General features: G+C 43.3%; 39 protein-coding genes, 3 rRNA genes and 1 other RNA gene (2 of these 43 only partly in view). 8 read left to right on the forward strand and 35 right to left on the reverse strand.

The window, feature by feature from the left end; all coding sequences use genetic code 11:
- From HXT47_RS05945 to HXT47_RS05960, 4 genes are all read right to left on the reverse strand, one after another.
- On the reverse strand, positions 1–115 hold the 5' portion of the coding sequence (locus HXT47_RS05945) for a choice-of-anchor M domain-containing protein (RefSeq protein WP_112928816.1). The gene continues 2,081 nt to the left of window position 1, outside the view; the window shows 115 of its 2,196 coding nt (coding positions 1–115); it begins with the start codon at positions 113–115; its stop codon lies beyond the left edge, outside the window.
- A 13-nt stretch (positions 116–128) separates the two neighbouring features.
- Positions 129–1,331 carry a choice-of-anchor M domain-containing protein gene (locus HXT47_RS05950; RefSeq protein ID WP_112928886.1) on the reverse strand — a complete coding sequence of 401 codons (1,203 nt, stop codon included), beginning with the start codon at positions 1,329–1,331 and terminating at the stop codon, positions 129–131.
- A 34-nt stretch (positions 1,332–1,365) separates the two neighbouring features.
- Positions 1,366–3,684, reverse strand: a complete 2,319-nt coding sequence (locus tag HXT47_RS05955) for a choice-of-anchor M domain-containing protein (protein ID WP_112928817.1) — start codon at positions 3,682–3,684, stop codon at positions 1,366–1,368.
- A 228-nt stretch (positions 3,685–3,912) separates the two neighbouring features.
- Entirely contained in the window at positions 3,913–4,467 is a 555-nt protein-coding gene (locus HXT47_RS05960) for a cysteine hydrolase family protein (RefSeq protein WP_004106205.1), read from the reverse strand.
- 347 nt (positions 4,468–4,814) lie between these two features.
- On the opposite strand from HXT47_RS05960, the gene HXT47_RS05965 reads away from it, so the two are divergent.
- Positions 4,815–5,354 (forward strand): hypothetical protein, encoded by a 540-nt coding sequence (locus HXT47_RS05965; RefSeq protein WP_162861592.1) that lies wholly within the window; start codon positions 4,815–4,817, stop codon positions 5,352–5,354.
- Between the two features lie 133 nt (positions 5,355–5,487).
- Here HXT47_RS05965 and HXT47_RS05970 read toward each other — a convergent pair whose 3' ends face one another.
- The 13 genes from HXT47_RS05970 to HXT47_RS06030 all read right to left on the reverse strand — a co-directional run bounded on the left by HXT47_RS05970 (position 5,488) and on the right by HXT47_RS06030 (position 27,310).
- Entirely contained in the window at positions 5,488–6,738 is a 1,251-nt protein-coding gene (locus HXT47_RS05970; protein ID WP_116442851.1) for a DUF6591 domain-containing protein, read from the reverse strand.
- Between the two features lie 435 nt (positions 6,739–7,173).
- Positions 7,174–7,290, reverse strand: a 5S ribosomal RNA gene (rrf, locus tag HXT47_RS05975).
- A gap of 179 nt (positions 7,291–7,469) precedes the next feature.
- Positions 7,470–10,526 (reverse strand): 23S ribosomal RNA (locus HXT47_RS05980).
- Between the two features lie 375 nt (positions 10,527–10,901).
- Positions 10,902–12,429: ribosomal RNA gene (locus HXT47_RS05985) — 16S ribosomal RNA — on the reverse strand.
- The 16S, 23S and 5S rRNA genes sit together here, the layout of an rRNA operon.
- A 483-nt stretch (positions 12,430–12,912) precedes the next feature.
- The gene (locus tag HXT47_RS05990) at positions 12,913–13,728 is read right to left on the reverse strand and encodes an HD domain-containing protein (protein ID WP_076003085.1); all 816 of its coding nucleotides are present in this window, start codon (positions 13,726–13,728) and stop codon (positions 12,913–12,915) included.
- A 23-nt stretch (positions 13,729–13,751) separates the two neighbouring features.
- Positions 13,752–16,385: a KUP/HAK/KT family potassium transporter gene (locus HXT47_RS05995; RefSeq protein WP_116442894.1), complete on the reverse strand. Its 2,634-nt coding sequence runs from the start codon at positions 16,383–16,385 to the stop codon at positions 13,752–13,754.
- 164 nt (positions 16,386–16,549) lie between these two features.
- On the reverse strand, positions 16,550–17,530 hold the full coding sequence (locus HXT47_RS06000; protein WP_116442891.1) for a TatD family hydrolase: 981 nt from the start codon (positions 17,528–17,530) through the stop codon (positions 16,550–16,552).
- A gap of 54 nt (positions 17,531–17,584) precedes the next feature.
- The gene (locus tag HXT47_RS06005; RefSeq protein ID WP_116442890.1) at positions 17,585–19,381 is read right to left on the reverse strand and encodes an ABC transporter ATP-binding protein; all 1,797 of its coding nucleotides are present in this window, start codon (positions 19,379–19,381) and stop codon (positions 17,585–17,587) included.
- Positions 19,382–19,383: 2 nt separating this feature from the next.
- Positions 19,384–21,198 carry an ABC transporter transmembrane domain-containing protein gene (locus tag HXT47_RS06010; protein ID WP_116442889.1) on the reverse strand — a complete coding sequence of 605 codons (1,815 nt, stop codon included), beginning with the start codon at positions 21,196–21,198 and terminating at the stop codon, positions 19,384–19,386.
- A gap of 179 nt (positions 21,199–21,377) precedes the next feature.
- Positions 21,378–23,120 carry an ABC transporter family substrate-binding protein gene (locus HXT47_RS06015; RefSeq protein WP_421789035.1) on the reverse strand — a complete coding sequence of 581 codons (1,743 nt, stop codon included), beginning with the start codon at positions 23,118–23,120 and terminating at the stop codon, positions 21,378–21,380.
- A 323-nt stretch (positions 23,121–23,443) separates the two neighbouring features.
- Positions 23,444–25,333 (reverse strand): ABC transporter ATP-binding protein, encoded by a 1,890-nt coding sequence (locus HXT47_RS06020; RefSeq protein ID WP_004104711.1) that lies wholly within the window; start codon positions 25,331–25,333, stop codon positions 23,444–23,446.
- A gap of 21 nt (positions 25,334–25,354) precedes the next feature.
- Positions 25,355–26,302 (reverse strand): ABC transporter permease, encoded by a 948-nt coding sequence (locus tag HXT47_RS06025; RefSeq protein ID WP_004104713.1) that lies wholly within the window; start codon positions 26,300–26,302, stop codon positions 25,355–25,357.
- Positions 26,303–26,326: 24 nt separating this feature from the next.
- Positions 26,327–27,310 carry an ABC transporter permease gene (locus HXT47_RS06030; RefSeq protein ID WP_012914500.1) on the reverse strand — a complete coding sequence of 328 codons (984 nt, stop codon included), beginning with the start codon at positions 27,308–27,310 and terminating at the stop codon, positions 26,327–26,329.
- Between the two features lie 562 nt (positions 27,311–27,872).
- Between HXT47_RS06030 and HXT47_RS06035 the strand changes: the two genes are divergently transcribed.
- Positions 27,873–29,312 carry an aminopeptidase C gene (locus HXT47_RS06035; RefSeq protein WP_064340619.1) on the forward strand — a complete coding sequence of 480 codons (1,440 nt, stop codon included), beginning with the start codon at positions 27,873–27,875 and terminating at the stop codon, positions 29,310–29,312.
- Positions 29,313–29,653: 341 nt separating this feature from the next.
- On the opposite strand, the gene metG is transcribed toward HXT47_RS06035, so the two are convergent.
- Entirely contained in the window at positions 29,654–31,525 is a 1,872-nt protein-coding gene (metG, locus tag HXT47_RS06040; protein ID WP_004118486.1) for a methionine--tRNA ligase, read from the reverse strand.
- Between the two features lie 304 nt (positions 31,526–31,829).
- Between metG and HXT47_RS06045 the strand changes: the two genes are divergently transcribed.
- A complete protein-coding gene (locus tag HXT47_RS06045) occupies positions 31,830–32,456 on the forward strand; it encodes a hypothetical protein (RefSeq protein ID WP_050397209.1) in 627 nt (208 codons plus the stop codon).
- Entirely contained in the window at positions 32,447–32,710 is a 264-nt protein-coding gene (locus HXT47_RS06050) for a hypothetical protein (RefSeq protein ID WP_004118480.1), read from the forward strand. The genes HXT47_RS06045 and HXT47_RS06050 overlap by 10 nt, the downstream gene beginning before the upstream one ends.
- A gap of 31 nt (positions 32,711–32,741) precedes the next feature.
- Here the strand turns inward: HXT47_RS06050 and rsmI are convergent, their stop codons facing one another.
- Positions 32,742–33,644 (reverse strand): 16S rRNA (cytidine(1402)-2'-O)-methyltransferase, encoded by a 903-nt coding sequence (rsmI, locus tag HXT47_RS06055; protein ID WP_004104736.1) that lies wholly within the window; start codon positions 33,642–33,644, stop codon positions 32,742–32,744.
- 129 nt (positions 33,645–33,773) lie between these two features.
- On the opposite strand from rsmI, the gene HXT47_RS06060 reads away from it, so the two are divergent.
- Positions 33,774–34,616, forward strand: a complete 843-nt coding sequence (locus tag HXT47_RS06060) for an alpha/beta hydrolase (protein ID WP_116442888.1) — start codon at positions 33,774–33,776, stop codon at positions 34,614–34,616.
- Between the two features lie 215 nt (positions 34,617–34,831).
- On the opposite strand, the gene HXT47_RS06065 is transcribed toward HXT47_RS06060, so the two are convergent.
- The 7 genes from HXT47_RS06065 to ptsP form a co-directional block, all read right to left on the reverse strand.
- Positions 34,832–36,349: a formate--tetrahydrofolate ligase gene (locus HXT47_RS06065; protein ID WP_162861609.1), complete on the reverse strand. Its 1,518-nt coding sequence runs from the start codon at positions 36,347–36,349 to the stop codon at positions 34,832–34,834.
- A gap of 228 nt (positions 36,350–36,577) precedes the next feature.
- Complete coding sequence (locus tag HXT47_RS06070; RefSeq protein ID WP_116442887.1) at positions 36,578–38,185, reverse strand: C69 family dipeptidase; 1,608 nt, start codon at positions 38,183–38,185, stop codon at positions 36,578–36,580.
- 111 nt (positions 38,186–38,296) lie between these two features.
- The gene (locus tag HXT47_RS06075) at positions 38,297–38,848 is read right to left on the reverse strand and encodes a YbhB/YbcL family Raf kinase inhibitor-like protein (protein ID WP_004104740.1); all 552 of its coding nucleotides are present in this window, start codon (positions 38,846–38,848) and stop codon (positions 38,297–38,299) included.
- A 223-nt stretch (positions 38,849–39,071) separates the two neighbouring features.
- Positions 39,072–40,604 carry a PTS ascorbate transporter subunit IIC gene (locus HXT47_RS06080; RefSeq protein WP_421780992.1) on the reverse strand — a complete coding sequence of 511 codons (1,533 nt, stop codon included), beginning with the start codon at positions 40,602–40,604 and terminating at the stop codon, positions 39,072–39,074.
- A 116-nt stretch (positions 40,605–40,720) separates the two neighbouring features.
- Entirely contained in the window at positions 40,721–40,990 is a 270-nt protein-coding gene (locus tag HXT47_RS06085) for a PTS sugar transporter subunit IIB (RefSeq protein ID WP_004104746.1), read from the reverse strand.
- A 63-nt stretch (positions 40,991–41,053) separates the two neighbouring features.
- Positions 41,054–41,503 carry a PTS sugar transporter subunit IIA gene (locus HXT47_RS06090; protein WP_004104748.1) on the reverse strand — a complete coding sequence of 150 codons (450 nt, stop codon included), beginning with the start codon at positions 41,501–41,503 and terminating at the stop codon, positions 41,054–41,056.
- Positions 41,504–41,607: 104 nt separating this feature from the next.
- Positions 41,608–43,266 carry a phosphoenolpyruvate--protein phosphotransferase gene (gene ptsP / locus HXT47_RS06095; protein WP_004104749.1) on the reverse strand — a complete coding sequence of 553 codons (1,659 nt, stop codon included), beginning with the start codon at positions 43,264–43,266 and terminating at the stop codon, positions 41,608–41,610.
- A gap of 276 nt (positions 43,267–43,542) precedes the next feature.
- Between ptsP and HXT47_RS06100 the strand changes: the two genes are divergently transcribed.
- Both HXT47_RS06100 and HXT47_RS06105 read left to right on the forward strand, forming a co-directional pair.
- Positions 43,543–43,809 (forward strand): HPr family phosphocarrier protein, encoded by a 267-nt coding sequence (locus tag HXT47_RS06100; RefSeq protein WP_004104751.1) that lies wholly within the window; start codon positions 43,543–43,545, stop codon positions 43,807–43,809.
- A gap of 99 nt (positions 43,810–43,908) precedes the next feature.
- A complete protein-coding gene (locus HXT47_RS06105) occupies positions 43,909–44,988 on the forward strand; it encodes a LacI family DNA-binding transcriptional regulator (RefSeq protein ID WP_004104752.1) in 1,080 nt (359 codons plus the stop codon).
- Positions 44,989–45,000: 12 nt separating this feature from the next.
- Here HXT47_RS06105 and HXT47_RS06110 read toward each other — a convergent pair whose 3' ends face one another.
- The 6 genes from HXT47_RS06110 to HXT47_RS06135 form a co-directional block, all read right to left on the reverse strand.
- Positions 45,001–46,179, reverse strand: a complete 1,179-nt coding sequence (locus HXT47_RS06110; protein WP_101891397.1) for a DNA polymerase III subunit delta' — start codon at positions 46,177–46,179, stop codon at positions 45,001–45,003.
- Between the two features lie 54 nt (positions 46,180–46,233).
- Positions 46,234–46,938: a dTMP kinase gene (gene tmk / locus HXT47_RS06115; RefSeq protein WP_064340640.1), complete on the reverse strand. Its 705-nt coding sequence runs from the start codon at positions 46,936–46,938 to the stop codon at positions 46,234–46,236.
- Between the two features lie 48 nt (positions 46,939–46,986).
- The gene (gene topA, locus HXT47_RS06120) at positions 46,987–49,842 is read right to left on the reverse strand and encodes a type I DNA topoisomerase (RefSeq protein WP_004104755.1); all 2,856 of its coding nucleotides are present in this window, start codon (positions 49,840–49,842) and stop codon (positions 46,987–46,989) included.
- A 131-nt stretch (positions 49,843–49,973) separates the two neighbouring features.
- Positions 49,974–51,272 (reverse strand): phosphatase PAP2 family protein, encoded by a 1,299-nt coding sequence (locus HXT47_RS06125; protein WP_421789039.1) that lies wholly within the window; start codon positions 51,270–51,272, stop codon positions 49,974–49,976.
- Between the two features lie 45 nt (positions 51,273–51,317).
- An RNA gene (gene ffs, locus HXT47_RS06130) (signal recognition particle sRNA small type) lies at positions 51,318–51,414 on the reverse strand.
- 41 nt (positions 51,415–51,455) lie between these two features.
- Positions 51,456–52,598, reverse strand: coding sequence for an inositol-3-phosphate synthase (locus HXT47_RS06135; RefSeq protein WP_004118456.1), 1,143 nt, complete (start codon positions 52,596–52,598; stop codon positions 51,456–51,458).
- A 172-nt stretch (positions 52,599–52,770) separates the two neighbouring features.
- On the opposite strand from HXT47_RS06135, the gene HXT47_RS06140 reads away from it, so the two are divergent.
- On the forward strand, positions 52,771–55,095 hold the full coding sequence (locus tag HXT47_RS06140) for a transglycosylase domain-containing protein (protein WP_421789041.1): 2,325 nt from the start codon (positions 52,771–52,773) through the stop codon (positions 55,093–55,095).
- Positions 55,096–55,211: 116 nt separating this feature from the next.
- On the opposite strand, the gene HXT47_RS06145 is transcribed toward HXT47_RS06140, so the two are convergent.
- From HXT47_RS06145 to HXT47_RS06155, 3 genes are all read right to left on the reverse strand, one after another.
- Positions 55,212–55,955, reverse strand: a complete 744-nt coding sequence (locus HXT47_RS06145) for an HAD family hydrolase (RefSeq protein ID WP_421789043.1) — start codon at positions 55,953–55,955, stop codon at positions 55,212–55,214.
- A 150-nt stretch (positions 55,956–56,105) separates the two neighbouring features.
- Positions 56,106–56,702 carry a heat shock protein transcriptional repressor HspR gene (locus tag HXT47_RS06150; protein WP_004104765.1) on the reverse strand — a complete coding sequence of 199 codons (597 nt, stop codon included), beginning with the start codon at positions 56,700–56,702 and terminating at the stop codon, positions 56,106–56,108.
- An 87-nt stretch (positions 56,703–56,789) separates the two neighbouring features.
- Positions 56,790–57,671, reverse strand: the 3' portion of a protein-coding gene (locus tag HXT47_RS06155) for a DnaJ C-terminal domain-containing protein (RefSeq protein ID WP_004118453.1). Its footprint extends 171 nt past the window's final position; the window shows 882 of its 1,053 coding nt (coding positions 172–1,053); its start codon lies off the right edge, out of view; it ends in the stop codon at positions 56,790–56,792.

Below are 57,671 nucleotides of genomic sequence, written 5' to 3' on the forward strand. Positions count from 1 at the left end.
CAGTTGCGTCACTGCCATTGTCAGCAAAAGCTGCGGGAGTTCCCATCATCATGCCACACAAGCACACGCCCACCAACAAAGCGCGAGATAGTTTCTTTATACTATTACGAACCATTTTCGTCACACCATTATTTCCACTGGGTACCATCAGATTGCATATTGTCTGATTGAGAATATTGAGAATTATTAATTGGTGACATCACTGTCGTTTCTTGATCACGCACTAGATTTGACAAAGTACTGTCGCCATTTGCATTATTCACAAAATTTGCATTATTTGCATACTGTTGATTAGCTTGTGCAGAAACTTGCTTAGCAAGCGCAAGATTTCGTGCTTTCTTGCTTTTAGCTACAACTATTAGCACAAAAATCACAATAATTACGGCAATAATAGCCACAAAAATACCTACAATTTGAAGAACTAAAGCTGTATCATCACTTTTTTCAGATACTTTGTGAGAATGCTTATGCTGGTTGCGAAGGAGTTTGTGATGATTGTTAGTTTCATCTTTTGTGGATTCATCGTTGTCTTCTTCATCTTGATCCTCTTCGTCGCCTTCGCTGCCACTTGCTCCAGCAGCAGCGCCCGCACCTAAAGCAGCATTAGGATCGGTATTATCTCCAACTGCAAAATTAAGAACACGCGTATCGCTTACAGCGCGTCCGTTTTTAAGCTTTCCTGAAAAAGTAAGCTTCACATGATAAATTCCAGGCTTAGAAAACACCCAATTCACGTGAGTATGAGCGTTAGTTTCAATCCAGCTGTTTTGCGGATAACCTTTAGTACTATCCCAAAGCTGCTGTGGATTGTTATTGCCATTTTCTAAGTAAACATGCAATTTGCCTGGACCACTTACTCCTTCAAGCGAAAGGTTTGCACCACGATCGAGCTCGTTAAGCACGCCACCTTCCTGCGTATTCCAACCAAGCCACGGCACATCAGGATTCTGAGTTTGTGGAATAACATACAGCTTCGTTCCAGGCTTTTCGCCAATAAAACTGTAGGCAGCGTCATCAGGCATAGGAATTATTGAATTGCCACCTAATTTAAATACCACATTTTCTGGGTCTCGCCACACTGGTTCATCACCAGTATCATCGCGAATCTTCAATTTCCATTTGCCGTCGATTAGCGTTGGTCCAAAATCAGCATGACCTGCTTGAATCATAACTGGCTGATTGCCTTCAGTGGCATAAGCAGTTTCTTGCATTGGATTTGGTGCACATAAAGATGCAACCAAAGTTACTAAAGAAAATATGAGCGCAAGCAACGCAGTAGAATATGCATGCTTTCGTTTTACTTGCAATGTTTCATTTTGTTTGTAATTCATCATTTAAACTTTCTAGTAATAATACGAATACTATTTACAACAATTTCAATCTAGGACGTACCAAAGCACCGCATGCACCAGTTATTGTGCATAAGCCGACGCTCGCACCTGAAGCTGCAACCGCAACCCACTTAGTCGAGGAACTATCACCTTTTGTATCATCTGAATCATCTTCATACGCTTCATCAGATTCTTCGTTGTATTGCCTTGCACCTTGCAAAGCATGGTGTTCAGTATTCTTAACAAAATCAGAGTTATTGACAGAACTATTTTTGGACTTATTACCAGAATTATTATCTGTTCTTACGAAATTACGAATAGTCTGTCCACTTTTCTTAGAACTCTTGTTCTTAGTATGAGTTCCGCCAGAAGTTCGTCGCGATGAATTATGTAACGATGTTCCGCTTGAATTTTCTGTTCTTGTAAAAGAACTAGAACCAGAACTAGCACCACTTTGCGTATTATTTTTAGAATTATTCTTACGATTAGTGCGGTTAGTCTTATTGCGATTCTTCTTTGTGCGCTTGAATTTTCTGTTGGATTTCTTAAAGAAATTAGATTCGAATTGGAATCCACCATTAGAGCTAGATCCGAATAGTCCAGAATTTGCAGCACCGCCGAATACGCCTTTCAAAAAGTTCTTTCCACCAGCGAAATGCTTAGTCTTATTTTTGCGCTTATTATGACGCTTCTCATGGTGCTTTTTCCCGTGAGGGTTCTCATCATCTTCAGAATCAGAACCACTTTGATCATCATCGCCATCATGGTTATGAGAGTGAGGAACACCTTTCATCTCAATAACATAATCGCAAAACTCATCAAACATTTTATTACGGTAAAGTTCACCGTTCTTTAAAACTAAGGAAGGACGAATCGTTGCACCTTGCATTGACGCATCAAGTTTTAGCTCCAACTTGCTGCTTGCAGCACCCGGAATGCGCTTAAATTCGCTTTCTCCTTCCTTTTTCATCAACCAAACATAATCTTTGACAATGGAAGTTACTGGACTTGTCGGATCGTCAATTGGCGCACCGGTAACACCGTCGGTTGCAACATGAGGGTTAAGCAATACTGTTTTCGCGTGTAAAGTATCCCCTGGTTTGAAACGCTTATAAGGAGCAATTGCTTTTACTACAGGATGTCCGTCGGCACCGTGATCTTCAACGGCGATGGTTGCAGACGCAGTATCTTTGCCAACTTGCGTTTCACCTTCAGTTGCGTGAGCATACACTTTCATCTTGTTCATTGCAGGCTCAGCCGGAAGCTGCAATCTCTCAGCAAAAAGAGTGGTTCCATACGCGTCAGGACCTTCGTCAGCACGCACATATCTCCACTCAATACGAGCACCCTTTGGTTTGTTAACTACTTTTAAGTCTAAACCACCATAACCTTCGTATGAATGATAATGCGGATGAGGCCCGGAATCACGAATATTGCCGATGCGCATATCGCCGCCATCGTCTTTATCTGTGTCTTTATGATCTTTGGAAGCTTCGTGCGCTTCTTCATCATCGTCAGGATTAATAAAATCACCGCGACGGTGCAAATCAAGCGTTTCCGTAATGCCAGAAGCAGGTACTTCGCCTGAATATGTATCTTCTACTTCAAAAGTGTATTCTGCAGGTTCGGTTGTGATCTGCTTCTTAGTGTTCTTATTTGTAATAGTTGCTGCTACTTTTAGCTTGTAAACGCCAGGCTGCGTAAATCCCCAGTTTGCATGCACGTGGCCAGCAGTATGTTGGTGAATTACGCCAGGTAGCATAAATCGACTGCCATCAGTATCAGGTTCGTCGTCTAAATCATTCTCTTCAAATGATAATTTCTTCGAATTTTTTCCAATGCCATCGGTAGTCCAAAGCAGAATGCGCCCGTTCATTGGTCCAGTAACTTGCTGAATTGCAATATCTGCTGTTGCATCATCTGCGTGAGATGCGCCAACTAAAGATGCAGCATAACCTGTGTCCCAACCCGGGAAAAGAGGGTTCCCTTTTTGATTTCCGGAACTATCGAGATAGTAGTATTCAGTAGCGAGAGCAGGAAGTTGCGATTTTGTAGTGTACGTGCTTTTAGCTACGCGCAAAGTAGTGTTTTCAGGCTTTAAGAAAGTAGCAGCGTCTTTTTCGACGGCCATAATGAATTTACCATTGTATTGAATTGGGTAAAACACGTCTGTATGGCCGTGATTTAGCACTTCCTTTTTTGTAGGATCGTATTTTTCAGCAGGATTACCATTTTCTAATGCAACTGCCGGTAAAGCTGCACTAAATCCTGATGCGAGCACGGCAATGGCAAGTATTGCAACACTTGCCATTGCAAAAGCACGTTTCACAATATTCCTAATGACCTGAGTCATAATTACTATTTCGCTCTCTACACTTCATCTTCTTATCGTTATATGCGCTCTTCTTTTCGCAAATAATTATGGAAGATTTTTAACAACGTCTATTAATAATAATAATGATTCTCATTAATAGCAAGTCGACACTCCGAATAAACAAAAACGCTGGCAGCTTAAAGCAACCAGCGCCTATTATTCTCAATAACTATTGAATAATTATTTAAATATTTTTAGCTAAAATTCTCAGCCTTCTACAATATCCGCATTAAGGCAAGTCTTAAAGTGGCGCAAAGCCCATTCGTGACCTGCAGGATCAAAGCTTGCAACGGCATCCTTGTGAACCACAATCTTGAATCCAAGATTATACGCATCGACAGCAGTGTGAAGCACGCAAATATCCGTGCAAACTCCCACCAAATGCAGCTCTTCAATGTGACGTTCGCGAAGCTTAATCAGCAAATCCGTGCCATTAAACGACGAGTAACGAGTCTTATGAATATAATAAACATTGCTTTTATCTTTATTTGCTTCGTAAAAATCACCAAGCGCGCCATATAACTTCTGGCCGTGAGTTCCTGCGATATTGTGAGGTGGGAAAAGCTTAGTTTCAGGATGATACGGATCGTTCAAATGGTGCGTATCAATCGCAAAAACCACGAACTCACCGGCGTCAAGAAATTCCTGCGAAATCTCAGTAATACGCTTCTCGAGCTTTTGCGCAGGCTCGCCCACAGTAAGAGAGCCATCGCTTGCCACAAAATCATTCGTATAATCAATGTTAATAAGGGCTTTATTCATACCTACTCCTTGTATGAAATTTACAGAATAATCGCAAATAGCATTACTGCTAACAGCATTATTGCAAATAGCTCTACTGCAATAGCATAATCGCTTTAGTTACAATATTCCGCATTCTTAATTGCTTGATTTTATTTCAATTGATAGCCCAATTATCAACTCAATTGCTGGCCCAATTGCGATCGGCGCAATACCTCAATATTCAAAGAATACTCAAAGCTCACTTGCTTCTGCACCGACTATCATCATTTAATCACTACCTTGCGGCAAATTTTAAATCTTACTGATAAAATATTGAAACAAAAAAACAAATTAACAACTCTAAATAGTCTTATAGGTAGGAAAATATGAAAAAAATAAAAATTCACCAGATTGTTAATCTTATTTTTAGCGGCATTGCTTTAATTGGATTGCTTCTGCCATATTCTTCATCGTACGGAGAATACAGGAATTTTTTGACATCAAATCCAGACATCTTGTTTGCAAAAGAAATAGGTTTTAAAAATATTGACGCTGTCGATTTATCGATGTTAGAAAATCTTAGGTTATATTTCTGCCTTGCTAATAATTCTCATGGAAATGACTGGCTCAAGAATGAAGCAATAATAAATGTTGTTCTCATAATTGCACTGATCGCATCTATACTTCTTATACTATTGTTTACGCTTTTAAATAAGCCCGTTGCAAATATTGTATTTGCACTCATCTTGGCAGCTGCATCACTTCTTATGAATTATGACGCAGTAAGCCGTCATGCACTTCCTTCAGATAATTATACTTTTGGCTTTACATATTACCTTTATACGCCGTTAGCAGTGGTTGTAATAGTTTGCTCAATAGTTGGAATTGTCATAAAAAAGAAAGAAAAGAAAGCTGCAAGACTTTAAATTTTGCACATGCAAAATAAAAGTAAACAAAATTATGAATTATAAGCAGTTTACAAAATAATAGTAGGGGTCAGTATTTTAGAATATTGACCCCTACTATTATCGCTACATTTGCAAGCAAATATAGTTAATACTATTTAGACACAGCTATAAGTTTCTTAGAAACTCTCGCTTGAACATCAACATAATAATTAAGCTCATCAGAGTTCAAATCTTTGCTATGCCAATTGTTGAACTTTTTTACTGCATCATTATATTTATCTAAATACGCAGAGTACTCATTAAGAATAGTCTTATCAGTTGGATTTTTCTTATACTTTTTCATGAACGCAACATATTCGTCCATAACTGTTTCATAGCTATCCATTGCCGCTTTGAAATCACTACGCAATCCATTAACAAGCTTCGTGTTAGTTTTAGGTTTTGGTTCAGCTTTTGGAGTAGCTTGCTTTGGAGCAGCCTTTGCGGCATCTTTCTTCACATCAGACTTATTGGAATCATCACTGTCTTTAGACTCGTTATCTGGAGCACTGATACTAATGCTCATAATATTATTGCCTTCGTATCCTAATGACAAATCCCAACCTGAATTATTTTTCGCATTGTACAAATCATCTTTCTTGCTGTAGTCAACTGTAAAACCTTTATCAGAGCAAGCTTTCACATATTTCTCATAATCTTCCCTACTAGTGTTACCAATATAAACTTTAAAGCTATCCTCATTTTCGTATGAGAACTTTCCGAATATAGATTTTGGTACAGGCAATTGATTAGCCGCTTTACTCGATGGCCAAGTAATTGGAGACATTTCCATCGGCGCATTCAGCGCGATACTTAGCTGATTATTGCTTTCATAACGAAGCAATTTTAATTTATAGCCTTCACTGTTATAAGAAGAATATTCTGTAGAATCAGTTTTTGAATCTACAGTAAATCCTTTATCCTTGCAAGCTTTAATATAATCATTAAACTGTTTGGCAGAAATATTGTTTATATCAACATTCATTTCTTCAGAAGAGTTTTCAATGATTTTACCCATGTTAGATGGAGGATTTGGCAATTCTGAGCCTAAAACCATCTCATTCCAGTTAATAACAACGCCGTTATCTAATTTTTTAATATTCAAGAATCCGCATATTGCAACAACAATTATTATTATGCTGAGTAAATAAAACCAAAATCTTTTATAAATTGGCTTTTTCTTTTTGGCATGCATGCTGCCATAACCTGTAGCTGCTGGAACAGTGAGATTCTGTTGCGGCGGCGGAACAGGAATATTTTGCTCAAAAGTCGAAGCTGCTGTTGATTGTTCGACCTTTAATTTTGATCCGCAGTATGGGCAGAAGTCATTCCAAGACTCCATTCCGCAACTTGTACATTTCATACATCATCTCCTAACAATATTGATACACATATATCATGAAAATGCATCTCATGCTTGTTATAAATAATATCAAATAAATTGTTGGACTTTTAAGTATTAAATGTGGTATGAGTTTTTGGAGGGTTTAGCGTCAACATCTGCTCCAATTATGATGTGAGTCTCTCACGTTTGGAGGGTTAACCCTCGCTCTACGCTCCATTTGCGAGACGACACTCGCACTATACGTGCTCGCTACGAAACTCGCGTTGGAAGTCCACTGGACTTCCAACTTAAGCGAGTTTCCGCTCCGAATTGCCTTCGCGCGCTAAATCGCAGCGCTCAGACAGGTCGTCGCGCCCCCGTTTGAAGGATTACAGATAACAGTATACGAAAACGAAAAAACAGTATGCGAATATGAAAAAAGCGGGGAGTAAAAAACTCCCCGCTAGAAAAATAATGCGGCAGCGTGCTAGTCTCCCACACCCTATCGAGTGCAGTACCCTCGCCGTGTCAGGCCTTAGCTTCCGGGTTCGGAATGGGACCGGGCGTCTCACCTGAGCCATGACCACCGCAAAACTAGATTATACACTCAAAACCATTGAGTGGCAACACGTGGCGGTTAGGGAACCGGACATGAACGCGCGTAAAAACTCTTTTATCAACTGATCGTTAAGCAAAACATTCAGTACTCATTAACGCTAGAAGAATAATACTCATAAGGAACTCACCCTCCCCACTAGTAAAAGTGAGGAAGAATGTCACCATCGCCCGTTAGTACTAGTCAGCTCCACCCCTTACAGGGCTTCCACATCTAGCCTATCAACCACGTGTTCTACATGGGGGCTCACACACTAAAGTGCAAGGAATGCTTATCTTGGAGCAGGCTTCCCGCTTAGATGCTTTCAGCGGTTATCCCTTCCGAACGTAGCTAACCGGCAGCGCCACTGGCGTGACGACCGGCATACCAGAGGTTCGTCCACCCAGGTCCTCTCGTACTATGGGCAGGTCTCCTCAACATTCCAACGAGCGCAGAGGATAGAGACCAAACTGTCTCACGACGTTCTGAACCCAGCTCGCGTGCCGCTTTAATCGGCGAACAGCCGAACCCTTGGGACCTGCTCCAGCCCCAGGATGCGACGAGCCGACATCGAGGTGCCAAACCATCCCGTCGATATGGACTCTTGGGAATGATCAGCCTGTTATCCCCGGGGTACCTTTTATCCGTTGAGCGATGCCACGTCCGTACGCCGGCACCGGATCACTATCTCCGACTTTCGTCCCTGCTCGACCCGTCAGTCTCACAGTCAAGCCCGCTTGTGCGATTACACTCAACACCCGATTGCCAACCGGGCTGAGCGGACCATTGAGCGCCTCCGTTACTCTTTAGGAGGCAACCGCCCCAGTTAAACTACCCGCCAGGCACTGTCCCTGACACGGATAACGCGTCGAGGTTAGACGCCAGATATGGAAAGAGCGGTATTTCACCTGTCGACTCCACGCAAGCTAGCGCCCACGCTTCACAGCCTCCCGCCTATGCTACACGATCCACACCTAACGACAATACCAAGGTATAGTAAAGGTCCCGGGGTCTTTTCGTCCTTCTGCGCTTAACGAGCATCTTTACTCGTACTGCAATTTCGCCGGGCTCCTGGCCGAGACAGTGGGGAAGTCGTTACGCCATTCGTGCAGGTCGGAACTTACCCGACAAGGAATTTCGCTACCTTAGGATGGTTATAGTTACCACCGCCGTTTACCGGGGCTTAAATTCACCGCTTCACCGAAGCTAACGGATCCTCTTAACCTTCCGGCACCGGGCAGGCGTCAGAGCGTATACAGCGGCTTACGCCTTCGCACGCTCCTGTGTTTTTGGTAAACAGTCGCTACCCCCTAGCTTGTGCCACCCCCAACAGCTCAACAATGTAAAACCATATCACCATCAGGGGTCTCCCTTATGCCGAAGGCACGGGAGTAATTTGCCGAGTTCCTTGGCCAGGATTCGCCCGATCGCTTCGGTATACTCTACCAGACCACCAGTGTCGGTTTAGGGTACGAGCGGAATCACACCTCACGTTGAAGCTTTTCTTGGCAAGCAGGATCACCGGAATCAGCCTTACAGCCTACCCATCACGCCTCAGCTTAACATCCCCGGATTTACCTAGGAGACAGCCCACACGCTTAGCCACGGAAAACCACCTCCGCAGCCGGCTACCTACCCGCGTCACTCCCACGCTAACCTACTACCGATACAGTCCCAACACAAACCCATCAACAACCCCGAAAGGCAATCAACAAGAAAATGAAGGTTAGTACTCTCAGATTCAGTTCGAACGGTGTAACACCGGTACGGGAATATCAACCCGTTCATCCATTCGACTACGCCTGTCGGCCTCGCCTTAGGACTCGACTCACCCGGGGACGACGAACGTGGCCCCGGAACCCTTAGTCATTCAGCGGACGGGATTCACACCCGTCTCTCGCTACTCATGTCTGCATTCTCACTCCTGTAAAGTCCACGACAAGTTCACACTGCCGCTTCACCCCATACAGGACGCTCTCCTACCCCGCATGAAACAATCATGCAGCCGCGTCTTCGGTGGCGTGCTTAAGCCCCGCTACATTGTCGGCGCGGAACCACTAGACCAGTGAGCTGTTACGCACTCTTTCAAGGATGGCTGCTTCTGAGCCAACCTCCTGGCTGTCTATGCGACTCCACATCCTTTCCCACTTAGCACGCGCTTCGGGACCTTAGACGACGATCAGGGCTGTTTCCCTTTTGACGACGGAGCTTATCCCCCGCCGACTCACTGCCGTGATAAACCTAACAGGTATTCGGAGTTTGGCTGCTATTGGTACCCGGTATGGGCCCGCAAGCATCCAGTAGCTCTACCCCCTGTAAGCAATAACACGACGCTGCACCTAAATGCATTTCGGAGAGAACCAGCTATCACGGAATTTGATTGGCCTTTCACCCCTAACCCCAAGTCATCCCCCAGTTTTCAACCTAGGTGGGTTCGGTCCTCCACACGGTCTTACCCGCGCTTCAACCTGCTCAGGGCTAGATCATCCCGCTTCGGGTCCAGGACATGCGACTCAAACGCCTTTTAAAACTCGCTTTCGCTACGGCTCCCCCACCCGGGTTAGCCTCGCCACATACCACTGACTCGCAGACTCATTTTTCGATAGGCACGCCGTCACCCCACAAAGAAGGCTCCGACGGATTGTAAGCGCACGGTTTCAGGAACTATTTCACTCCCCTCCCGGGGTGCTTTTCACCTTTCCCTCACGGTACTAGTACACTATCGGTCAGACAGGAATACTTAGGCTTACCCAACGGTCTGGGCAGATTCACGCGGGATTCCACGAGTCCCGCGCTACTTGGGAATAAACATAAAGAGACATCGCACGACAAGCTACGGGGCCATCACCCTCTACGGCTGGGAATTCAATCCCATTCACCTAGCACGACATTTTATCACTCTCCTCAACCCGTCAGAGGCTGAACAGTCCATCCCACGACCCCGAATGCGCAACACCTGACGGCTATCACACGCACCCGGTTTAGCCTGATCCGCTTTCGCTCGCCACTACTCACGGAGTATCCTTTCCTGCAGGTACTGAGATGTTTCACTTCCCTGCGTACCCCCCACAAAAACTGTGGTGACCACTCATAACAGTGGCCGGGTCTCCCCATTCGGAAATCCTCGGATCAAAGCCCACTCGGCAGCTCCCCGAGGCATATCGCAGCCCGTCACGTCCTTCATCGGTCCTGTCTACCAAGGCATCCACCATACGCCCTTACCAGTGACAAACACTAAAGTAAGAACCCATCAGCAAAATTCTCTAGACAAAAAATCATCACACTAAACGATCACAAAACGATCAAGCGACTCCAACAAAAGGAGCCGGTTGAAATTGATAAAAGCAAAAAAATCGAAACCAAAAAAGTCTCGCATTTTACTCGCGTCCACTATCCAGTTCTCAAACCACCACAACACCACAAAACCAGCATCAACACTCAAAAAGCATCAACCTGAAATCCTGTGAGTCAAGGACCGCAACCCCAAAACAAGGGGGGGTGGCAATCCGGGAACCCAAAAGCATGCCCAACAAACTCATATAAACGTTAACCACTGTTTTCCACACCAGTAACCACACTCAACCGAGCGTGCACAAAAACTCCGTAGAAAGGAGGTGATCCAGCCGCACCTTCCGGTACGGCTACCTTGTTACGACTTAGTCCCAATCACGAGCCTCACCTTAGACGGCTCCATCCCAAAAGGGTTAGGCCACCGGCTTCGGGTGCTGCCCACTTTCATGACTTGACGGGCGGTGTGTACAAGGCCCGGGAACGCATTCACCGCGACGTTGCTGATTCGCGATTACTAGCGACTCCGCCTTCACGTAGTCGAGTTGCAGACTACGATCCGAACTGAGACCGGTTTTAAGGGATCCGCTCCATGTCACCATGTCGCATCCCGTTGTACCGGCCATTGTAGCATGCGTGAAGCCCTGGACGTAAGGGGCATGATGATCTGACGTCATCCCCACCTTCCTCCGAGTTAACCCCGGCGGTCCCCCGTGAGTTCCCGGCATAACCCGCTGGCAACACAGGGCGAGGGTTGCGCTCGTTGCGGGACTTAACCCAACATCTCACGACACGAGCTGACGACGACCATGCACCACCTGTGAACCTGCCCCGAAGGGAAACCACATCTCTGCAGTCGACAGGCACATGTCAAGCCCAGGTAAGGTTCTTCGCGTTGCATCGAATTAATCCGCATGCTCCGCCGCTTGTGCGGGCCCCCGTCAATTTCTTTGAGTTTTAGCCTTGCGGCCGTACTCCCCAGGCGGGACGCTTAACGCGTTAGCTCCGACACGGAACCCGTGGAATGGGCCCCACATCCAGCGTCCACCGTTTACGGCGTGGACTACCAGGGTATCTAATCCTGTTCGCTCCCCACGCTTTCGCTTCTCAGCGTCAGTAACAGCCCAGAGACCTGCCTTCGCCATTGGTGTTCTTCCCGATATCTACACATTCCACCGTTACACCGGGAATTCCAGTCTCCCCTACTGCACTCTAGCCCGCCCGTACCCGGCGCAGACCCACCGTTAAGCGATGGGCTTTCACACCAGACGCGACGAACCGCCTACAAGCTCTTTACGCCCAATAATTCCGGATAACGCTTGCGCCCTACGTATTACCGCGGCTGCTGGCACGTAGTTAGCCGGCGCTTATTCGAAAGGTACACTCACCCAAAAGGCTTGCTCCCAATCAAAAGCGGTTTACAACCCGAAGGCCTTCATCCCGCACGCGGCGTCGCTGCGTCAGGGTTTCCCCCATTGCGCAATATTCCCCACTGCTGCCTCCCGTAGGAGTCTGGGCCGTATCTCAGTCCCAATGTGGCCGTCCGCCCTCTCAGGCCGGCTACCCGTCGAAGCCTAGGTGGGCCATTACCCCGCCTACAAGCTGATAGGACGCGACCCCATCCCATGCCACTAAACACTTTCCCAACAAGACATGCGTCAAGTTGGAGCATCCAGCATTACCACCCGTTTCCAAGAGCTATTCTGGAGCATGGGGCAGGTTGGTCACGCATTACTCACCCGTTCGCCACTCTCACCAGTCAGCAAGCTGACTAGATCCCGTTCGACTTGCATGTGTTAAGCACGCCGCCAGCGTTCATCCTGAGCCAGAATCGAACCCTCCACGAAAAACTTCAATGAAGAGCCAACAAAAGGCTCCAATATTAAAAAGAAAAAGACGAGACATTCTTTAAGGAAAGAACATCCCAACAAAAAACCTCACCACCATTTAACCATCTCTCAGGCACCCTGCAATCTGCAAGGCAGGCAATGAACTGGCAATAATTAACTAATAAGTAGTACAGACACGCTCTTGAGTTCTCAAACCACCACCACACCAGCCGGCCCATCAACCTCAACCGAGGAGAACCAGCCGCGCTGAGCAGCAAGAGATAAACTTACACCAACCCACGCTAAAACGCAAACCCACCAAAAACAAACACCCCAAAACCATTGAAAACAAGCCAAAACACCGGCGTGTCGAAAACCACGCAAAAAACACCAAAAAACATGCTATCTGATATTGAATCTATAAAAAACTTTTTAAAAAATAATAGATTTCTTAAAAAATACACAAAAATAGGATAAAAATACGCAAAAAATCAATAGCGCTCACGCATCAACACGCATATTAAAGATTTCTGCCAGGCCTGCAATATCTGGCTCACCATATTTCGTAACTAATTGCATCCACCGATTAGCATTGTCTTCACCAAATCGCGCAGCCTTGCGACGATAAGAATCAACTGTCAAAAAACGAGGAGGTATCGATTTGCTGTTATATTTATCCGCAACCATAACAATTTCTTGCTCAACTGTTTGCGGAATATAGTCTTCAGCAGGAAGAGGCAAATTTTGCGCAACAACTTGCTCTCGAGTTAAGCCAACTCCAGTATGATTGCGCGCAAATTGCGCAGCATCCTCACTAAAACCATTATCAATTAAATATTTATATCCGCGCAAACCATGCAAAATATAATTCGGTCCATCAAAGCGTAATATGCCACCAGCGTTGCTACTGCCATCACTTTCAAGCACAAAATACGTGCCAATATCGTGCAACAATCCACCTATTAAAGCTGCGTATTCATCAATATACTGTTTTGGAGCTAAGCCATCACTAACCGCAGGTAATATTGCATAACTATCTCCGACAAGCTCCTGAAGGCAATTTTTTGCTATTTCAGCACGCTTACGCAAAGTTCCACTCATTTGAGCAACACGATTTTCAGCGGACAAAAGCATATTGCAATGATGAGCAATTTGCCAAGCAATTGTTGAGATTACAACACAATGACCGTGAATAAGCTCATAAGCAGCAGAAGATGGTGCAGTTGCACTATGCAATTTCTCTACTTCACCAAAATCAGGTAGATTAGCGAGTTTTATCGAGTTGCAATTAAGTATGCTTTCTGCACCATTTTCCATTTTAAGGCTCTTCCTTAAGATTCTTACTTAAGATTATTTTTTGCACTCTTTTCAGTTGCTGCACTCTTTTCAGATTTCACACTATTCGTATCATTGGCACGAGCAGCATCCTCCACAGCCTGCACAACAGCATGCGTTACATTCGCTGCATCGATATTTGCCCCATCTTTATTAGGCTTCTCCACGCTAACTTTTTTTGTCTCTTTAATTGGAACTGGGCTAATTTTCCCAGTATTGGCAAGTTTTTCGTTAGCAAACATCACATTAGCAGCAGCAATATCTCGTGCGTTCATAACAGCAGTCTGCTCAGCATCAGTAGGTCTGATATCTTTCACAACGTGAATATTAGTTTCAAGCGCTGAGGCACCTTGCAAAGATTGAACTGCTCGCTGAGAACAGTCTTCACGCTTCAAACGCGGAGGTCTGCGAGTAGAAACAAACAACGGCTGCACTTCAACAACCGGATTGTAAGGAGCCAAACCAAACCATTTAACAGGCGTACCAGCAACATGTCTAATTGCATATTTCATCTTTAAAGATAACGCTCCACGCACAGAAATATTAGATTCCGGCATCAACGCTTTGTGCAACAGAACATAGCGAATTGGTCCAATATCTGGATCTGCATCAACCTTTGGATACACGGATTTTTGCTGAGGAAGTTCGCCCGTGTGCGATAAGTCATGCATAATTTGGTGAAGATACGCTGGTATAGAAGGCGACACTTTAAATCCGAGTTTAATTTTTACGCGGAATAAGTAGTCCGTACCGAAATTCTCTACACAATACTCACGAGTAAACGGAGCGTCATCTGTTTCTACAGAAACAGCCCACCAAGCTCTAGCACGCTTTGGATGGTCGGCAAAAATAGAGAAGAAGATTCCAGTATCGAGACGCTTCATTTCACGATCGGAAGTCAAATACACAATATTGTCAGCGAAATACGGAATACGGAAATCTCCGTGCAACTTATCTAGCACAGGTAGGAAATCTTTCGGTTTCATGTGCAAACGTTGCGAACGCTCAATTTTAGTTCCATCTTTCCAAGTGACCATAATGATCAAAATTGAAACACCGAGCAGCATAGTAAACCAGCCACCGTGCATGAATTTCGCCATGGAAGCCACAAAGAACATCATCTCAATCATGAGGAATACGATTGCAAATATGAAGGCACCAAATCGCTTCTTTTGATACCACATGTGCACTGTGAGCAAAATAGTCGTAGCAAGCATAGTTAGAGTTAAAGCTAAACCGTATGCGCCAGAGATATGTTCAGAATCGCGGAATACTGCAAGAACCGTAATAGTGGCAACACACAGCACAACATTCACAACTGGAATATACAGCTGTCCACGAGTTCTAGCAGGATATCGCACTTGCAAATGTGGCATCCAATTTAGGCTTGTTGCCTCAGAAACCATTGTGTATGCGCCTGTAATCAACGCTTGAGAAGCAATAATGCCAGCAGTAACCGAAAGAATAACGGCAACATATCGCACATTTGGTTCAAGCATTTGGAAGAACGGGTTCAAACCTTCTATTGACCATAATGCTTTATCGTTTTGATTTTTCAACATCCAAGCGCCTTGCCCAAAGTAATTCAGCAGCAAAGCAACTTTAATAAACGGCCAGGTTGCGTACACATTGCCTCTACCAACATGACCCATATCAGAATATAACGCTTCAGCACCGGTAGTAGAAAGGAAGATCACACCCATAACCGCTAATCCCTGCACATTATGCGTGCTAAACAGGAATTTTATGCCATGAATCGGGTTAAGTGCTTCAAAAATAGTCCAATCTTGGCCAATGTTCATGACACCAACCAGCGCAAGGAAAGCAAACCAAAGCATCACAACAATGCCAAATACTTTGCCAATTCGCTCAGTTCCGCGTTGCTGTACAGAGAAAAGTATGACGATTATAATAACCGTAATCATCATCGACAAATTCTCATTTTCTAAGAATATTGGCTTAAACACTGCAATAGTGCGCAAACCTTCAACTGCTGAAGAGATGGAAACTGCAGGAGTCAGCACAGAATCTGCCAAAAACGCGGCTCCACCAATCATTGCCGGTATTGCAAGCCACGCGCCTTTTTTACGTAGAAGCGAATATAAAGCAAAAATGCCGCCTTCGCCTTTGTTGTCTGTTCTCATTGCAACAAATACGTATTTTACGGTTGTAATTAATGTGATTGACCAGAACAGTAGCGAAAGCATTCCGTAGATAGTCGCGCGATTTATGTTTTGTAAGCCGCCTTGACCTGCTAAAAATGTTTGCGCAGTATAAAGCGGAGAAGTACCAATATCGCCATAAACAACGCCAAGAGCAACAATTGCCATTCCCAATGTAAAACGATCGGAACTGGTTTGCAATTTTGCCCACCATCTACCTAACGGACCTCGTACTGCACTAGCAACAAGCTTTTCCGCTTCTTTTACTTCTTGCGCTTGCTGCTGAGCTATTACTTTGCGCTCTTCGCGTGTTGTCGTTTTTTTTGACACCTGAGGAGCCTTAGTAAACGAGGCAGCTCGCAATATAGCATCCTTAGTACCTTTTAAGGATTTAGTGCTTTTCTCGGAATCTTTCGCGCCGTTGCGAGGATCCTTTGTACTATCGTTTGACGGTACAGCAGTGCGTGACTTAGTCATGCTTAATTGTTCCTCCATATATGAGGCTTCTTCTTGATGCCAACAAGAAGTCGCATAAACCTCACACCTCACAGTTTTATTTCCGTACTTGGATATTGTATACAACAATAGTGCATCGCGCAAAAAATATTAAAAAATCCTTGAAAATTAAGGATTTTATATTCCTAAAATTCGTAAATTTTTCGCGTATTTTCGCGTGTAACTTTCGCTGCTTGCAATAACGATATATTTAGAACTTCAGAAAGTGTTTCTAGCGTATAAGGAACCATATAAGGCGCGTTTGGCCGTCCACGATACGGCATTGGCGTTAAATAAGGCGCATCCGTTTCAACAGTTATATGGTCTTTGCCAATAATTCGCGCAGATTCGCGTAATTCATCATTGCCTTTGTAACTTATAGTTCCAGAAAAACTTGCGTACCAACCGTGCTCTTTCAATATTTCGGCTAAATCCACAGCACCAGCATAACTGTGAAATACTGTTCGCTCAGGAGCGCCATCTTTCAGTAAGACTTTCACTACGTCTTCATGCGCATCACGATCGTGAATTTGTAAAGGTAAATTCAGCTCTTTTGCGAGCGCAATATGGTCGCGGAAAGCCTCTATTTGTGCTTCTCGCGCAGTCTCTCCCGTACGAAAGTAGTCTAAACCGGTTTCACCTATTGCCACTACTTCTTTTGGATGAGCAATTACTAGCGAGCGCAAATGTTGCATAGCTTCGTCAAATGGAATATCGTGATACGGCTTGTAAACTATCGGTAGTCCGTCAGGTCCTTGAACGCCTTTGTGACCATGTAATACTGCTTCGTTTGGATGTATTGCTATTGCTGCACGAACTGAATTTTCATGCGTTTGAGCAAACTTAATCGTCGGCTCCCAATCTGGATATTCACATCCGACTTCTAGCATGTGTGAAACGCCTGATGATTTTGCTTGAGCAACTAAATCGTCTGCAGTAGGTTCCGCTATTAAATCGCGACCTTTTTCTGCTAATTCTTGATTCAAATTATGTGCAAAATCCACAACGCTAAGCATGTGCGTGTGATCGTCTGCAATTGTTATGCCTTCTTGTAGCAGATTTTCCCATACTGCAGATTGCGCTGCTAAAGCCGGCGCCCAATTATGTTCGCGATGATGTTTACTCATATTTTTAAGTCTACTCGCAAACTCAACTGTCAATTTTTATTGAATGATAAGTATTTATAAAACTGCTTTGCGAATTGCATCATATTGCGATTTTACAAGACGATAATACGCTCCTCTTGCCTCCATAAGCTCGTTATGAGTGCCTTTTTCAACAATTTCTCCATGATCGATTACACAAATCAAATCCGCATTCTCAATCGTCGAAAGCCTATGCGCTATTACAAAAGATGTGCGATTTTTAAGTAATTGAGCTAATCCTGCCTGTAATGCTTCTTCTGTACGAGTATCAATATTACTTGTTGCCTCATCTAGAATAAGAATTCGCGGATTCGCAAGCAATACTCGCGCAAACGATATAAGCTGACGCTGACCTGCAGAAAGAGTGGCTCCGCGCTCTTCAATTTCAGTATCGTATCCGTTCGGTAATCCTTCAATAAATTCGTGAGCATGAACTGCGCGCGCTGCATTCTCAATTTCTTCATCAGTGGCATCGAGCTTCCCATAACGGATGTTCTCGCGTACGGTTCCACTGAAAATAAAGCTATCTTGCAACATTACGCCCATTTGTTTTCTAAGAGATGCGAGCGTTACTGAACGTACATCGTACCCGTCTATAGTAATCGAGCCTTCTGAAACGTCGTAGAATCTAGAAAGAAGACTTACAAGAGTTGTTTTTCCTGCGCCAGTAGGCCCCACAAGAGCTACAGTAGTACCAGGATTAACATGCAAATCAACCAAGTTCAATATTGGCCTTCCATCTTCTTCGTAACGGAAAACAACGTCATTTACGTCTACTTTTCCTTCGATCTGAGGCAATTGAATAGCATCTGGCTTATCTACAATATTTGGCTTAATTCGTAAAGTTTCAAAAATTCGTTCCAAATAAACTGAGCACGTTACAAGTTGCGTGTAGAAGTTTCCAATATTTACTACTGGATCCCAGAAAGTAGTCGAATACCAAACAAATGCTATAAGCGTGCCCGTGCTCACGTTCATTGCACCTAAGTTTGCTATGCCAGCGTAATACAAAAGCGCTATTGCTGCAGTCTCAATAATTGAAGCACCAGGCCAAAGTAACATTTGCACTCTAACGTTTCGCATCCAAGCACTTCTTACTTCTGCTTGTTGCTCTTGAAAAGTAGTGTATGCCATAGCTTCTCGCGCAAAAGTTTGCGTTGTTTTTACTCCTGCGATTGATTCATGCAAATACGCATTTAAATTACTTTGTTTATTTGATAACTTTTTAGACGCTTTTCTTTGCAAAATTTGTAAAGTTCGCGTCCAAATTATAAATATTGGGAATAGCGCCAAGCTCCACAAAGCCATTCGCCAATCTATAACAAACATTGTTATTAATGTAATAATAAGCACAAAAACGTCAGAAAATACGTTAATTAAACCGGATGAAAGCGTGTCAGAAAGCGTATTGATGTAGTTTACAATGCGAATCAGAATTTTCCCATGCGGACGCGAATCAAAATAATCAAAAGACAATGATTGCACATGCGTAAAAATATCGCGACGCATGTCTTTGATTATCATCTGGCCGATGCGTGTAATCGCTAAAGTTCTGTATGCTAAACCGAGTTCATACAATATAATGAGCACTGCAAATACTGCAATAATTGTATATAAATAATTGACGTTTTTCTGAGGCAATACAACGTCGATTAGCGTTTTTGTAATCATTGGCATCGCTGTCATAATTATGCTGCCGCTAATAACTACCATAATTACGAATAGAAGTTTAGTAGCATACGGCTTCATATATTTTCTAACGCGCATAAGTTCGTGCACGTTTATGTGTTCTTCTTGACCTTCGTCTTCACGATAAGTATTACGTTGTGCCATTTCTACTCCCCCTTCGTTTCGAATCCTGCAGACCTGCCAGTTTTAAAGCCAAGTTGCTTTCTATAAATCTCCCAATACCTCCCGTGCGCTGCAACAAGCTGAGCATGCGTGCCGCGTTCAACAATTTTCCCGTGATCTAGCACAACAATCATGTCTGCATCTTTAACGGATGAAATTCTGTGCGCAATAGTGATTATTGTGCGCGTGCCATCAAGCTTTTTCAGCTCCTGCTGAATATGCTCTTCCGTTTCCATATCTACAGCAGAAGTTGTATCGTCCATAATCAAGATTGCAGGATTATTTGCCAACGCTCTAGCTAAGCTCAAACGCTGCTTTTGCCCACCAGAAAGACCTACCCCACGCTCGCCTACTACTGTTTCATAGCCTTCTGGCATATCCATAATAAAATCGTCTGCTGCAGCAATTGTTGCCATCGTGCGAATGGTATTATCTAATTCCTTACAATTTTCTTTAGTTTGAGGTAATCCAAAACTAATATTTCCTGCAATAGTGTCCGAAAATAGGAATGTTTCCTGCGCAACTATGCTAACTTGGTTACGAACAGTTTCTAACGGCCATTCGCGCACGTCTTTTCCGTCAATTAAAACACGACCACGCGTAGGATCATAGAATCTTGCTATAAGACTTACGAGAGTTGATTTGCCGGAACCAGTTTCACCAAGAATACCCAGTTTGCTTCCAGCAGGAACGTCTAAATCAATATCTTTTAAGATTGGAGAGTCTTGATCGTCTGGGAATGAAAAATCAACATGCTCAAAAGTAATTTTACCTCTAATTTTAACGGTTTCGTCCGCTTCTTTTGGATGTCTAATATGCGATTCTTGCGTAAGAAGTTTGCGAATATTCACGCATCCTGCGTTAAAACGCTGCCAATCATTAATAAGCCAGCCCACCATTCGTACAGGCATGTGTAGCATCCAAAGGAAGCTATTAAAAGTGACGAATGCACCTAAAGTCATGTTGCCATTCAAAACAAGCCATCCGCCGAAACCAACTGTTATAAGCTCAAGCACAAAACCCATGCCATCGAGCCAAGGCATGTATTTTTGAGTATTTTTTGCAAGCGTAATATTGCAATTAAAGTAGTCTTCGTTGCACTTATCGAATTTCTTAGTTTCGTAATCCTCACGCACGAAAGCTTTTACTACGCGATTCCCCTCGATATTTTCTTCCACCATTGAATTCATGCGCGCAAAGGATTCACGAATTGCAAGGAATTTCGGTCTAGCTTTTTTGCCCATAATTTTTGCGAGCAGAAACAAAAATGGCGTAATTGACATAAGTGCTAAAGCGAGCTTCCACTGAATTGAAAACATTATAACCAGCGCTAACACGAACATTACTACACAATCTAACGCCATATACGAAACCCAACTTAAAATATGACGAATCGCGTCAGTATCCGATGTCATACGACTCATAATGTCGCCTGTGCGCGTGTGATTAAAGTACGTAAAATCGAGAGAATGAAGCTTTTCGTACTCGTCGCTCACCAGGCGATACACGGCATTTTGACCAAACTTTTCCATTAAAAGCTGGTAAATATACCTTGAGCCAACGCGAACAATCATCATCGCAACCATTAAAACGCATACGCTTATAAGCAAATTATGCTGTTTGCCAATAATGATTTTGTCCACAATAAAGCCAGAAAGCAACGGCATTGTCATTGCCATCGTGTCATTGATAATAAATAGAAAAATAGCAAGCCAAACTTTCCACATGTCCGGCTTACAGTATTGCAATACCCAGCGCACGTTACTCGCATCTTTGCGTTTATTCGGATTGACGTACATGCGCCAGCTTCTCCTTTGTTTCCGATTTTGCTTTTTGAGACTTAATTTTAAATTTATACTATTTTCTCACATTAGCATACACAAAAAGATGTGGCGTGTAGCCAAAAGACTACACGCCACATGCTATAAGTTAAGCAATCAGCTTAGTAAACTTGCGCGAATTATCGCTACAAATTTACTTACTTCTGCCAGCCCATATCCTCTGGGTAGGTGCTTGCGTAACCAGCAGGGCCGTTGTTAGCAAAGCCCTTCTTGAACACCTGGTAAATAGGAGGAGCAGAAACTGGAAGAGTTCCGTAGAGTGCGAGAGCTGCAGACTCTGCCTTGTTTGCATAATCAGTCTGTTCCTTGTAATCGTAGGTCTTGCCGACCTTATCGAGCATGGCATCAATCTTCTTGTTGCCAACGAGACCGAGGTTGGAATCGCTGTCAGACTTGTAAACCTGGCTTGCTGCAGACAAGAAGCTCAATGGAGATGTGGACTGCCATGCCAATGGAAGCACCTGGTACTCGTGCGAAGCAACAACCTCGGAGAACTTAGCAACAGCATGGTTCACAGTCTTGCACTTAATTCCAGCCTTCTTCATCATGGCCTGGAATGCGTTAGCAAGAGCTGCCTGAGTAGAATCGTCGCCGAAGAAGGTGAAGGAAATCTCAAGAGTCTTGCCATTCTTGGCGTAGTAGCCATCCTTGCCCATCTTGTAACCAGCAGCTTCAAGGGTCTTCTTAGCGTTTTCGGTGTTGTACTTGCCGTCAGCAGGAAGATTGTTCTTGTAGCCAGCCTGGAACATGGAGAGAAGCTCAGAACCTGGCTGCTCGCTCTTCCAGTTCATGCCCTGGAACTGAATCTTGTTGTAGGTAGCAACGTCGAATGCCTGAACAATAGCCTTACGAACTGCAAGCTCGTTAAGTGGCTTGGACTTAGCGTTGAAGTTAAGCACGCGAACCTTGGTGCTGTAGCCGTAACGGAGCTGAGCACCCTTAACGCTACGAGCAGACTTGATTGCGTCCTTAGCAGAAATGCTATCGGTTACAGCATCGATTTCACCGTTCTGGAAAGCGTTCAAAGCTGCGGTATCTTCCATACGCTTTACAACAACCTTATCGAGCTTTGCCTTCTTACCCCACCACTTTGGATTGCGGGTGAAAACAACCTGATTTTCGGTTGCGGATTCAATCTGGAATGGACCTGCACCCCACTCGTTGTGAGGATTGTTTACCCAACCCTGGTTGAAGGTCTTAACGTCACCGGCCTTTGGATGAACCAGTGGAGCGAAAAGCATTTCCCATGTTGCGCATGGCTTCTCATAAGTCACTATAACCTGCTTTGGAGTGGAACCTTGTTCAACACTCTTGATGCAGTCATAGCCTTCAGTACTTGGGACGGAGTAATCCTTGTTCTTTCCGTTCAAAGCCTGCCAAGTAGCCTTAAATGCGGTGTAATCAATATCAGTGCCATCATTCCACTTGGCCTTTGGGTTCAAGTTGTACTGAACAACAAGTGGCTTATCGCTAACCTTCTTGACGGAAGTAATGTAGTCAGGGTTGTACTTAAGCTTTTCACCCTTAACGGTGTCATAAGCCATAAGATTTGGCTGGTAGAAGCCCCACAAAGTATTCATGTAACCAGAGTTACCGTCGTTAGAAGCGTAATTCCAGTTTGGACCGAGAACAGGAAGAGCAACGGTGTAAGTGCCGCCGTCCTTAACGTTGTCACGTGACTGTGGATTATCGTAACGCTTGTTGACATCTGGCATTGGAAGTTCGCCAGTGTAAGAAGTGTCAACACCAGCAGCTGGCTCTTCAGTCATACCTGCTTTACCAGCATTGTTAGTAGCACCGCCGCAAGCGCCGAGCAGCATTGCAACAGAAAGTGCAGCTGCGGCAAATACAGTCAGTTTACCTGCATTTGTATTTTTCATGATTCCTCTCATTCCCCGGATGATGTCCGTCTTCCGGTATGTTGTATGAGTATATACAACTCTATGACATTCGACAAATCGTTTTCACAAAATATTGATTTTTTTCTTTTCAACTTTATGAAAATTAGTCAAAAAAGAATAATTTATTATCTATAATGAGCAAAACAGAAAATTTTTTAGTTTATTTTGGATAAAAAACAAAATATATTACGTTTTTTAAATTTATGTTACACAATAAAAAGTCGCGCATGTTGTAATAAACATGCGCGACTAAGTAATTTATTCAGGTTGATGAAGATTAACTAAAATCAACAAGTCATGAATTACCTAACATCGTCAAAATTATCTTCTTCAGAAAGAATAATACGCTTACGGTTCTTCTCAATTGTAGGATCCGGAATTGGCACAGCGCTAATCAAAGCCTGAGTGTAAGGGTGCTTTGGATTATCAAACACCTCATCCGTTTCACCAGATTCAACAATTCGACCGTGATACATAACAGCAATTCGGCTAGAAATATGTCGAACAACAGCCATGTTATGCGCCACGAACAAGTAAGCAACACCCAACTTGTCTTGCAAATCTTCAAGCAAGTTAATAATTCCAGCCTGAATAGAAACATCCAAAGCCGAAACTGGCTCATCAAGAAGCAAAAGCTTAGGATTCACAGCCAAAGCGCGAGCAATAGCGATACGCTGACGCTGGCCGCCGGAGAACTGCGTTGGGAAGCGATCAACTTGATCAGGATTCAACTCAACCAATTGCATAAGCTCAGCAATACGCTGGCGAATTTCTTCCTTCGACTTCTTTTGCACAAGCAAAGGCTCGGCCAAAATATCGTAAACAAGCATACGAGGATCAAGAGAACTCATTGGATCCTGGAACACGTACTGAATCTTAGAACGAAGTTCGCGACGCTGCTCACGAGTCAACTTATCGTTCAACTCAGTACCAAAAACTGTAATAGAACCAGACTCAGGCTTCTTCAAGCCCATAATCTCCATCAAAGTCGTGGACTTACCAGAACCAGACTCGCCAACCAAAGCCACAGTTTCGCCTTCACGAACCTCAATACTCACACCATCAACCGCGCGAACTTCGCCAACCTTACGTCGCAAGAAGCCGCCGCTAGTAATTGGGAATGTTTTAACCAAGTTCTTAACATCCAAAACAACTTTTCGTTGCTCACGAGGAATGCCTTCAAACATTGGCTTAATTGGCTTTTCGGTTTCCGCATGAAGCAGCGAGCGAACAGTTTCGCTTTCCGCTTCAAGACCAATCATAGTGCTGTCGTCGCCGCTCTCTTCTTCAGCCATAAGCATATCCATAGTCGGCTTAGAAATTGGAGTCAAACGACGAGTGCGCTTTTGATCAACGCGAGGAACAGCGCCCAACAAGCCAATAGTGTACGGCTGAGTTGGGTGAGCAAAAATCTCCTCAACGCTATTATGCTCAACCAAATGGCCCGCGTACATAACAATAACTTCGTCTGCAACGCCAGCAATTACGCCCAAATCGTGAGTAATGAAAATCATTGCAGCGCCGGTTTCGCGCTGAGCTTTCTTCAAAACTTCCAAAACCTGAGCCTGAATAGTCACATCCAAAGCGGTAGTAGGCTCGTCTGCAATAATAATATCCGGATCGTTAGCAATTGCCATAGCAATCATCACGCGCTGGCGCATACCACCAGAAAACTCGTGAGGGAAAGCCTTCAAACGCTCAGCCGGCTTAGTAATACCAACCAAATCAAGCAATTCAATAGAACGCTCGCGAATCTGCTCTTCGCTCATGTCCGGGTTATGAATAACCAAAGCTTCCTTAAGCTGATCACCAATAGAGAAAACTGGAGTTAAAGCAGAAAGAGGATCCTGGAAAACCATGGCAATATTCTTGCCACGAATCTTACTCATCTCAAGATCAGTTTTAGTAAGAAGCTCCTCGCCCTTATACTTAACCGAACCTTTAACACTAGCATTCTTATCGAGTAAGCCCATCACAGCCAAAGAAGTAACCGACTTACCGGAACCGGACTCGCCAACGATACCAATAGTCTTTCCGCGGTACAAATCAAAATTCATTCCGCGCACAGCATGCACAGTACCAGCTTCAGAAGCGAAGCTAACTTGCAAGTCGCGTACTGAAAGCAACGGTTCGTTGTTTTGATCTTCCATCGTGGTTTCTTCCTTAATAGCGTTATTTGCAATATCAGTCATGTTTATCACTCCAAACGCTCGTTAGTCGGCCTTACCAACAGACCTAGAATATGGATCAATGGCATCACGCAAACCGTCACCAATAAGCTGCACGGAGAAGGTTAGCAAAACAAGCACTGCAGACGGCACCAAAAGCACCCACGGAGAAGTCTGCACAACGCTTTGGCCAGCATTAAGCAAAGTACCAAGAGAAGTATCCGGAGCCTTAATACCAAGGCCCAAGAAGCTCAAAGCAGTTTCGCCGTTAATCGCACCAATAACACCAAGAACCGTGTTAATAATCAATACAGAACCCAAGTTTGGAACCAAGTGGCGCACAATAATGCGGAACGAAGAAACGCCCTCGAACTTAGCTGCACGAACATACTCACGTTCGCGCAAGCTCAAAGTCAACGTACGAAGAGTACGAGCGTAACCAATCCAACCAAAAGCTGTTAAGCCAAATGCCAACCACAGCCAATCGCTACCACCACTAGAAGCACTAATGATTAAAGCAATCAGCAGGAAGGAAGGAACAATCAGCAGCATGTCCAGAAGCCACATACCAACCTGCTCAAACCATCCTTCGAAGTAAGAAATGGCAGTACCAACCAAAGCAGCAATAACTGTAATGGTAATAGAGCTAACAATACCAATGGAAAGTGAACGGCCAAGTCCGCGCACAACCATTGCGTACATGTCTGAACCGCCTGGCGTAGTGCCAAGCCAATGCTCTGCAGAAGGAGGAGTTGCTAGAGAAGAAAAGTCTGGTTCGTCGTAGCTCCACTTTGAAATCTTTGAGCCAAACAAAGCAAAAAGAATCAAAATTACAAGCATAACCAAGCCCACAACTGCAGACGGGCGACGGAAGAATCGACGCGTATAAAGCGTCATCTTACCAGTGCGTTTAAAGTTGCCCCAGGCACCAGCAGTAGCTTTTCTATCTGCAGCAGACTCTTGAGGTTTTGAAGATACATCTTTTTTATTCATATCAAATTCACCTACACTGTTCTGCTAGTTCAAACGAATACGTGGGTCGAGCCAAGCAGAGAAGATATCTGCAAGCAGAGCACCAACTAAGGTACATACAGCACCAAACGCTGCAATAGCAACAGAACCGTTAATATCGTTCTGCATAATGGTCTGAACGAAGTAGCTACCAAGACCGTTAATAGCAAACACGGTTTCAGTAATCACAGCACCCGTAAACACGCCTGCAATAGAGAAGGCGACGTCAACAGCTGTTGGAATCAAAGAAGTACGCAAAGCGTGGCGGCGAATAGCCAAATTCAAAGGTAAGCCCTTAGCGCGAGCCGTACGAACGTAATCAGCATTCATAGTATCGAGAAGATACGTGCGCTGCGTTAAATGATACCCAACCATGCCAGGAATTGTCATAACAATCGTCGGCAAAATCAAATGCTGAAGGAAGTCAAGAAGGAACATGAACGGGTCAGAACCCTGGTAAGAGTGCAAACCAGTAACGTAGAAAAGTCGCACGCCTGTTGCGCGGTTAATGCTAATAGCAGCAAGCACAACCATCAAACCCAAAACTGCTGCAGGAACAACCAGCAGGAAGGTTGCGGTGGAATTAAGAACTCTATCTTGCCACTTGTACTGACGGATAGCAGTGTAAACACCAACGCTAACACCGAGAACAATGCCAAGAATTGTAGCGCCAGTAACCAGCTGAACAGATGCGCCAATACGAGACATAATTGCCGGACCAACTGGAGCCTGATCTGGACTCAATCCCCAATCCCACTTAGTAAAAATGTTGTAAATCCAACGGCAATAACGAGTAAACACTGGAGTCTGGTCGTTAATATTTGCCAAATCCAAAGAACGGTTGATTGATGCAATAGGTGGATGCGGATGCCTAGACATGTAGTTCGAACGCGGTCTCATAAAAGCACTTGTCAAGAAATACGTCATGGATACGGCAACAAACAACATCACCACATAATTCAGGCATCGTTTAACGATGTATCGTATCATTGTGACTCTTTTCTACGACTAGCCATTTTTTACCTCCATTCGGCATCCATAAATCTTGTGATTTACAGTATTGCCGATCTAACACTCGACCTTGAAAAAGGCGTGTTTGAATCGACCCTTGTCAATCCGGACACATAATTAGTATATTTTTAGCCAAGCTATGTACAAAGAGACAAACAGAAAATATTTTTGCACAGCACTTTTCTCAATATCCAAGGGAAAAATTTCGTATATATAAGTTACATTATACATATCTAAACATGCAAAAAAGCGCAAAATATCAGTGATTTCTAGCTATATTTTTACACAAAGATATGTATTTTAAAATCAAAAAAGTATTTTTATACATACAAAATACGTTTTATAAGCAAATATAATAAATTCAAAATTTAATTACAAAAACTGAATATTTACCGAAAAAATTGTAGTTTTACTAAAATAATTAATAGTATTCAAGCAAATGCCGAAAATAGGCATAGACAAGAAACACACGCGAGACATTGAGCAGTATACAATATTTTTTATTCGTACTTTCAACTCTAAAAGGAGAATGAATAAGCTCATGGCTGAAAACATCAAAGCCGTAACTCTGGAACATGTAAAAAATTATTCCAAACATTTTAACGAACAGCGCGCAAATCTTCTCGCCGCGAATGCAGCAGTAACAAATGGTGTGCTTAAAGCCGCAACAAGCTACCAAGGCAAGCGTGCTCTTCCTCGCGAATTCTCAATAGAATTAAAACAAGGCAGCATTACCAATCAGAAGCGCTCCGGACGCTGCTGGATGTTCGCCTCACTTAATACTTTGCGCTACGAAGTAATGCATAAGTGGAATTTAGACGACTTTGAGTTTTCAGAAAGCTACCTATTCTTCTGGGACAAGATTGAAAAAGCAAACGCTTATTTGGAAAATGTGCTTTCAACACTTGATGAAGATGTTAATAGCCGACTTTTTGAGAGCATTAACTATGGTCCAATCGATGACGGCGGCTGGTGGCAAATGTTCGTCAACTTGGTAAACAAGTACGGACTTGTGCCAAAGAGTGCATATCCAGATTCACAGAACTCAGTCGACTCTGATGCATTCGTACAGTACATCAATACCAAGTTGCGCGAGTTTGCATACGAATTGCGTGAAGCTCATAAGAACGGAACTTCTTTGGAAGAATTGCGCGAAATGAAAGTTCGCGATTTGGAAACCGTTTATCGCATGACAACTATTGCCCTGGGTGAACCACCTGCACAGTTTGACTTCTTCGCGCGAACTAAAGATGACGACGATAAGAAGGACGGCGAAAAAGACGAAACCAAGAAAGATAGCGAGAAAACCAGCAAAGCTGACAAGCCAAAAACCGGCAAAGATGAGCGTCCAATGATTTGTGAATATGGAATTACTCCACTTGAGTTCGCAAAGAAGTACGTCCCAGTTGACGTAAACGACTTCGTAACAATATGCAACGCGCCTATGGAACGCACACCATTCAACAAGCTCTACCAATTCAAGTACAGCACCAACGTAGCTGAAACAAAGGAAATGGAATTTGTTAATGTGCCTCTCGATGTATTCAAAAAAGCAGCTGTAGACCAATTAAAAGATGGTCATCCAATCTGGTTTGCATGCGATTGCACACAGTTCTCCTTGCGTGACAGTGGATTCTTCGATCCTGCAGTTGTGCGCGTAGATGAATTGTTTGATGTGAAGTTTACATTCGATAAAGCTCACGGTTTGGAATATATGGATTGCCCAGGAAATCACGCAATGACATTCACTGGCGTAAATCTTAATAAAGATGGCGATCCAGATCGCTGGAAGATCGAGAACAGCTGGGGCAAGGATGCTGGCGAAGACGGCTATTATGTTGGCTCAGCAGAGTGGTTCGATCGTTATGTGAACGAAATAATCATCAACAAAAAGTACCTTGACAAAGAAACTTTAGCTGTATTGGATCAAGAACCAGTAATGCTTGAACCATGGGCGCCACTTTCGAAGCGTTGCCGTTAAATAGTTACCATTAAAATTAAGTTTGGTAACCGTGTGAGCGCAGATTGCTTTTGCAGTCTGCGCTTTTATTGTTGTTTTATTTATTTTTTATTTTTCATAAATTAAAAAGAAGCCCGGCGGGAAGAGAAACCCGCCGGGGCAGAGAGAAAGAGAGAAGAAGGTTTCAATTATGGGGTTCGAAAACGAACCTCGCTAATGGCGAACCATTAACACATGTTAGTATAGCTAAACATTCGTCCAAAGAAAAGAGTTTTTCCTTAAAATTTCCTTAAAATATTTTCTTTTAGAGAACCATTTGCTATGTTTTCTAATTTTATAATTTATTTATTGAAAATTTCAACCTATTTCTCACTATTTTCCAAAGATTTTTTTGCTGCAGCAAGTCTTTCTGCCTCGACACGCTGACGCTCGGACAAGGCAGATGCGAAACGCTCAAGCTCCTCCTCAACTGCTTCTTTTGGAATCTTGGCAAAAATAGGACTTGGCTTAGGCACAGGCGTACCTGCTACCAACTCCTCACTCTCCCAAGGATGAACAGTTTCCCCCAAGCGATAATCGCCCGTAATAATCGGATACTTGAAGTCTGGATTATCCAAATCTTCAACTTCTTCAATATGAGGCAAAGGCGAGAATACGCCAGTGCCACCAAGTGCTTCCCAAACTTTTTGAGCTGCATGAGGCAAGAATGGCGCAAGCAGATGATTAGCATCCGAAACAGCCTGAGCTGCAACATGCAACACAGTACCAAGGCGAGCCTCATCATCTTTAATTTTCCAAGGCTCAGTTGCAGAAATATATTTATTAATATCCGCAACTACTCGCATTGCTTCAGTAAGAGCATTCTTCTGACGATGACGCTCAATCAAACTACCGACCAAAGCAAAAGCATCAGAAGTTTGATCGAGAAGAGCGCGATCCATTGCAGTCATAGAATCTTCGTCAAGAGGAGGGATTACACCAAAGTTCTTATTAATAAGATTTGCCACACGATTGACAAGATTACCCCAGCTTGCAGCAAGCTCTTCGTTATTATGGCGAGCAAACTCAGCCCAAGTAAAATCAGCATCAGAATTTTCTGGACCAGCAATAGAAATGTAGTAACGCACAGCATCTACAGGGTAACGCGCCAAAATATCCTTCACATAAATCACGATTCCGCGCGAAGAGCTGAACTTCTTGCCTTCCATAGTCATGAACTCAGAAGCAACAACCTGTTCAGGCATGTTCAATGGACCATAAACGCCAGCCTCACCACCTTTAGAACCAGCACCGTTGTAGGCAAGCATTTCCGAAGGCCAAATCTGAGAATGGAAAGTAATGTTATCTTTGCCCATGAAGTAGTATCCAGGAGACTTAGGATCACACCACCAATCACGCCAAGCGTCTGGCTTGCCTTGTCGACGAGCCCATTCAATAGATGCAGACAAGTATCCAATAACAGCGTCAAACCACACATACAGACGCTTATTCGGATTATCAATCCATCCTTCAACAGGAACAGGAATACCCCAATCAATATCACGCGTAATAGCTCGCGGCTTTACTTCATTAAATAATCCAAGCGAGAAATTAATAACATTCGTGCGCCAACCTTCGCGAGAATGAAGCCAATTAACATTCGCCTCAGCCAAAGCAGGCAGGTCTAGGAAATAATGTTCAGTTTCTTCAAAGCGCGGAGTTTCACCATTAATTTTAGAAACTGGATTAATAAGCTCATCCGGATCAAGCTCGTTTCCACAAGCATCACATTGATCGCCACGAGCACCATCTGCGCCACACAATGGGCATGTGCCTTCAATATAACGATCTGGCAAAGTACGACCAGTGGAAGGAGAAATAGCAACCTTCTGAGTGCCCTTGTAAATATAGCCGTTCTTTAAGCACTGACGGAACATTTCTTGCACAACATGCTCGTGATTTGCAGTAGTAGTACGCGTGAACAAATCGTAGCTCAAACCTAAATCGCACAAATCCTTAGTAATCACACGATTATAACGATTAGCAAGCTCTTGTGCAGAAACGCCTTCCTTATCTGCTTCAACCAAAATAGGTGTGCCGTGCTCATCCGTGCCAGACACCATTAATACGTCATTACCTTTCATGCGCTCGTAACGCGCATACACGTCCGACGGAACCCCGAAACCTGCAACGTGACCAATATGACGAGGACCGTTAGCATACGGCCAAGCAACATTCACCAAAATATGACTCATAGACAATTATTATCTTGTTCAACGCGGACAGTACATAAGAACATTGCAAAAAGAATCCCAAAATATACGAGAAAACACGCTGAATAACAAGCCTCACACGAGTTCATCCACATATCCACAAGTTATAAAACCAGCCTGGAATTGAAGCAAATATAAACATAATCTCAACTTATGCATTACGAAACTTATTCACTACAAAGCATGAATTACAAAATATGCGTTAGAAAAACAACAATATGTGCGATACACATTGTAAATAGTCGCGCTAAAAAATAAATATGCAAAAAGAAAGGATTGAGGAAAATTGAAAAAACAACAAAACATACGCGATTTATTGGATATTTGCGAAGAAGCACAAACACAATTCCCGGAATTACTTGACGACAACCATTTACCAGGCCCAATGTGCATGAAAAAACTTTCTCAAATTGGCGTATTCAATAGGCTTGATTTAAATGCAGGATATTCAAATAAAGCAGCTATTTCCACTCAAGGAAGAAGTAATATTGTGAGCAATCTTATACCTACAGAAAGCATAGCCTGCTTATTTACTGCAGCATGGGTTTGGATAGGAGGCAATTTTCCTGAAAATATAGATGTTATTGATTATGGGCATAGAAGAAAAAAGCCGCACGGCCATGCAATCCGAGCATTTCGAAGACACTTAAACAATGAAGAATACGTAATACTTGGAAAAATTAGAATAACAACGCCAGAACGAACAATTTGCGATTTAGCGTACACTCCAAGCGAAAACGAAGAGTACGAACCTTATAGAAAAGATATTGCTCACTTATTGATATCTAAATACAGCATTGACTTGCGAAAATGCAAACGTACTATTGACGGAAACCCATATTTCCCAGGCTCAATACATGCAAGAAATTGGATACGAAACATTGCGAAAGAAGCAAACAAACCATGGAAATAAAGAACTCTTATGCAACTAAAACAAGCAGCCCTCCAAAACCACCTATAATACTCACGCCATATGTTGCTATCGACCCTGCAACAAAAACGGAAGTGCTATGGTATATCGCGCAAAAAATACCAGAACTTCGCAAATGGATTATTGCAAACCCTTCGGCAGACGCGCAAATCTTAGAATATATTTCTCAACAAGGCGGGCCTGACGTTCGTTACAGTTTTGAAGTGCTATTTTCTGCGTATGACAGCAATGAATAGAAAGCAAAAAATAGTAGCAAAAGCAGAAATCTTACTTTTGATCAGGTTTGTGCTCAAGACAAGACGCATAAACTTGCTTACGATTAGCAAAAGATCCGTCAGCAAACGGATGCTCTTTTACTACTTTTGTAATGGCTTCTTTTATGCGCAAACCTTCGGATTCTGCACATTCAAGCGAAAGCTTTGCAAGAGCATCAATGCTTAAATCTGTGCTTTCAGACTGCACTTCTTCGTCACTTGCACCACCGATAACTAAAACTATTTCACCTCGAGGAGGATCCGCTAAAACACCATCGTGAATACTTTGCACAGTTCCACGACGAATTTCCTCAAAATCTTTTGTAAGTTCACGGCATAACGCCATTGGACGATTAGAGCCAAGTACTGCCAATATATCTTCCATAGCTTCTGCAATACGATGTGGAGCCTCATAAAATACTATTGTTCGTCGCTCGGCTTTAAGCGAGCGCAAATGCTGTTGACGCTCACCAGATTTACGAGGCAAAAAGCCTTCATAACAGAAGCGATCAGTTGGCAATCCAGAAAGAGCAAGCGCATCTAAAACTGCACTAGGACCAGGCGCGCAAGTAACAGGCAAATCGCGCTCTATTGCACGTCGAACAACAGCAAGACCCGGATCGTTAATGGTAGGCATACCTGCGTCTGAAACAACAAGAACAGTGCTGCCCTGCTCAACTTTGTCTAGCAAACCATCTGCCTTGTTGCGCTCATTATGATCGTGATATGCGATTACGCTACCAGAAACATGTACGCCAAGGCGATTCGCTAAATCATAAAGCCTACGCGTGTCTTCAGCAGCAACAATATCAGCAGTTTCAAGAAGATTAATTAATCGTGCAGAAGCGTCTGCCATATTCCCAATAGGCGTAGCAGCTAAAACAACCTTACCTAAATTATCTTCTTCATCACACATCTTGAATCTCCTTATAAAACTTCTTAAAACTCTACACGAATTTATAAAAGAACGCACTTACAAAGCGAGGTATTTGATTAGAATTATGCTTAGTGTAATTGCAATATAAGCGAAACGAAAAGAGACACTATGAAGATTATAAATCAGAAAATAAAAAGTACAGATGGAAGCGATGCGCAGCTTATTGGATATATTTTAGACGATAATTTAGATAGCGAAGGCTTACAAAACCGTCCTGCAATTTTAATCTTGCCAGGCGGAGGTTTCTTGCGCGTCTCGAATCGTGAAGCAGAGCCTGTTGCCATGAAGTTTGCTGCAGAAGGATTCCACACTTTTGTGTTGCGATACTCGCTTACTCCAAGCACGTACCCAACTCAGCTTTTAGAAGCCGCAGAAGCGATGAGCTTAATTCGCAAAAACGCAAAAGAATGGCACGTAGATGCGCAAAAAATTGCAATTATTGGATTCTCCGCTGGAGGGCATGTGGCTGCAAACCTTGCAACTAGTGTTAGCGACGAAGTTGAGGAAGCAAACGGGTATGCTGCTGATGACGTGCGTCCAAATGCACTTATGCTCGCATATCCTGTTATTTCTGCTGGAAAATATGCACATAAGCCAACTTTCGATCGTCTATTTGGAGAAGTTAGCGACGAAAAGCGAACTGAACTCGTCAATAAACTTTCGCTGGAAAATCACGTGGATCGCAAAACTCCACCTGTATTTGTATGGCAAACTGTTACTGATCAAACAGTTCCAGTAGAAAATTCAATAATGTTTGTGAACGCTTGCGTTGAAGCTGGAGTAAGTGTTGAAGCTCACCTGTTCCCTAAAGGACCGCACGGCTTAGCTTTGGCAGTTAAAGAAACAGCAAAACGCGATGAAAATGGCGCAGTAATTCCTGAATTTGTGCAGCCAGAAGTTCAGCAGTGGGTTAAGCTTGCTTGCGATTGGTTGCATCGCACTTTTGCGTGATTTAACTTCAACACTCCCGCGTTTGTTCCCTTTTCGACCCATTTGGTAAACAAAACGCGGAAACAAAAAGCGGAAACAACAGACGAAACACAAGGCAAAAACAAAAACGTCGTCTACACGCCATAAGGGGCATGTTGACGACGTTTTGTTACTTGCTATCAATAAGTAATTTTAAGTAATCTCAATATTTAAGAGAAAATTACACTATTAATATTTCACACGATTTTTGGCATTGGAGTTGTTAGTGAAGATGTGAGATTTACCTGCACAACTCCAGCTCCAGCGTGAACTTCCACTTTCTTCAATGTCACAGTGCGAGAATCTTCAGGCGCATGATCATCGTCAGTCATAGTTGCTGGCGACTTTACAGCAACAAGCGCAAGGTCATCGAAAATAACTCCAGAATTTGCACACAAATCCTGCGCTTCTTTCAATGAATCAGCAAAACCTGCTTTGTCGATCACACGCTCAACAGGAACACCGTAAGCTTCTGCACACAACAAGTTAATTCGCTCCCTAAGCGTCTTTCCACGCCTACTTTCTGGAACTTTCGTTTCAACATCATCAGTTATTGCAGACACAAAATCGTCCAGCTGATTTGCCAAACCATCGCCACCATCGCGGAATAAATTGCCAACAATAGGCTTTCTGAATCCTAAAGACTTGGCTTGTTCCAACAATTCAGGCACTTGATCATCCTCGCCTTCCCACAAATTAATCAACGGGAACGTAGGGATATTAAGAGATTCCAAACGAGAAACATGGAATGGGTAACGCCAAGCCAAAGTTTCGTCATCTCGCCAAGTAGTTGCGCGAGTAACTACAACTGCAGCAGCAGGCCACTTTGCACCAAACTCGCGAGCAGCAATATCTAACCACTTTTGAGCACCAGCATCCGTGCCATAACCTGCTTCCACCACTACAACATCATGCTCAGCGCAAGCCATTTCAACGCTTACAAGGCTTGGAATACCAAGCGAAACGTTCGCAAACGGGCCGCAATGGACGTAGATTGGAGAACCATTAATCGTCTCAGTTTTAGCAGGCTTTACAGCGTCGGCAAGAATATTGGTGATTCGCCACAAATCCACAAACTCACCAAACTTAACAGGCTTACCGTCTTTTGTGCCAGCAATCATTGAAGAAACACGATGAGAAATCTCGTCCATACTGCGCGACAACACTACGATTTGCATAAGCTCGCAAGTTGGCGTCAAAACAACGCGCTCAGGAACAGTCCCCTTGCCAAAATCAACAGCAATGCTTCGCAAAGATCGCGAAGGAACTTCACTAACTCGAGGAACTAAAATAGTATCAAGAACACCCTCGTCGACTGCTTTTTCCGCAAACGACACAAGCAAATTCTGCGCGCAAGCAATAGCAGCCATTTCACCACACAGGCCCCAGTCAATCAACTCAGGGTGAGAAAGCGAAGACTTACCGCCACCACTTGCACCGCCTTTAGAACCAGCAGCCGTAATGCCCATGCTTGGCTGACGAAGAACTGCAGCTGCGTCTACACCGCGCTCACGCAATGCATCAACTAACGCAATAGTTGTAGTTGTTTTACCTTCTCCACGAGAAGCTTTTAAAGGAGTATCAGCAGTAACAAGCAGAACCTTACCGCGCTTCCTAGGCTCCTCTGGATGTTGCTTTAAATAATCCAGGTACTCAAAGGCATCAATTTTTTTAACCAAACCGAATGTTGTAGTGTATGAATCAAGAATGCTCATGTACCCCTCTTTCATAGGCATATTGGCACAACTATGCATGCGGATAATGTTAATTACATGATTCATACTATACGATTGTTTGTTCGTAGCATAGCCACCACACGCAATATCTATACGCGTTATTATCAACGTCTATAGCAAAATAACAAAAGATAACAAAAATGCCTTCCGTGTGAAATAAAAAGTTCATTTCTTAGGAAGGCATTTAATTTTTAATAAAATTTAAATTTAGTGATCAGAACGATTAAAACCATTCTTCATACGCATGCTAGTGATGTACAGCACCGTGTCAAGCAAAGAATCGGTTTCTTTCTTCAGCTTTGCTGCCATATCGTCATTTGCTTCAGCCAAAGCCTCGCGCACTTTGTCGTTGCGAAGCTCGGCAATAATAGCTTCAGGATCGCGAACTAAATCATCGTAATCTTCGCCTTCATCACCTTCACGTTCTGGCTCGTAATCAGCCAAATCAACGCCAAGAAGATCTGCCACGGCAGCATCCGTAGACTTGACCATTGCGTGACCAAGGGAACCGACAACTTCTTGGTAGCGCTCAATCGCGTTTGCAGTGTCGTTAAATGCGGCATCCGCAAGAGCAGCAATAATGCGATTCTCCCAATAGAAGTTTTCGCTTGTTACGCGAGTAGTCGTATCTTCCAAATACTTTGGAGTGCGATTTACGTTTGGATAGAACGGAATCAAAGAATTGAAAGGATTAGAACCGTAAGTAATCCACTGAATTGCACGCATTACTTCCGGCATGTAAGGGCGGATTTGCATTACAGCAAGCTCGCTTTGGCGATTAATTCCGATTGGACGCAACATATGACGAGTATGCTCATCTCCAAGATTGCCGTAAGGATCATACTCAGTGCCCTGATAGTGAGAGCTTAAAACGTACTTAATATCCTCAACAGTCACTTTACGCTCAGGCTGGCGAGCCCAAGGAATATCGTTGCTGTCCGGACGATGATCAGCGTCTTTACCATCCCACACTTCGTCATACGGATTCAAGAAGCGCTCCATGAACCATGCGCGAGGAGTGTTGTACACGTGGTCAGCATCCGAATGAGAGCCAAAAGCATCACGAGGGTTAAACGGAGAAGCGTTTTCCACCGACAAATCCAAGTGATTTTCTTCAATAAACTCAAGCAAATCAGCCGAGCACATATGCTCTTCTTGAAGATCAAAAGCATCATCTAAATCGAACTCGTCAATTCCGAGCTGGTTTGGCATAACAACATAAGCTTCATCCGGCACACGCTTAGCAATCCAATGATGACCACCGACAGTTTCAAACCACCAAATCTCGTTCACATCCGAAAATGCAACGCCATTCATCTCATAAGTGCCGTACTTTTCAAGCAATGCACCCAAACGCTCAACGCCTTCGCGAGCGCTACGAATATAAGGCAAAACAAGCGTTAAGAAATCTTCTTCGCCAATTCCACCCGGCACTTCCGGCTTGTAGTCAGCATCTCCAACTTTGCCTTGTTCTTTTTGAAGTTCAACCATTGGATCTGCGCCTAACACGCGCTCGTTGGACGTAAGCGTTTCAGTTGCGCTCATTGCAACATTTGCTTCGTTAACGCCAGCTTCTCCCCAAATTCCTTCGCGCAAGTCTGCATTTGGCACGCTTGTGTATTGCATTGGATTATCCGGCAACTCGACTGTTACGTGGCTAAGAACAGACTTATAAACGCGAGGTTGATCTTCCGGCTTTACTACTACTAAACGCTTCGGATTAAACTCGCCATTTGCTGAGTCTTCGTTACGCGCAATAAGCGTGGATCCGTCGTAACTTGCTTTTCTACCAACAAGAATTGTTGTGCATGCCATATTTGCATCCTCTGTTTTTAGATTTTATATTTTATTTTTAGATTTGTTACTGTTTGATTCTAACGCTTAGGCGTTAACTGCTAACCTAATTGGTTGCTCTCGTGCTTGCGTTTAGGCTTTACCAGTAAGGAACATTCCACCAGCATCTACACCTGAAGTTACATTTCTTACTTCGCGTAACAATTCATTCATGTAGAATCCCGGCTTAAGATTTGGCAAAGGCTTTTCTGTGCCAAAAACTTCAAACATGTATTCGTGATCTTTATCAGGAGGCTGAGGGCCGTTGTATCGCATAGTAATTGCTGAATCATTGCAACCAATAAATCTGCTTGCTTGCGAGTTACGACCTTGAAGAGCTTCCGGAATCATAGAAGTCATTGTGCGAGAAAAATCTTCCGGTATTTGTAAAGCGTGAGAATCATTAAAATCAAACATTAACGCTTCAACAGGCACGTTCGCGGCAGTCCAGTGAATCCATTCAAAACCGCATACCGGTATTGCATCGTCGTCAACAAAACGCCAATGCAAATAATGCACGAAAGATGGCATATTATCAACGTAAAATGGGAAAGAAACTACTGGAACTCCGCTGATCTTATTCTGCTCCGGCGCAGCTTTAGAATAATCATCCGGAATGGTAGTGAAATCTGTAGAAATATTCATAATTTAAGTATCTACCATTACACAACACTAATCAACTGCGCGAGTAACAAATAAACGCAAACGTTAGCGCAATCTAATTGTTCAAGCAGATCGTGGCACTCAAGCAAAAACAACACTAAGAAACAACGCTAACTGCATAATTTGACGGTCAATATAAAACGTGCGCCCAGAAAAATCTAAACTGGGCGCATTAACTAAAATGTAATTTTTTACTGTACTCTATTTATTTTGTAGCAGCCTCCTCATGAGTTTCAGCAGCCTTAGCTGCCACAGCTGCTTTCTTAGCAGCACGCTCTTGCTTCTTAATTCCTTCAATGAACTCAGCATGCTTTACTGCAGGAAGCCAGCCAGTGTTAACAACCTTAACCTGCCATACCCAAGCCAAGGCAAACAGAATAACAGCAACAATAATCAAGCTTATAGCACCAACGCCTGCACCGAGGTGAGCGAAGTTACCAACAACAGTGCCGACCCAACCAAAGTCAGCATCGCCGAAGGTGGAGTTTGCCAAGCCGAAGGAACCCATAACAGTAAGCAATACTGCTGGAAGGAATGTAATAATTAAACCGTTAATAAAACCACCGAGAATAGCACCACGGCGACCACCGGTTGCATTACCAAACACGCCTGCACCACCACCATCGAAGAAGTGAGGCACCATTCCTGGGAGAATCAATGCCAATCCCCAAGCTGGACCCATCCAAATTGCAATAAGTCCGAGAGCTACAAGACCTCCAACGAAGGAAGACAAGAAGCCAATAAGAGAAGCATTAGCACCGTATGGGAATACGATTGGAATATCCAATGCTGGACGAGCGCCTGGAACGACCTTGTTAGCAATGCCCTGGAATGCAGGAACCAATTCACCTAAAATGATACGAACACCATAAAGGATGACACTAACACCAATTCCAAATTGCAAAGCCTGAGCAAAAGCCGCCATGTAGAAGGCACTATAGTCCGTAGGGTGAGACGCGAAAATCTTGAAGAGTTCCTTTACTGGCAACACAACCGAAGCCCACACTGCGAATACCAAATACAGCACAACCATCAACAAAGTCGTGGAGACCATTGAATCACGCAAGAAGCTCAAACCCTTAGGGAAGTTAATATCTTCAGTAGACTTAGACTTCTTACCAACAGCAGCACCAACAGCACCAGAAACAATGTAGCTTAAAGAGTTAAAGTGACCAATCGAGAGCTTATCGCTACCAGTAATACGGTTCATAAAAGGCTGCGCAAAAGCTGGCAGAACAACCATAACCGTTGCCATAATGACAGAGCCGACAATAACAATAAGCAACTGGTTGCCTGCACCAAAACCAACGGAAAGAACTAGAGCCAAAAGCATAGACATAAACACCATGTGGTGACCAGTCAAGAATATGTACTTCAAAGGAGTAAAGCGTGCAGCAAGAAGCATAAGAACGAAGCTGAGCACAATAATGTATGCAGAAGTAGCACCGTACTGACCTGCAGCCTGAGCAGTAATAACCTCATTCGCAGGTACAACACCATGAGCACCAGTAGACTTCAAAACCAAGTCACCAAATGGAGCAAGTGCACCAACAACAACGCCAGCACCTGCACCCAAAATGAGGTAACCCATAGCAGCTTTTAAGCCGCCTGCAATCACTTGTCCTGCACTACGTTTGAGTGCGATAAGACCGATTGCCGCAATAATACCAATCAAATAAGCCGGCACATTCAAAATCTGCTGACTTATGAAATTTAAAACCTGAACTACAATGTTCATCTTATTTCCTTCTTTTTATTTAGAAAAAGCGAATAGCGCATGAAATAACAGTACGACTATGCCAAAGCAGTAAGCACGTAATCAGCATAATCAAACGTTTATTTGTTACACATAATTTATGCGTAACGCTCAAGCACACCCTTCACCTCTTCAACATCCATGAAATTTTCAATTGTTTCTACAGGAGTGGTAGTGCCCTCAAGCTCTGGAGCAAGCTGAGGAGAAGTGAGCACAAGATCATTCATATTCGCAGTACCTTTTGCACTTCCCGCATCGGAAGTAGTAACTGTAACATCAAGACCTAAGTCTGCTGCCGCAGCCTCAACATTGATTTTTAAAAGTACAGACGTGCCAATGCCGTTTCCGCATACACATAGAATATTCATAAATAACCTCTTTCGTTGAGTTGTATTTTTTTAATTTTGCAAAATTAATTAATTCTTTAGTATTTAACTTTTAAGAATTGCGCGAATTTCTTTAGCGTTTTTTGCTTGCGCAAGTTCTCTAGTCTTCACAGGATTAGACAAAGCTGCAGCAACCGCGGACATAACGCCAATATGCTCATTTTCATCGTGACCTGCAAGACCAATTACTAAAGAGACCGGATCGTTGGCAGTGTTACCAAATTTAACAGGCGTACTTAAACGAATCCAGCTCAAACCACTTTTTAACACTGCTTCCGACGGGCGCGAATGTGCCAAAGCCAAGCCTGGGGCAATAACAATATACGGGCCCATTTTCTCAACTGTTTCAATCATCTGATTCGTATATTCATCAGTAGTAAAGCCAGACTCCTTCAAAGCATTGCCTGCAAGACAAATAGCATCACGCCAATCTTTCGCTGCAATATCAAGGTTTACTGCAGAATCCGGGAGAAGCTCATCAATATCAGTACTCATATTTTCTCTTTTCTAAGCATGTTAATTATTCTTGATTATTTCTGATTGGTAATCGAATTTTTAATGTTTTTCGTAACGATCATATTTTGAATTACTCCCTTGGCTTATTCTTGCATGATTGAGTGGTAGAACTTTCCAGCTAAAGCATCATGAGCTTTAGCCTTAGCTTCATCAAATGTAGTTTGAGCAAGTTCTGCTCGAACATCGTCCAAAGCAACCGGCGTCATAGAAAGCGAGTTAATACCGAGACCTGTAAGAACAACCGCTAAGTCTGGGTCTGCTGCAGCTTCTCCACACACTCCGACTGGCATACCATGTGCGTTACCAGCGTCTGCAATCATTTTGATCGCGCGCAACACTGCAGGGTGCCAAGCAGTTTGATAATTAGAAACAGACCCAAGGGTTCTATCTGCTGCAAGAGTGTATTGCGTCAAATCATTCGTTCCGATAGATACAAAATCAGCGACTTGAGCAACCTCCTCGGCAACAAGAGCGATAGAAGGCACCTCGGCCATAATGCCAACCTTTTTAAGACCTTTAGATTTACCAAGTTTTACAAAATATGCTGCTTCATGTTCGTCTGAAACCATTGGAGCCATCACCCATAAGTCAGCATTCGTCACAGCATCAGCACGAGATAATGCCTCCAGCTGACCATCTAGAACATCCATATGCTGTCTTAGAGTACGCAAACCTCGAAGTCCGAGGGCAGGATTTGGTTCATCTTCAGGAGTCAAGAATGGTAACGGCTTATCTGCTCCAGCATCAAGCAATCGAATAACAACTTTCTTGCCTTCAAACTGAGATAGTAACTCTGTATAAGATTCTGTTTGTTCTTCTATACTAGGCGGTTGCTCGTTACCAATAAACAGAAATTCCGTTCGGAATAGACCTACTCCTTCTGCTCCATACTCATGAGCAGTTACGGCATCTGAGGGCTTTCCTACATTTGCCAAAAGAGGAATCAAATGACCATCTTTTGTACTTCCAGGCAATCCACGCAATTCACGAGCGCGGCTTAAACGCTCACGAGACTCTTTAACATGCGCGATTTCTTCTTCACTAGGACTGCTTATAACATGACCATTAACGGCATCTACTACAACAATTTGATGATTCTTCAGCTGAGAGGCATCGTGTGCTCCAACAACAGCAACAATTCCACGAGCACGAGCAAGAATAGCAGTGTGACTTGTAGGACCACCATCAAGAGTGACAATTGCCTGAACCTTGCTTAAATCAAGTGAAGCTGTATCAGCAGGTGAAAGATCCTTAGCAACCAGTACAAAAGGCGAATCACTTTCCGGCACTCCAGGAGCTTCAACACCAATCAAAGATGCAATAACACGCTGGCCAACATCATGCAAATCTCCTGCACGCTCAGCCATGTAACCACCAAGATTACGCAACATGTCTTCAAATTGTGCGAACCCTTCCCAAGTGGCACGTTCAGCTGTTTTCCCCTTATCAATACCAGATTCAATTGCACTTATTAATGCTGGATCGATGGCCATCTGTGCAAGAGCTTGCATAATTGGTGCTGCCTTTCGAGTCCCCTCATCCTTTGCTTCAAGAGCCTCACTTGCACGATGGTTTAGGTCTTTATTTACTTCATTTAAAGCATTTTTAACAGCCTTTTTTGCATCCTCAGCCAACACACTAACAGCACGAGGAGAATCCTCTGGCTCATGCAAAGCAGGTGCCATACACAATACTTCACCATATGCCATCGAGCGCCCAATGCCAACACCAGTGATTACCATACTTAAAACCCTCCTTTAGGTTTAGAAACTTTATTACGGCCGCAACGCCGCATAAGCATTTCTTGTAGGTAAACGTTTCTTACTAATGAAACTATACACCATTAAAAATGTTGTTACAACAAGTGAAAACGTTTTCTGTATTTTTCAATTAATTATGCTACACTTAATGTTGAAAATAGCAAACAAAAAACCTTAAGAAAAAAATATGGTTTGCTTTTATATGAAAAATAAAAAAATAAAAGCAGAATTTGTTAATTATTATTCAAAGGAGAAAAAATGGCAATTGCAACTCGTACTGTTACTATTGAAGACCCAGTTGGAATACATGCTCGCCCAGCGTCAGAATTTTCTCAAGCCGCAATGTCCTCAAATTGCATTGTAACGATTGCGAAAGGCGAAGGTGCCCCTGTAAGTGCGAATAGCATTCTTTCAATTATGGGATTGGGCATTACTAAAGGAGATTCAATCACAATTACCGTTGATGGTGAAGACGCTGAAAATGTAGCTAACAATCTTGTCGACGTAGTCACGAAAGGCGAATAATATAAATAAGTAAGTGTACATAAACTGACAAATAAATAATATTCAATTTGCGGTGCTGTTTACCAATAATTACAGCACCGCACTTATTCGGGGGCAAATATGACAAATCAAACTAATCAAAACGCCTCCATAACTCATGTAGCAGCTCTTGCAAAAGTTTCAATTGCAACAGTATCTCGTGTACTTTCTGGTAGACGAGCCAAAGATGACGATATCGCAAAACGCGTAAGAAAAGCTGCAGAGCAGCTTAATTATTCAGTAAATTATGCAGCAAGCGCATTAAGAAGTGACACAACTAATACAATCGGCGTAGTAATGGGCACAAGCAACGTAGATGATTCATTCAGCGTAAATATGCTTTCTGCATTGGATGAAGCAGCTCATGAAATAGATAAAATACTTCTTGTTGGAACTGGAAAAGACACAGAAGCTCAAGAAGAACGCATAGAAGAGCTTATTGGTCATAATGTTGACAGTCTTATTGTTATGCCATCTAACAATAGTGATTTAACAAAAACACTTGAAAACTACGTTGACAATCTTCCCATTGTGCAAATTGGTGGCACTACTACTTCATTCCACGTGAATTGGGTTGGCATGGATCAAGAATCAATGATGGAAGCCGCTTTGATACATCTTTCGCATCACGATGCCCATAATATTGCTTATTTAAGTGGAAATGTTGACTCCACACAAAGTGCAAACTTATTTGCCAATTTTCAGACTGCTGCAAGCCGATTAAGTTTACTTTCTGAGCCAGATTGGACAACTTTTGGAGAACTTACTTATCAACGTGGATTCAAAGATACAATGCGGCTTTTTTCTGATTCTACCGCTAAACAATCTCGCAAACCAGACGCTGTTATTTGCGCAAATGACGCTGTCGCACTTGGAGCACTTCTAGCTTTAGATGAGCTTTCTTTGCAAGTTCCGCAGGACGTTCTCGTAATAGGTTACGGAGATAGCAGACAGGCAGAAATATCTGAACCAAAGCTTTCTTCAATCCGTCCTCCGTATCAGCAAATTGCGCGCGAAGCAATCCGCCTAACCGCTGTTAACAAATCAGAGCAACATTGGTTACCTGCACATATGGAGTTTAGACCGGAAATCATGCGACGCGAATCAACAAATTCACCAAGAATAGGCACAAGCGATATGTCACTTCCGTGGAGGATATGATACTTTTGTATTTTATTGACTTTGCAAAAGTGAGCAAAATAGTGCTTCAAAAACAAGAGTTGCGTTACCATTTCTCGAAAGCCGACGACGAGTAGTAGCAATGCTGTCAACACAATCCAATGCACTACTTGCTGTCATGCTTTGTGCCAACTGGACAATTCTAGACTTGTATTCCTGATTTATAATCGGCGAAGACTTTTGCGCTTCGTTAATAACAACTAAAACATCTCTATACACGCTATCGATTGCGTCAAGAGAACGGCATAACACGTCACGACTTACACGAGTTACTTTACGTTTTATATCATCCTTTTTCCCAATTGCATTGTAGCTTGCGCGCAATTTGGGCGGAATGCGATCCTCATCGCCTAATCCGTTAATTCTACGAAATTCTTTTTGTTGAGCCTCAACATTTCGCTGAACCTCATCTTCTGCTTGTGATTTTGCATCGTCAATAAGCATTGCAGCAAGCATAATTGCGTCGGCAGCATCATGCATACGGAGCAATCCTGCAATAAGCTCATCTCGCCTACTTAAAGCACGCTCATCGCTTGCGTAGATAAAAGCAGTTGCTATATTTCCTTGAGAAAGCCTGGCTGCACGATTTGCTAGCTTATTATCCGCATCCGTTTTTTTAGTAAGATATTCTGCTATAGACTGCTCGTTTGGAGTAGCTAATTGCACAAGTTGCGTACGCGAACGAATTGTTGGAAGCACATCCATAACACTTGAAGCGCATAAAAGCCAAATCGTATGCTCGCTTGGCTCTTCAATCTCTTTAAGAAGAACGTTTGTGCTACGTTCCAACATTCTGTCAACATCTTCAATAATTATGATTCGCCAAGGAGCAGTGCTAGGCATCTGCTCAGAAATCCCAATTGCCTCGCGTACATCGTCAATACTAAGAGTTACGCCTTTTGTTGCAAGCGTATGCACATCAGGATGCGATCCTGCTAAAACTTCTTTGGCAGTTTTACTAAGCTCATTTTCGCCGCTAATTCCATCACTGCCTTCTCCATGATCCGGACTTTCGAGAGCTGCAGCGAAAGCGCGCGCAACTTGCGCACTACCGAAGCCAGCAGCTCCGCAAATCAGCCAAGATTGCGCTATTTTGCTAGCATCCGCACAAGCAATTTTTCGCAATCGCGAAACTACCTGTTCTTGCCCAATAACGCTATCCCACACACTCATCGCTTCACCCCCTGCATAGCTTCTTTACTTCTTCACTTTATAAAATTCGCCACTTTATTTAGTTTCAATTTCTTCAATTAAGTTATGTACGTCTTGCACAATAAGTTCAGATAATGATTTCGCTGAGAACGTTGCATCTAATACGCGATAACGATCTGCAGATTCCTGCGCCAAATCTAAAAATGCTTCTCTAGTGCGACGTGCGAAATCTATTCCAGCTGATTCCATGCGATCTTGCTCACGATGCAAACGCTTAAAAGCATCTTCCGGCTGCATATCTAGCAAATAAGTGCGATTAGGCCACAGCGAATCCGTTGCCCACTCACTTAAAGTTCGCACATCATCCATAGTCAATTCGCGACCGCCTGCTTGGTAAGCAAGCGAAGAATCAATATAACGATCCGTTATTACTACTGCACCACGGCTAAGTGCAGGGCGAATTACTTGCGCAACATGCTGTGCACGATCCGCAGCAAAAAGCAAAGCTTCTGTTCTGGCAGATACACTCGTGCCATGCAAGAGTATTTCGCGCAAAGTTTTACCCAACTGCGTACCGCCAGGCTCACGCGTCACTACAACTTCTCGCCCCGAAGATTGCAAATAATCCTTAAGAGCCTCAACTTGCGTAGTTTTGCCAACGCCATCAATGCCCTCAAAAGAAATAAATAAGCCTTTATTTGCATAAGATTGCTCACTTCTGCAGCCGCAGTTTCCTCCGCAAGCGCAGCCATCAGAGAAATCGTCATTCTTAGATGCCATATTTTTTGACTCCATATGCAAGGTTTATTTAATCTTTAGATTTCATTCCTATGCTTTTTTAGCGGTAGATTTCTTTGAAGTAGTCTTCTTTGTAGAAGTTTTCCTTGCGGTAGATTTTTTCGCAGTAGACTTCTTTTCAGAAGATTTTGCAGTGCTCTTAGTCGCGCGCTTTTTGCGTTTTACGGGACCTGCGGCACGCTTTTGCGCCAAAAGTGCAAATGCATCCTGCGGATCAATCGATTCAGGCGTATACTGCTTTGGCAAAGTGCGATTCGTTTCGCCATCAGTAATATAAGCTCCGTAGAAACCATCCTTAATCACTACTGGCTTCCCAGTTTCAGGATCTGCACCAAGCTCACGAAGAGGCGGCTTGGCGGCACCACGAGTACGCTTACCGTACTTTGGTTGCGCAAATAAATCTTTCGCTTCCTGCAAAGTAACAGTAAAAATAGCATCTTCACTAGAAAGAGATCGCGTATCCGGCTTAGATTCCACAGTTTCTCCAGCAGAAGTATCTACAGCAGAATATGTTTTAGTTAAATATGGACCGTAACGACCATTATTTGCTTCGATACGAGCTAGTTTTACAACACCTTCTGCGTCAACTTCTTCATATTCGCCAACAAAACGTGGCAAATTCAAAAGTTGCAACGCTTCTTGCAAAGTCAAAGTCGCTGGATCCATGGTTTTAAACAAAGAAGCCATTTTTGGACGAGCCTTAGAAGACTTAGAAGCCTTAGAAGATTTAGAATCTTCCGCATTATCCTGCTCTTCTACCAGTGCCACGTACGGCCCAAAACGACCATTGCGCACTTCTACATTCCCACCCGTTTCTGGATCTACTCCAAGCACACGTGGACCCTCAGCATTATTCTCAAGCAATTCTCGAGCAGCATCAACAGTTAACTCATCTGGAGCTAAAGTTTCTGGCAAAGAAGCATGACGAGGGTTGCCTTCAGCATCAAGATTCTTAATGTCTTCCAAGTAAGGACCATAGCGTCCAATACGCACATGCAAACCATCGCCAATGTCTATGGTATTTATTTCACGCGCATCAATTTCACCAAGCTCTGCAACCTGCTGTTGCAAACCAATATGAGCTTCATCAGCGGAATTAGCGGCACCTTCACCAGAACCGAAATAGAACCTAGTTAACCAATCGCGACCGGTTTCTTCACCGTGCGCAATTCTGTCCAAACCATTTTCCATATCAGCAGTAAACGCGTAATCAACATACTTCGGGAAATTCGCTTCCAAAAGCTTAATTACAGCAAAAGCAAGCCAAGAAGGAATTAACGCACGTCCACGCTCATACACGTATCCACGATCAATAATTGTGGAAATAATCGTTGCGTAAGTAGAAGGGCGGCCTATTTCCTTAGCTTCCAAAGTTTTAACTAAAGAAGCTTCAGTATATCTTGCAGGAGGCTGAGTTTCGTGAGAATCCGCACTAACACTTTTAGCTTCAAGAATATCCCCAGCTTGCATTTGAGGAAGCGCCTTATCGCTTTCACCTTCAGATGCATGTGCATTGCCAAAAACCTTCATAAAACCAGCAAAAGTAATTACTGTTCCAGAAGCTTGGAACAAAGCTTCTCCATATTCTCCAGCAGAAGCATTTAACTTAACAGTTGCTGTAAAACCTGTAGCATCAGCCATTTGTGACGCAAGGGTTCGTTGCCAAATAAGCGTATACAATTTCAGCTGATCCGCAGGTAATTTATCTGCAAGCTCGTCCGGACTTAAGAAACGCGCTCCAGCAGGGCGAATACATTCATGAGCTTCCTGCGCTCCTGCAGACGTAGTTGCATACTGCTTAGGAGATTGCGAAACATACTCGTCGCCAAACGCTGCACGAGCGGCACTACGAGCAGCTTCGATAGCTTCTTTGGAAAGCGTTACGGAATCCGTACGCATGTAAGTGATATAGCCGTTTTCGTATAAAGATTGCGCAGCTCGCATAGTTTGGCGAGAGCTCATTGAAAGTCGGTTTCCAGCAGTTTGCTGCAAAGTTGATGTAGTAAAAGGTGGCAAAGGACGACGATGATACGGCTTCGTTTCCATAGAGTCAACTACAAAATCTGAATTTTCAAGAGCTTTAGAAAGCTTAGATGCAAAATCAGCATCAACATGCAAAGCTTTTTGTGATTCATCTTTTGTAGAAACCAACTCACCTTTTGAATTGAAATCTTTAGAACCAGCCAGACGGCGACCAGAAAGCTCGCTCATACGCGCTTCAAAATCAACACTTTCACCATCTGAGCCTTTAGAACTTAAAATCGCGCTAATATCCCAGTAAGACGCCTTAGTAAACGCCATACGCTCGCGTTCACGCTCAACAATCAACCTAGTAGCAACAGACTGCACGCGTCCAGCAGAAAGACCAGGACCAACTTTTCTCCACAAAACAGGAGAAAGCTCATATCCATACAAACGGTCTAACACACGACGAGTTTCTTGCGCGTCAACCATATTGTCGTCAACATTTCGAGTATTACTAAGCGAGGCTTGAATTGCATCCTTAGTAATCTCATGAAACACCATGCGCTTTACTGGCACAGTTGGCTTCAATGCTTCTACCAAATGCCACGCAATAGCTTCACCTTCGCGATCCTCATCAGTTGCCAGATATAATTCGTCAGCTTTTGCGAGCGCAGACTTTAAATCGGAAACAGTTTTCTTTTTATCTGAGCCAACTACGTAATATGGCGCAAAACCATGATCGACATCTACACCAAACTTACCAAACGCCGCTTTGCGTGAGGCTGGAACTTGGCTTGGCTGAGCGAGATCGCGAATATGCCCAACTGAAGCCATGACGGTATATCCATTGCCTAAATACCCGCCAATTTTTCGCGCTTTCGTGGGAGACTCCACAATGACTAGCTTATTCTGTGCTGCCATATTCGCTCCTTTCCTAACACAATCGAACATATAATTCCGAACTATATGTTTCACGCTAACTGTATCGCAACTTAAGTTATACGTCCATTACATTCCACCTCGGTGGATAAAAGCAGATAGAGTAGACAATATTACTTAGAAGCAGATGGAGGCGTCGGCGGAGCGCCTACTAATCCAAGCCTACTCAACGGCGAAGCTGTAGAGTGACGCATTACCATAATTACGCCAAAAACAAGCAAAGACACGCCTATAATCAGCCAATAAGTTGCTACATAAGATACGCTTGCAGCCCATTGAGCAAAAATATCAACACCAGGAAGAATTTGCCATATTAAATAAAGTGCATACAAACACGCCAACACACCAATCGTAATCATAGAGCTTCCTACAATTTGAACGCTAATTGAGGAACGTCGATAAGCTGGCATATCCATTCCACTACTGCGAGTGCATGCGAGCATAATAAGCGTTACAGCACCAACGATAAGTAATGACATAAGAACGTCAGAAACTCTATGCCAATGTGCTGCAACCAAAGAAAGTTCCACAAGAATGCTTATAAAAGCTGCAGCTACCGCTGCCCATGCGCGCCAAACACGCGAAACTGCGCAAATAAGCAACGCACATGATGCAGTAATAAGTAGGGTATGACCTGAAGGTGCTGAATTTGCAGACAAATATTCAATACTTATAAGCATTGGGCGCGGAAGAATTTTTTTCAATGGTTCAGCAGCAGCCGAAAGAATAATAATCCCAGCACATTGACCAAGAAGCCACCAACGTTTACGAATACAAACTACTATGAGTGAAACAAGAGCAATTATTATGCCAGTAACTATAACAACCATAGAAACGCTTATAGGTCGCAAGCAAAATGCAAGCCAAGACGGCATACCATGAGAGCCAAATCCATCAATTACCATTTCTTCATAGCTTTGACCAAGTACTGTTTGCACACTAATAAACCATATGAACGCAGCAGAAGCCAGGAAAACAATTGCAATAGCAACACACCACAATATGGTAGATATTCGAGGACGCTTTACGAGCGGATCAAGCTGATCAATATCATCTGCATCCGATGAAGAATCTTCAAAAGATAACTGATTAGTTGAATACGACAAATCAGACAAATCAGATTGACGTTTAGTTTGTTTCACAAACTGTTTTACAGACTGTTTAGAAGATTTCTCTTCAGTATTTTCTGGAAATAAAGGCGATATTTTTTCGTCATTATCCTCAGATGAGATTGGAGAAAATGGCGTAATCGTATTAATCGAATCCAAAGGATGCGAATAGTCACTACCTTCACTGTTGCGATTAATATCTTGCGAAGTTCCACCTACCGGCAGCGCATCATTTTCCCCAGCAGAATCATCATGCTGATTGTCAATGCTATTGGATTGAATTCCTGCAAATTCTTCACTCATACTTTAGACTTTACGACAGTATTTACGACCGCGCTAGTTTTACGCATAATAAAACCTCCGCGCACCCACCAGAGGCCACTTACCCTTGCTGCATTTCTGCCCTGGGGGGATTGGGTGACTTAGTGCCACACGGAGGCTTTATCTATATTACACGATTTTCGCTACATGTCGAGTAGTAATAAATTATGCGCGCCACACACTCTTGCCATGTTCTTTTGCAAATTCAGTATCTTCATCAAGCTGAGACTCGTTAGCTTCAACATCACCAGCAATATAGCGTTCAACTAATTGGCGAGCTTCACTATCTTCATGCTGAACTGCAGGAGACTTCATAAAGTATGAACTTGGGGCCAAAACCGGACCAGAAAGCTTGCGATCCAAAGCAATTTTTGCGGCTCGAACAGCATCGATAACAATTCCGGCAGAATTTGGAGAATCCCAAACCTCAAGCTTGTACTCCAAATTCAAAGGAACATCACCAAAAGTAGTACCTTCCAAACGCACGAAAGCAAACTTGCGATCATCCAACCAAGCTACGTAGTCTGAAGGCCCAATATGAACATTATGCTCATCCATTTCATGAGGCACGATTGAAGTTACTGCACGAGTCTTAGAAATCTTTTTAGATTCAAGTCTTGAACGCTGAAGCATGTTCATAAAGTCCATATTTCCGCCAACATTCAGCTGATACGTGCGATCCAAACGCACACCGCGATCCTCAAAAAGTCGAGCCATAACGCGGTGAGTAATAGTTGCACCTACCTGACTTTTAATGTCATCGCCAATAATAGGAACTCCTGCATCACGGAATTTTTGTGCCCACTCAGGATCAGAAGCAATGAAGACTGGCAGGCAGTTTACAAATGCACAGCCAGCTTCCATCGCAGCAGTCGCATAAGCTTTATCGGCTTGCTCAGATCCTACTGGAAGATAAGAAACAAGCACATCCACATGCTTATCTCGCAAAACTTGAGCAACGTCAACAGGTTCAGCCTCGGACTCATCAATCATTTCACGGTAGTAATCACCAAGACCGTCATAAGTTGGACCACGCAATACTTCTACACCCAAATTTGGTACATCAGCAAAACGAATTGTGTTATTTTGTGAAGCGCCAATTGCTTCACTTAAATCATGCCCAACCTTTAGAGAATCAACATCAAACGCCGCAACAAACTCAATATCGCGCACACGATACTGACCAAATACAGCGTGCATCAACCCTGGAATTTTCTCACCGTCATCAGCGTTTTTGTAATATTCAACGCCCTGAACCAGCGACGAAGCACAATTGCCGACACCGGCAATGGCAACGCGGATGCTCATATAGACTCCTTGCCCTGCAAAATAAGCGACATTACATTATGCCGCACCATACACATTTCATAATACTATTGCTTTAACAAATATGTACTAATATTCAATATTTTTAATCTTTTCTAAACAAAAACATGCTGTTTTGTAGAAAAATTCAACACCGGACGCTACGGTGGAATGTATGGTTGCACGTAAAGATGGAAGACGAGCGTCTACTTCGCATGAGAAAGCTACTCGAAGCATATCGTCACAATCACAAAAAAATACGAATATGCCTTCATCTGTCCCACCAAGCGGACAAGACTCATACCGTCCACATTCGTATTCTTTTGAATCAAACAAAAGCAGCCGTAATTCGAGATTCGAACGTTCTCGCGCAGCAACACGCAGAAGGCGTCGTAGAACTTGGCGAGGCAGACATCCTATTATTTTTTGGGCACTTATCGTTATTTTTGTACCAATTTTGCTAGGCACAATTGTTTTTGCTTATCTGTACGCAACTACAGATATACCTGCACCAGACAAAGTTGCTATGGCAGATAAGACGAAAGTGTACTATTCAGATGGCAAAACTGAATTAGGTTCTTTTGCTGAGCAAAATCGCGAAATTATCAATTGTTCAGTACTACCTAAATATGTTGGTAAAGCAATAGTTGCTTCAGAAAATCGTTCCTTCTACCACGATGGCGGAATAGATTTTAAAGGAATTGGACGCGCATTACTTCATAACGTTACAAAGCACGGGCGTTGGGGCGGCTCAACTATTACGCAACAATATGCGGAAAGATATTATCTCGGTGAAACAAAAACTTATTTTGGAAAACTAAAAGAAGCTATTTTAGCTTTGAAAATTGCGCAAACCCAAGATAAAGATACAGTACTTTGCAATTATATGAATACTATTTACTTGGGTAGAGGAGCATACGGAATTCAAGCTGCAGCTAAAGCATATTTCGGTATAGAAGCAAAAGATTTGTCACTTTCGCAAGCTGCACTTTTAGCAGGTATTATTCCAGCACCAAGTAGCTGGGATCCTGCAATTGGTCCAAAAGAAGCAGGCATTCGCTTTAAGCGCGTGTTACGCATTATGAAAGAAGATGGCTACATTACAGCTTCTCAAGCAGCGCAAGCAAAAATGCCTAAAACTATTACTCAGACGACTCAAAACATTTACGCAGGTCAACAAGGTTACTTATTGCATATGGTTCGCGACGAGTTAACTAGGAACGGTGCTTTTACGCAGGAAGATCTTGACAGTGGCGGATATCGCATTATTACTACTATCGATAAAGCTAAGCAAGATTTAATGTTCAAAGTTGCAAGTCCTTCTCAAGATGGACGAGGAATTGTGCCAGAAGGACTGCAAGTTGGCGGAATTTCAATAAACGCAAAAGATGGTTCAATCATTTCCGTTTACGCAGGAGACGATTATCTAAAGAAACAACTTAATAACGCCACACAAGCGCTTTATGAGCCAGGTTCTACTATGAAGCCTTTTGCGCTTATGGGAGCAATTCAGGCTGGCACTAGCTTGGATACGATGTTCAATGGCAATTCTCCACGCAAGTTTGATGGGATCGATAAACCTGTTGGAAACTTTGCAAACATGAGCTACGGCACCATTAACTTATACAGTGCAACTGCAAATTCTGTGAACACAGTGTATATGGATTTGCAAAGTAAACTTGGTGCTAAGAAAGTTGCTCATACTGCAGTTATGGCAGGTTTAAGCCCTGAACGAGTCAATGGTAAGAATCCGTTTACTGTGCTCGGAAACGATTCTGTGCATGTAAGCGAAATTGCGCGCGCATATGCAACATTTGCAAACCAAGGAAGACGCCCAGATTTGCATATTGTTGCCAGCGTAAAAAATCCTGACGGTAAGGAGTTCTACCGTGCACCAACAGCCGGAAAGCAAGTATTCTCACCAGCCGATGCCGCTCTAGCTACAAAAGCAATGATTGGCGTAGTGCAACATGGTACAGCAACTGAAGCTCGCGCTGTAGGTAGAGAAATTGCAGGAAAGTCTGGAACAGCAAACGATGAAACTGCTGGTAGCTTTGTAGGATTTACGCCAAATATTGTTACCGCATTTGCCATATGGAATCCAGACGCAAAAGGTAGCCCACAAGTAATTAAACCGTTCCACGGATATCTTGGTGGAAGCGACTACCCTGTGCACTTGTTTACAAGATACATGCGTCAAGCGGTAATAGGAACCCCGAATACTAAATTCCCTGAAGCAAAAGACACAGGCAAAATTGGCGGACCTGATGGAAAATGGGGATTAGGCGAACAACATACATTCACGCATATAAAAACTGAGAATGAAGATAAGGATAAAAACAAGGACAAAGATAAAGACAAGGACAACGACAACGATTTAGACCTTGATAGTCAGCTGTATGGTCGTGACGATTCATCATCGGGCGGCGTTGGCAGCTACGATAATAATTCTGGCGGTCATGGTTATGACAATAACTATGACACAACTGGAGGAAACTAGTAAATCAACTGTAGCTATTTATAAACAAAACTGTAGCTAATTTACGAACAGATATGCGAATAGCTAGCTAAGTAAATAGCTAAATAGTTTGTTAATTAGTTTTGCTAGTTTGTTAATTAGTTTCGGCTCAAAACAATGTTCTCAAGCATTTTAGCAGTAACATTTTCATAACCGTTAAGTTCTGCATGATGCTTGCTCTCAGATATGTTTGCGCGCGAAAAACCTGTTTGCGCAATTACAGTTGCTCCGGAATTAATTGCAGCAGTAAGACCAGATAGAGAATCTTCTATGGCAATGCAATTAGCCATCTGCTTTGCAACTTCCTCATCCGCGCCCTCAATGCCAACCATTTTCCCTGCAGCAAGATAAGGCTCAGCACTAGGCTTCGGCTTAAATCCATCATCTCCACACACGTACCCAGCGAAAGCACCTTCTGGAGCATGATTCACAATATTTTCAACCAAACAACGCGGCGAATTGCTCACCAAAATTGAAGGAATGCCGGCATCCGTAAGACTTTTAAGTACATCTAAAACTCCCGGAACCCACGGCACGGATTCAGCCTCACGAGCAGCAACGTAATCAACCATGCCTTTGCCAATTTCTTCTACTGTAAGTTTTGTACCAGAAGGAATCATCTTATTGGCAACAGTTTCAAGGGATCCACCGGAACATTCCCAAGCTAAATCTTCATCCCAGTATCCACCGTATTTTTTTACTAAATAAAATTCCGACTCATGCCAATACGGCTCGGAATCTATAAGAGTACCATCCATATCCCAGAAAACTGCACGCAACACATGTTTTTCTTCACTAGAGTTAAGAGTATTTGCACACATATTCGTCGTCTGTTCAGCCATTCACAATCCTTTATATTGCATATATTTGCTTTAGCTTTTGTAGCACATCATTTTCGCACTAATTCTGCATTACTTTTCGCACTATTAATTCTTCTCGTTAATTCTCACTAATTTCTCACTTAAGCACAATAAGTAGCCATACCTACGTTACTATATGCTCCACGCTCTCCACAACACCACAGATTTTTCATCCGAAGACTTTCGATTTTTATAATTACTGTTATAGCTTTCCGAAGAATACGACGAAGGTAACGCTCGCCTCTCTGTAAGAATATCCCGCCTCCAGCGACGCGCATTGCGAGAACGCTGCATTTCCACAATGTCACCATCTGCATTTGCAGCAAAAATATTGCGTTCTGAAGACTCTGCAGAATCAAGCAAATGCCTTACTTGTCTTTTAAGCTGTCGATTTTCTTCTTGCAAATCAAGTATTTGCATGATGCCAGCAAGATTGATACCTTCATTTTGGCTTAAATGCTGAGTTTGCACAATCCTGTCTATATCTCGCAAAGAATAGCGGCGAGCGCCACCTTCAGTTCTATTCGGCATTATTAAATGAAGCCTATCATACTGTCGTAAAGTTTGCGGGTGCGTATTGGTTAGGCGTGCCACATGGCTTACGGTAAATATTGGCAAATCAAGAACAAATCCTACTTCATCTGCCCCGTCAAGCGTTGCGGTACCACGCACTAAAGCAACTGCACACATTTCATACAGTGCTTTAGTTTCACGCGTTATTGGTGTCATAGCACGCCTTCCTTTGCTCTTTTTAGTATGTTTAAAGCACTGTTACAAGCAATTCAACAGTGTTTAACCTACTAAATTATTGTTAACTTAGTTTTGTCTTAATTTTTTAATTTCTTCAGCATAAGTTTCGCCAGCAGTTTTATCAAATTCTTTTGCAACGCGTCTAAGAGACATGCTCGAACGCTTTGGCAAACGAATCTGCACAACACCAACAAAATCGCCATTCTTTCCGGGCACTCCAGCACCTTCTATACGAACTTCATCACCGCTTGAAACACAAGCTGGAACTTTGAAAGTAACAGGATTGCCGTCTAGGTCGTTTATACTAACTTTTGCACCATGCACTGCTTCACTTAACGTTAGCGGCAATGTAGAAATCAAATCGTCGCCTCGCAAAGTAAATTTATCTGATGCTTCTACTTGAACATGCAAGTACAAGTCACCTGCAGCACCACCGAACTTGCCTGGCTTGCCTTTTCCTTTCAAACGAATTTTCTGTCCGGTTTTTACACCAGCTGGAATATGCGTTTTAAAAGTTTCACCAGCCGCACGCAACGATACTGTAGCGCCTTTAAAAGCTTGCTTAAATGTGAGCTTTATATCGGTTGTTATATCTTCGCCAACTTCAGGCACGTCAGCTTCCTGCGGTTGAGAATACCTCTCACCGCCAAAGCCACTCGTACCTTGGAATCCTGCTGAATCTTGAGAGCGCTGACCTCCACCAAACATGGAGAAAATGTCGCTCATATTTGGTCCAGCACCGTTGGATGTAAAGCGAATGCGCGAACCGTTTCCGCCCATACCACCCATGCCAGAGCCGCCATTGAACATGGAGAAAATGTCCGAGAAACTCGACGCATCGAAACCGCCAGCACCACCTGCTCCTCCAGCGAAACGAGCACCACCAGCACCAAATTGGCGGATAGCATCGTAACGTTGACGAGTTTGACTATCTTTTAATACGTCATA

Origin of the sequence: Gardnerella sp. DNF01205 (genome assembly GCF_049244135.1) — a bacterium.
In the GTDB taxonomy this organism is placed as follows: domain Bacteria; phylum Actinomycetota; class Actinomycetes; order Actinomycetales; family Bifidobacteriaceae; genus Bifidobacterium; species Bifidobacterium leopoldii.

Excerpts from the sequence above, each read along its gene's own strand:
- rsmI (WP_004104736.1), bottom strand. The coding sequence starts at position 33,644 with ATGTGTGATGAAGAAGATAATTTAGGTAAGGTTGTTTTAGCTGCTACG.
- metG (WP_004118486.1), bottom strand. The coding sequence starts at position 31,525 with ATGAGTCATATTTTGGTGAATGTTGCTTGGCCGTATGCTAACGGTCCT.
- HXT47_RS06075 (WP_004104740.1), bottom strand. The coding sequence starts at position 38,848 with ATGAATATTTCTACAGATTTCACTACCATTCCGGATGATTATTCTAAA.
- HXT47_RS06085 (WP_004104746.1), bottom strand. The coding sequence starts at position 40,990 with ATGAATATTCTATGTGTATGCGGAAACGGCATTGGCACGTCTGTACTT.
- HXT47_RS06025 (WP_004104713.1), bottom strand. The coding sequence starts at position 26,302 with ATGAATAAAAAAGATGTATCTTCAAAACCTCAAGAGTCTGCTGCAGAT.
- HXT47_RS05955 (WP_112928817.1), bottom strand. The coding sequence starts at position 3,684 with ATGACTCAGGTCATTAGGAATATTGTGAAACGTGCTTTTGCAATGGCA.
- HXT47_RS06010 (WP_116442889.1), bottom strand. The coding sequence starts at position 21,198 with ATGTACGTCAATCCGAATAAACGCAAAGATGCGAGTAACGTGCGCTGG.
- HXT47_RS06015 (WP_421789035.1), bottom strand. The coding sequence starts at position 23,120 with ATGAAAAATACAAATGCAGGTAAACTGACTGTATTTGCCGCAGCTGCA.
- HXT47_RS06000 (WP_116442891.1), bottom strand. The coding sequence starts at position 17,530 with ATGAGTAAACATCATCGCGAACATAATTGGGCGCCGGCTTTAGCAGCG.
- HXT47_RS06070 (WP_116442887.1), bottom strand. The coding sequence starts at position 38,185 with ATGGCATGCACAACAATTCTTGTTGGTAGAAAAGCAAGTTACGACGGA.
- HXT47_RS06145 (WP_421789043.1), bottom strand. The coding sequence starts at position 55,955 with ATGGCTGAACAGACGACGAATATGTGTGCAAATACTCTTAACTCTAGT.
- HXT47_RS06100 (WP_004104751.1), top strand. The coding sequence starts at position 43,543 with ATGGCAATTGCAACTCGTACTGTTACTATTGAAGACCCAGTTGGAATA.
- HXT47_RS06125 (WP_421789039.1), bottom strand. The coding sequence starts at position 51,272 with ATGAGTGAAGAATTTGCAGGAATTCAATCCAATAGCATTGACAATCAG.
- HXT47_RS06020 (WP_004104711.1), bottom strand. The coding sequence starts at position 25,333 with ATGACTGATATTGCAAATAACGCTATTAAGGAAGAAACCACGATGGAA.
- HXT47_RS06060 (WP_116442888.1), top strand. The coding sequence starts at position 33,774 with ATGAAGATTATAAATCAGAAAATAAAAAGTACAGATGGAAGCGATGCG.
- HXT47_RS06105 (WP_004104752.1), top strand. The coding sequence starts at position 43,909 with ATGACAAATCAAACTAATCAAAACGCCTCCATAACTCATGTAGCAGCT.
- HXT47_RS06005 (WP_116442890.1), bottom strand. The coding sequence starts at position 19,381 with ATGGCACAACGTAATACTTATCGTGAAGACGAAGGTCAAGAAGAACAC.
- HXT47_RS06110 (WP_101891397.1), bottom strand. The coding sequence starts at position 46,179 with ATGAGTGTGTGGGATAGCGTTATTGGGCAAGAACAGGTAGTTTCGCGA.
- HXT47_RS06080 (WP_421780992.1), bottom strand. The coding sequence starts at position 40,604 with ATGAACATTGTAGTTCAGGTTTTAAATTTCATAAGTCAGCAGATTTTG.
- tmk (WP_064340640.1), bottom strand. The coding sequence starts at position 46,938 with ATGGCATCTAAGAATGACGATTTCTCTGATGGCTGCGCTTGCGGAGGA.
- HXT47_RS05965 (WP_162861592.1), top strand. The coding sequence starts at position 4,815 with ATGAAAAAAATAAAAATTCACCAGATTGTTAATCTTATTTTTAGCGGC.
- HXT47_RS06050 (WP_004118480.1), top strand. The coding sequence starts at position 32,447 with ATGGAAATAAAGAACTCTTATGCAACTAAAACAAGCAGCCCTCCAAAA.
- HXT47_RS05960 (WP_004106205.1), bottom strand. The coding sequence starts at position 4,467 with ATGAATAAAGCCCTTATTAACATTGATTATACGAATGATTTTGTGGCA.
- HXT47_RS05950 (WP_112928886.1), bottom strand. The coding sequence starts at position 1,331 with ATGAATTACAAACAAAATGAAACATTGCAAGTAAAACGAAAGCATGCA.
- HXT47_RS06065 (WP_162861609.1), bottom strand. The coding sequence starts at position 36,349 with ATGAGCATTCTTGATTCATACACTACAACATTCGGTTTGGTTAAAAAA.
- HXT47_RS05970 (WP_116442851.1), bottom strand. The coding sequence starts at position 6,738 with ATGAAATGTACAAGTTGCGGAATGGAGTCTTGGAATGACTTCTGCCCA.
- HXT47_RS06090 (WP_004104748.1), bottom strand. The coding sequence starts at position 41,503 with ATGAGTACTGATATTGATGAGCTTCTCCCGGATTCTGCAGTAAACCTT.
- topA (WP_004104755.1), bottom strand. The coding sequence starts at position 49,842 with ATGGCAGCACAGAATAAGCTAGTCATTGTGGAGTCTCCCACGAAAGCG.
- HXT47_RS06030 (WP_012914500.1), bottom strand. The coding sequence starts at position 27,310 with ATGATACGATACATCGTTAAACGATGCCTGAATTATGTGGTGATGTTG.
- HXT47_RS05990 (WP_076003085.1), bottom strand. The coding sequence starts at position 13,728 with ATGGAAAATGGTGCAGAAAGCATACTTAATTGCAACTCGATAAAACTC.
- HXT47_RS05995 (WP_116442894.1), bottom strand. The coding sequence starts at position 16,385 with ATGACTAAGTCACGCACTGCTGTACCGTCAAACGATAGTACAAAGGAT.
- ptsP (WP_004104749.1), bottom strand. The coding sequence starts at position 43,266 with ATGGTAATCACTGGTGTTGGCATTGGGCGCTCGATGGCATATGGTGAA.
- HXT47_RS06140 (WP_421789041.1), top strand. The coding sequence starts at position 52,771 with ATGGTTGCACGTAAAGATGGAAGACGAGCGTCTACTTCGCATGAGAAA.
- HXT47_RS06135 (WP_004118456.1), bottom strand. The coding sequence starts at position 52,598 with ATGAGCATCCGCGTTGCCATTGCCGGTGTCGGCAATTGTGCTTCGTCG.
- HXT47_RS06035 (WP_064340619.1), top strand. The coding sequence starts at position 27,873 with ATGGCTGAAAACATCAAAGCCGTAACTCTGGAACATGTAAAAAATTAT.
- HXT47_RS06150 (WP_004104765.1), bottom strand. The coding sequence starts at position 56,702 with ATGACACCAATAACGCGTGAAACTAAAGCACTGTATGAAATGTGTGCA.